The 55,925-nt window shown below is 69.6% G+C and carries 55 protein-coding genes, 1 tRNA gene and 1 pseudogene (1 of these 57 running past the window's edge); 27 read left to right on the forward strand and 30 right to left on the reverse strand.

Annotation, left to right across the window (positions count from 1 at the left end; translation table 11 throughout):
• Positions 1-356: 356 nt before the first annotated feature.
• Entirely contained in the window at positions 357-1,556 is a 1,200-nt protein-coding gene (locus LXN57_RS16795; RefSeq protein WP_251799103.1) for a phytase, read from the forward strand.
• Between the two features lie 27 nt (positions 1,557-1,583).
• On the opposite strand, the gene LXN57_RS16800 is transcribed toward LXN57_RS16795, so the two are convergent.
• Positions 1,584-2,321 carry a hypothetical protein gene (locus LXN57_RS16800; protein ID WP_251799104.1) on the reverse strand — a complete coding sequence of 246 codons (738 nt, stop codon included), beginning with the start codon at positions 2,319-2,321 and terminating at the stop codon, positions 1,584-1,586.
• A 113-nt stretch (positions 2,322-2,434) separates the two neighbouring features.
• Here LXN57_RS16800 and LXN57_RS16805 point away from each other — a divergent pair, with 113 nt between their 5' ends.
• On the forward strand, positions 2,435-3,577 hold the full coding sequence (locus tag LXN57_RS16805; protein WP_251799105.1) for a glycosyltransferase family 4 protein: 1,143 nt from the start codon (positions 2,435-2,437) through the stop codon (positions 3,575-3,577).
• Between the two features lie 11 nt (positions 3,578-3,588).
• Positions 3,589-4,695: a glycosyltransferase gene (locus LXN57_RS16810; protein WP_251799106.1), complete on the forward strand. Its 1,107-nt coding sequence runs from the start codon at positions 3,589-3,591 to the stop codon at positions 4,693-4,695.
• 377 nt (positions 4,696-5,072) lie between these two features.
• Here the strand turns inward: LXN57_RS16810 and LXN57_RS16815 are convergent, their stop codons facing one another.
• The 5 genes from LXN57_RS16815 to LXN57_RS16835 form a co-directional block, all read right to left on the reverse strand.
• The gene (locus tag LXN57_RS16815; protein WP_251799107.1) at positions 5,073-7,361 is read right to left on the reverse strand and encodes a S1 family peptidase; all 2,289 of its coding nucleotides are present in this window, start codon (positions 7,359-7,361) and stop codon (positions 5,073-5,075) included.
• Positions 7,362-7,471: 110 nt separating this feature from the next.
• Complete coding sequence (locus LXN57_RS16820; protein ID WP_251799108.1) at positions 7,472-8,305, reverse strand: helix-turn-helix transcriptional regulator; 834 nt, start codon at positions 8,303-8,305, stop codon at positions 7,472-7,474.
• An 80-nt stretch (positions 8,306-8,385) separates the two neighbouring features.
• Positions 8,386-9,900 carry an acyl-CoA synthetase gene (locus LXN57_RS16825; protein ID WP_251799109.1) on the reverse strand — a complete coding sequence of 505 codons (1,515 nt, stop codon included), beginning with the start codon at positions 9,898-9,900 and terminating at the stop codon, positions 8,386-8,388.
• Positions 9,901-9,903: 3 nt separating this feature from the next.
• Positions 9,904-11,031, reverse strand: a complete 1,128-nt coding sequence (locus tag LXN57_RS16830; RefSeq protein WP_251799110.1) for a DUF5938 domain-containing protein — start codon at positions 11,029-11,031, stop codon at positions 9,904-9,906.
• A gap of 1 nt (position 11,032) precedes the next feature.
• On the reverse strand, positions 11,033-11,815 hold the full coding sequence (locus LXN57_RS16835) for an SDR family NAD(P)-dependent oxidoreductase (RefSeq protein ID WP_251799111.1): 783 nt from the start codon (positions 11,813-11,815) through the stop codon (positions 11,033-11,035).
• 104 nt (positions 11,816-11,919) lie between these two features.
• On the opposite strand from LXN57_RS16835, the gene LXN57_RS16840 reads away from it, so the two are divergent.
• Both LXN57_RS16840 and LXN57_RS16845 read left to right on the forward strand, forming a co-directional pair.
• Entirely contained in the window at positions 11,920-12,525 is a 606-nt protein-coding gene (locus tag LXN57_RS16840; RefSeq protein ID WP_251799112.1) for a TetR/AcrR family transcriptional regulator, read from the forward strand.
• Positions 12,526-12,760: 235 nt separating this feature from the next.
• Positions 12,761-13,570, forward strand: coding sequence for a pyridoxamine 5'-phosphate oxidase family protein (locus LXN57_RS16845; protein ID WP_251799113.1), 810 nt, complete (start codon positions 12,761-12,763; stop codon positions 13,568-13,570).
• Here the strand turns inward: LXN57_RS16845 and LXN57_RS16850 are convergent.
• The 6 genes from LXN57_RS16850 to LXN57_RS16875 form a co-directional block, all read right to left on the reverse strand.
• A complete protein-coding gene (locus LXN57_RS16850; RefSeq protein WP_251799114.1) occupies positions 13,542-14,117 on the reverse strand; it encodes a TetR/AcrR family transcriptional regulator in 576 nt (191 codons plus the stop codon). The two genes, LXN57_RS16845 and LXN57_RS16850, sit on opposite strands and share 29 nt — an antisense overlap.
• Positions 14,118-14,218: 101 nt before the next feature.
• Entirely contained in the window at positions 14,219-14,539 is a 321-nt protein-coding gene (locus LXN57_RS16855; RefSeq protein ID WP_251799115.1) for a MerR family transcriptional regulator, read from the reverse strand.
• Positions 14,540-15,340: 801 nt separating this feature from the next.
• Positions 15,341-16,000 carry a response regulator gene (locus LXN57_RS16860; protein ID WP_251799116.1) on the reverse strand — a complete coding sequence of 220 codons (660 nt, stop codon included), beginning with the start codon at positions 15,998-16,000 and terminating at the stop codon, positions 15,341-15,343.
• Positions 15,997-17,154, reverse strand: coding sequence for a sensor histidine kinase (locus LXN57_RS16865; protein WP_251799117.1), 1,158 nt, complete (start codon positions 17,152-17,154; stop codon positions 15,997-15,999). The genes LXN57_RS16860 and LXN57_RS16865 overlap by 4 nt, the downstream gene beginning before the upstream one ends.
• Complete coding sequence (locus LXN57_RS16870) at positions 17,151-17,990, reverse strand: CPBP family intramembrane glutamic endopeptidase (protein ID WP_251799118.1); 840 nt, start codon at positions 17,988-17,990, stop codon at positions 17,151-17,153. Before LXN57_RS16870 ends, LXN57_RS16865 begins: the two co-directional genes overlap by 4 nt.
• A 158-nt stretch (positions 17,991-18,148) precedes the next feature.
• Positions 18,149-18,439: a hypothetical protein gene (locus LXN57_RS16875; protein ID WP_251799119.1), complete on the reverse strand. Its 291-nt coding sequence runs from the start codon at positions 18,437-18,439 to the stop codon at positions 18,149-18,151.
• A 364-nt stretch (positions 18,440-18,803) separates the two neighbouring features.
• On the opposite strand from LXN57_RS16875, the gene LXN57_RS16880 reads away from it, so the two are divergent.
• The 3 genes from LXN57_RS16880 (at position 18,804) to LXN57_RS16890 (ending at position 20,192) form a co-directional block, all read left to right on the forward strand.
• On the forward strand, positions 18,804-19,367 hold the full coding sequence (locus LXN57_RS16880; protein ID WP_251799120.1) for a nuclear transport factor 2 family protein: 564 nt from the start codon (positions 18,804-18,806) through the stop codon (positions 19,365-19,367).
• A 410-nt stretch (positions 19,368-19,777) separates the two neighbouring features.
• Positions 19,778-19,990 (forward strand): type II toxin-antitoxin system HicB family antitoxin, encoded by a 213-nt coding sequence (locus tag LXN57_RS16885; protein WP_251799121.1) that lies wholly within the window; start codon positions 19,778-19,780, stop codon positions 19,988-19,990.
• A gap of 94 nt (positions 19,991-20,084) precedes the next feature.
• Positions 20,085-20,192, forward strand: coding sequence for a type II toxin-antitoxin system HicA family toxin (locus LXN57_RS16890; RefSeq protein ID WP_251799122.1), 108 nt, complete (start codon positions 20,085-20,087; stop codon positions 20,190-20,192).
• Positions 20,193-20,321: 129 nt separating this feature from the next.
• Here the strand turns inward: LXN57_RS16890 and LXN57_RS16895 are convergent, their stop codons facing one another.
• The 3 genes from LXN57_RS16895 to LXN57_RS16905 all read right to left on the reverse strand — a co-directional run bounded on the left by LXN57_RS16895 (position 20,322) and on the right by LXN57_RS16905 (position 22,176).
• Positions 20,322-20,681, reverse strand: coding sequence for a transcriptional regulator (locus LXN57_RS16895; protein ID WP_251799123.1), 360 nt, complete (start codon positions 20,679-20,681; stop codon positions 20,322-20,324).
• A 295-nt stretch (positions 20,682-20,976) separates the two neighbouring features.
• The gene (locus LXN57_RS16900) at positions 20,977-21,237 is read right to left on the reverse strand and encodes a type II toxin-antitoxin system RelE family toxin (RefSeq protein WP_251799124.1); all 261 of its coding nucleotides are present in this window, start codon (positions 21,235-21,237) and stop codon (positions 20,977-20,979) included.
• A gap of 123 nt (positions 21,238-21,360) precedes the next feature.
• Positions 21,361-22,176: a class I SAM-dependent methyltransferase gene (locus tag LXN57_RS16905; protein WP_251799125.1), complete on the reverse strand. Its 816-nt coding sequence runs from the start codon at positions 22,174-22,176 to the stop codon at positions 21,361-21,363.
• Positions 22,177-22,247: 71 nt separating this feature from the next.
• Between LXN57_RS16905 and LXN57_RS16910 the strand changes: the two genes are divergently transcribed.
• The 3 genes from LXN57_RS16910 (at position 22,248) to LXN57_RS16920 (ending at position 24,481) form a co-directional block, all read left to right on the forward strand.
• Positions 22,248-23,225 carry a LysR family transcriptional regulator gene (locus LXN57_RS16910; protein ID WP_251799126.1) on the forward strand — a complete coding sequence of 326 codons (978 nt, stop codon included), beginning with the start codon at positions 22,248-22,250 and terminating at the stop codon, positions 23,223-23,225.
• Positions 23,226-24,020: 795 nt separating this feature from the next.
• The gene (locus tag LXN57_RS16915) at positions 24,021-24,278 is read left to right on the forward strand and encodes a type II toxin-antitoxin system Phd/YefM family antitoxin (RefSeq protein WP_251799127.1); all 258 of its coding nucleotides are present in this window, start codon (positions 24,021-24,023) and stop codon (positions 24,276-24,278) included.
• Positions 24,275-24,481 carry a Txe/YoeB family addiction module toxin gene (locus LXN57_RS16920; RefSeq protein WP_251799128.1) on the forward strand — a complete coding sequence of 69 codons (207 nt, stop codon included), beginning with the start codon at positions 24,275-24,277 and terminating at the stop codon, positions 24,479-24,481. Before LXN57_RS16915 ends, LXN57_RS16920 begins: the two co-directional genes overlap by 4 nt.
• A gap of 75 nt (positions 24,482-24,556) precedes the next feature.
• On the opposite strand, the gene LXN57_RS16925 is transcribed toward LXN57_RS16920, so the two are convergent.
• The 7 genes from LXN57_RS16925 to LXN57_RS16955 form a co-directional block, all read right to left on the reverse strand.
• Complete coding sequence (locus LXN57_RS16925) at positions 24,557-25,687, reverse strand: hypothetical protein (RefSeq protein ID WP_251799129.1); 1,131 nt, start codon at positions 25,685-25,687, stop codon at positions 24,557-24,559.
• Between the two features lie 62 nt (positions 25,688-25,749).
• Complete coding sequence (locus tag LXN57_RS16930; protein WP_251799130.1) at positions 25,750-27,045, reverse strand: hypothetical protein; 1,296 nt, start codon at positions 27,043-27,045, stop codon at positions 25,750-25,752.
• Between the two features lie 34 nt (positions 27,046-27,079).
• Positions 27,080-27,151 (reverse strand) — tRNA-Lys (locus LXN57_RS16935).
• Between the two features lie 79 nt (positions 27,152-27,230).
• Positions 27,231-27,368: a hypothetical protein gene (locus LXN57_RS16940; RefSeq protein ID WP_251799131.1), complete on the reverse strand. Its 138-nt coding sequence runs from the start codon at positions 27,366-27,368 to the stop codon at positions 27,231-27,233.
• Positions 27,369-27,373: 5 nt separating this feature from the next.
• Entirely contained in the window at positions 27,374-28,039 is a 666-nt protein-coding gene (locus LXN57_RS16945; RefSeq protein ID WP_251799132.1) for a response regulator transcription factor, read from the reverse strand.
• Entirely contained in the window at positions 28,036-29,181 is a 1,146-nt protein-coding gene (locus LXN57_RS16950; protein ID WP_251799133.1) for a sensor histidine kinase, read from the reverse strand. The genes LXN57_RS16945 and LXN57_RS16950 overlap by 4 nt, the downstream gene beginning before the upstream one ends.
• Positions 29,181-29,435: a hypothetical protein gene (locus LXN57_RS16955; protein ID WP_251799134.1), complete on the reverse strand. Its 255-nt coding sequence runs from the start codon at positions 29,433-29,435 to the stop codon at positions 29,181-29,183. The genes LXN57_RS16950 and LXN57_RS16955 overlap by 1 nt, the downstream gene beginning before the upstream one ends.
• Before the next feature lie 97 nt (positions 29,436-29,532).
• Here LXN57_RS16955 and LXN57_RS16960 point away from each other — a divergent pair, with 97 nt between their 5' ends.
• Both LXN57_RS16960 and LXN57_RS16965 read left to right on the forward strand, forming a co-directional pair.
• Entirely contained in the window at positions 29,533-33,213 is a 3,681-nt protein-coding gene (locus tag LXN57_RS16960; protein ID WP_251799135.1) for a HEAT repeat domain-containing protein, read from the forward strand.
• Entirely contained in the window at positions 33,213-34,049 is an 837-nt protein-coding gene (locus LXN57_RS16965; RefSeq protein WP_251799136.1) for a PIN domain-containing protein, read from the forward strand. The genes LXN57_RS16960 and LXN57_RS16965 overlap by 1 nt, the downstream gene beginning before the upstream one ends.
• Here the strand turns inward: LXN57_RS16965 and LXN57_RS48335 are convergent.
• Positions 33,987-34,352, reverse strand: coding sequence for an IclR family transcriptional regulator domain-containing protein (locus LXN57_RS48335; RefSeq protein ID WP_369077283.1), 366 nt, complete (start codon positions 34,350-34,352; stop codon positions 33,987-33,989). The genes LXN57_RS16965 and LXN57_RS48335 overlap by 63 nt on opposite strands.
• 177 nt (positions 34,353-34,529) lie before the next feature.
• Between LXN57_RS48335 and LXN57_RS16970 the strand changes: the two genes are divergently transcribed.
• The 3 genes from LXN57_RS16970 to LXN57_RS16980 all read left to right on the forward strand — a co-directional run bounded on the left by LXN57_RS16970 (position 34,530) and on the right by LXN57_RS16980 (position 37,257).
• The gene (locus LXN57_RS16970; RefSeq protein WP_251799137.1) at positions 34,530-34,988 is read left to right on the forward strand and encodes a hypothetical protein; all 459 of its coding nucleotides are present in this window, start codon (positions 34,530-34,532) and stop codon (positions 34,986-34,988) included.
• A 61-nt stretch (positions 34,989-35,049) separates the two neighbouring features.
• Positions 35,050-36,453 (forward strand): Si-specific NAD(P)(+) transhydrogenase, encoded by a 1,404-nt coding sequence (gene sthA, locus LXN57_RS16975; RefSeq protein ID WP_251799138.1) that lies wholly within the window; start codon positions 35,050-35,052, stop codon positions 36,451-36,453.
• Positions 36,454-36,732: 279 nt separating this feature from the next.
• Complete coding sequence (locus LXN57_RS16980) at positions 36,733-37,257, forward strand: CGNR zinc finger domain-containing protein (protein WP_251799213.1); 525 nt, start codon at positions 36,733-36,735, stop codon at positions 37,255-37,257.
• 84 nt (positions 37,258-37,341) lie between these two features.
• On the opposite strand, the pseudogene LXN57_RS16985 reads toward LXN57_RS16980, so the two are convergent.
• Positions 37,342-38,223 (reverse strand): annotated as a pseudogene (locus LXN57_RS16985) (AraC family transcriptional regulator); the annotation flags it as partial.
• Between the two features lie 53 nt (positions 38,224-38,276).
• Between LXN57_RS16985 and LXN57_RS16990 the strand changes: the two are divergent.
• From LXN57_RS16990 to LXN57_RS17000, 3 genes are all read left to right on the forward strand, one after another.
• Entirely contained in the window at positions 38,277-38,723 is a 447-nt protein-coding gene (locus LXN57_RS16990) for an NADPH-dependent F420 reductase (RefSeq protein WP_251799139.1), read from the forward strand.
• Positions 38,724-38,725: 2 nt separating this feature from the next.
• Positions 38,726-39,016, forward strand: coding sequence for a hypothetical protein (locus LXN57_RS16995; protein WP_251799140.1), 291 nt, complete (start codon positions 38,726-38,728; stop codon positions 39,014-39,016).
• A gap of 75 nt (positions 39,017-39,091) precedes the next feature.
• Entirely contained in the window at positions 39,092-39,943 is an 852-nt protein-coding gene (locus tag LXN57_RS17000) for a zf-HC2 domain-containing protein (RefSeq protein WP_251799141.1), read from the forward strand.
• Between the two features lie 165 nt (positions 39,944-40,108).
• Here LXN57_RS17000 and LXN57_RS17005 read toward each other — a convergent pair whose 3' ends face one another.
• The 3 genes from LXN57_RS17005 to LXN57_RS17015 all read right to left on the reverse strand — a co-directional run bounded on the left by LXN57_RS17005 (position 40,109) and on the right by LXN57_RS17015 (position 41,311).
• A complete protein-coding gene (locus tag LXN57_RS17005; protein ID WP_221379872.1) occupies positions 40,109-40,342 on the reverse strand; it encodes a hypothetical protein in 234 nt (77 codons plus the stop codon).
• A 63-nt stretch (positions 40,343-40,405) separates the two neighbouring features.
• Complete coding sequence (mscL, locus tag LXN57_RS17010; protein WP_251799214.1) at positions 40,406-40,846, reverse strand: large conductance mechanosensitive channel protein MscL; 441 nt, start codon at positions 40,844-40,846, stop codon at positions 40,406-40,408.
• 111 nt (positions 40,847-40,957) lie between these two features.
• Positions 40,958-41,311, reverse strand: a complete 354-nt coding sequence (locus LXN57_RS17015; RefSeq protein ID WP_251799142.1) for an STAS domain-containing protein — start codon at positions 41,309-41,311, stop codon at positions 40,958-40,960.
• 145 nt (positions 41,312-41,456) lie between these two features.
• Between LXN57_RS17015 and LXN57_RS17020 the strand changes: the two genes are divergently transcribed.
• From LXN57_RS17020 to LXN57_RS17045, 6 genes are read left to right on the forward strand one after another with little or no spacing between them, the layout of a single operon-like run.
• Positions 41,457-42,299 (forward strand): STAS domain-containing protein, encoded by an 843-nt coding sequence (locus LXN57_RS17020; RefSeq protein ID WP_251799143.1) that lies wholly within the window; start codon positions 41,457-41,459, stop codon positions 42,297-42,299.
• Position 42,300: 1 nt separating this feature from the next.
• Positions 42,301-42,726: an STAS domain-containing protein gene (locus LXN57_RS17025; protein ID WP_251799144.1), complete on the forward strand. Its 426-nt coding sequence runs from the start codon at positions 42,301-42,303 to the stop codon at positions 42,724-42,726.
• Positions 42,723-43,127, forward strand: coding sequence for an anti-sigma regulatory factor (locus LXN57_RS17030; RefSeq protein ID WP_251799145.1), 405 nt, complete (start codon positions 42,723-42,725; stop codon positions 43,125-43,127). Before LXN57_RS17025 ends, LXN57_RS17030 begins: the two co-directional genes overlap by 4 nt.
• The gene (locus LXN57_RS17035; RefSeq protein ID WP_251799215.1) at positions 43,124-44,155 is read left to right on the forward strand and encodes a SpoIIE family protein phosphatase; all 1,032 of its coding nucleotides are present in this window, start codon (positions 43,124-43,126) and stop codon (positions 44,153-44,155) included. Before LXN57_RS17030 ends, LXN57_RS17035 begins: the two co-directional genes overlap by 4 nt.
• On the forward strand, positions 44,152-45,501 hold the full coding sequence (locus tag LXN57_RS17040; protein ID WP_251799146.1) for a sensor histidine kinase: 1,350 nt from the start codon (positions 44,152-44,154) through the stop codon (positions 45,499-45,501). The genes LXN57_RS17035 and LXN57_RS17040 overlap by 4 nt, the downstream gene beginning before the upstream one ends.
• Positions 45,498-47,027: a SpoIIE family protein phosphatase gene (locus LXN57_RS17045; protein ID WP_251799147.1), complete on the forward strand. Its 1,530-nt coding sequence runs from the start codon at positions 45,498-45,500 to the stop codon at positions 47,025-47,027. Before LXN57_RS17040 ends, LXN57_RS17045 begins: the two co-directional genes overlap by 4 nt.
• Positions 47,028-47,034: 7 nt before the next feature.
• On the opposite strand, the gene LXN57_RS17050 is transcribed toward LXN57_RS17045, so the two are convergent.
• Positions 47,035-49,119 (reverse strand): S9 family peptidase, encoded by a 2,085-nt coding sequence (locus LXN57_RS17050; RefSeq protein ID WP_251799148.1) that lies wholly within the window; start codon positions 49,117-49,119, stop codon positions 47,035-47,037.
• Positions 49,120-49,264: 145 nt separating this feature from the next.
• On the opposite strand from LXN57_RS17050, the gene LXN57_RS17055 reads away from it, so the two are divergent.
• Complete coding sequence (locus LXN57_RS17055; RefSeq protein WP_251799149.1) at positions 49,265-50,407, forward strand: FAD-binding oxidoreductase; 1,143 nt, start codon at positions 49,265-49,267, stop codon at positions 50,405-50,407.
• A gap of 111 nt (positions 50,408-50,518) precedes the next feature.
• Here the strand turns inward: LXN57_RS17055 and LXN57_RS17060 are convergent, their stop codons facing one another.
• Together LXN57_RS17060 and LXN57_RS17065 are read right to left on the reverse strand one after the other, a co-directional pair.
• On the reverse strand, positions 50,519-51,124 hold the full coding sequence (locus tag LXN57_RS17060) for a dihydrofolate reductase family protein (RefSeq protein WP_221379864.1): 606 nt from the start codon (positions 51,122-51,124) through the stop codon (positions 50,519-50,521).
• A gap of 64 nt (positions 51,125-51,188) precedes the next feature.
• On the reverse strand, positions 51,189-53,273 hold the full coding sequence (locus LXN57_RS17065; RefSeq protein ID WP_438872885.1) for a SpoIIE family protein phosphatase: 2,085 nt from the start codon (positions 53,271-53,273) through the stop codon (positions 51,189-51,191).
• A gap of 62 nt (positions 53,274-53,335) precedes the next feature.
• On the opposite strand from LXN57_RS17065, the gene LXN57_RS17070 reads away from it, so the two are divergent.
• Positions 53,336-55,925 carry the 5' portion of a HAMP domain-containing protein gene (locus LXN57_RS17070; protein WP_251799151.1) on the forward strand. 1,817 nt of this gene lie beyond the right edge of the window, so the window shows 2,590 of its 4,407 coding nt (coding positions 1-2,590); it begins with the start codon at positions 53,336-53,338; the stop codon falls past the right edge of the window.

The following is a 55,925-nucleotide window of genomic DNA, read 5'->3' on the forward strand; positions in this document are numbered from 1 at the left end:
TAGGACGCCGCCGGACTCAACGTGAACAGTAGGCCCACCCCATCGCGGGGTGGGCCTACTGCCATTTCCGGACCATTCTTCACAGCAGCCGAAGAGCAGCCCGCAGCCGCTGCCGCTAGATCGGCCCGCGACCGCCGCCGGGCCGCGAGACGAGACAGTCCGCCTCGTCAGCCAGGGCGAGGGCGTGCGACAGACCCCGGTCGAAGGCCCATCTTGTTGTGCGGACCGGCAACAGCTCGCGCTCTTCGTCGGGAACGACGTGGGCCGGGGGCGCACAGCGAAGATTCAGGTGGGAGCAACCTCGGGGCTGCTTTTGTTCGGCAGTGTTGGCAACTATGCGTCGTACTGCTGGGGTTGTGGCTCTTGTCGTGCTGAGCACCGCTGTCGCGGGGCCGGCGCGGGCCGGTGGGCCGTCCGGGGAGGGGCCGCTCGTCGAGATCACGGCTGCGGTCGAGACGCCGTCGCTGTTCGACGATGAGGCGGGCGGGGATGCGGATGCCGACGACCCGGCGATCTGGGTCAACCGGGCCGATGAGTCGCGCAGCCGGGTTATCGGGACGGCCAAGAACGGCGGGTTGCGGGTCTACGACCTGGCCGGGCGCGAAGTGCAGGCGATTCTGCCGCCCGAGGGCGGGCGGTTCAACAACGTCGATCTGGTGACCGGGTTCGGGGCGAAGCGGCACGACTACGCGGTTGTCACCGACCGAGGGCTCGACAAGCTGCGCATCTTTCGGATCGAGGCGTCGGGGCGGCTTACCGACGTCACCTCGGCTGATGCTCCGTTGCTCTTCTCGCGCGATCAGGCTGAGGTCGAGACGCAGGCCACGGGCTACGGGCTGGCGACGTACGGGCGGTATGCGGTGGTCAGCCGGCGGCACAGCACCACGCTGGGGATCTTCCGGCTCGAGGAGCGGAAGAACTCGGTCAGCTACCGGGTCACCGACAAGCTTGACCTGCCCAAGCAGTTCCGCCTGTCCACCGGGGCGACCTGGACGCCGTGCGCCGAGCCGGGTGAGGAGCCGCAGATCGAGGGCATGGTCGTCGACGGCGAATCGGGCGTGCTCTACGCCGCGCAGGAGGACGTCGCCCTGTGGAAGATCCGGCTCGACCGGGACAGGTTCATCGGTGTGCCGCGGATCGTCGAGCGGGTGGCCGAGTTCGGCGCGCCCGGCACATTCGACCCCGCGACCGAGGAGTGCGTGCTGGGTGAGCCGGCTCCGGAGGCCGGGCGCATCCGGGCCGACGTCGAAGGGGCGACGATCTATCCGACCGGTAAGCGCGACGGCTACCTGATCGTTTCGAGCCAGGGCGACAGCAAGTTCTATGTGTACGACCGTCGCACCAACCGCCCGCTGTCGAGCTTCCAGGTGGTCGACGGCGCCCGTACCGACGGCGTGCAGCACTCGGACGGTGCCGCCGTGACAAGTGTGGCCCTGCCCGGCTACCCCCAGGGTCTGCTGGTGCTGCACGACGGCGAGAACAAGCCCGACGACGGCCGCGTGAGCAGCAACTTCAAGTACGTCGACTGGCGCTCCGTCAACACCGGCGGTCGGTGAGGAAGGCACGCATCTGCGTCGGCGGCTTCAGGAACGGTCGACGGTGAGCGTTGCGACGCCCGAGGTGGCGTCGACGTCGTAGCGGTCGGCCGCACCTTCCCAGCCGTCCTGCACCCAGACCGACCCGCCCGCGACCCCGGTGTGCACCTGCCCGTCGATCGTCACGCTGCCGGCGCCGCCCCGGACGGAGACTCGCACGGGAGCCTGGCCGGTCAGCCGTACGGAAAGCAAGCTCGCGCCCCCGCCGAGAACCACGCGCTGGGTGCCCGGGCCGGCCGGTAGCACCACCGACGCACGCTCGGTGCCGGAGCTGAAGTCGACGTCGCCGCCGCGGCCGCCGGTCAGGTCGACGGACTCGTCCTTGGCCCCGCCGGCCAGCCTGATCTGCCATCGCACGTCGTCGCTGAGGATGACGGTCAGCACGGCTGGACCCCTCCGGCCGGTGTCGCGCAGACCCGCCACCAGGTCGGCGCCCTCGACGGTCGCGGTAGGCGCCGAGCGGGAGTCGTCCGGTGTCGAGAGCTCGTACCGGTCGCCGCCGAGATCGCCGAGCCGCACCCGCACCACGTCGGCCCCGCTGAGCAGCAGGAACGAGGAGACGTTGTCGTCGCCGCGGATCCGGTGCGGAATGTCGTCGCCGCGCTCGCCCAGGTAGTAGCCGGGGCGGTTCTCGGGGTTGTGGTCGCGGCCGTCGCCGCCCGTCCAGTCGCACGCGCCGGCCAGCAGCACCACGCTCAGCGCCGAGGCCATCGACCGGAATCTCACGGCGGCAGGATACCCAGCGAGCTCGCCGTCTAGTCGTTCGTTCGAACAGCGTTAGGGATTCGGCCACGACGCGTATGGTGTGCTGGACATCGACGCAGGCCCATCGTGGCTGCATGCGAGTCGCTCTGGTCACGGAGTCGTTCCTGCCCGATGTGAACGGTGTCGCCAATTCGGTGGTGCGCACGGCCGAGCATCTGCTGCGCCGGGGTCACGAGCCGATGGTGATCGCACCGCAGCCACCGCCCGCGGTCCGCGACACCCCGGTCCACGTGCCGTACCCGGTGGTCCGGGTCGCTTCCCTGCCCATGCCCGGTTACCCACAGATCCGGCTGGGCCTGCCCACCCCGACCCTGACCGGCGCCCTGCGCGCGTTCGGCGCCGACCTCGTGCATCTGGCCAGCCCGTTCGTGCTGGGTGCGTGGGGTTTGCTGGCCGCCCGCACGCTGCGCCTGCCCACAGTGGCCGTCTATCAGACCGATGTGGCCGCGTACGCCCGGGCCTACAAGGTCGGTATGACCGAGGGTGCCGCCTGGAAGTGGATCAAAACGATGCACAACCTGGCCTCGCGCACGCTGGCGCCGTCGTCCGAGTCGGCCTTCGCCCTGAACGCGCACGGCGTCGAGCGGGTCCACCTGTGGCGGCGCGGGGTCGACGACGAACTGTTCCACCCCGACCGGCGCCGGGACGAGGTGCGGAAGTCGCTGGCCCCGAACGGCGAGGTCGTCGTCGGTTTTGTGGGGCGGCTGGCGGTCGAGAAGCAGATCGATCTGCTGGCCGACGTGAGCCGCCTGCCCGGCGTACGGCTGGTGGTGGTCGGCGACGGACCGGCCGCGCCGCAGCTGCACAAGGCGCTCCCGGCCGCGACGTTCCTAGGGGTGCGCCGGGGCGAGGAACTGGCCGAGCTGTACGCGAGCTTCGACATCTTCGCCCACACCGGCCCGTACGAGACGTTCGGCCAGGCGGTGCAGGAGGCCATGGCCAGTGGCCTGCCGGTGGTGGCGCCGCGGGCCGGCGGTCCGATGGATCTCGTCGATCACGAGCGCACCGGCTACCTGGTGTCCCCGTTCCTCGCCGAGGGCTTCACTTCGGCCGTACGGGACCTGGTAGCCGACCCTGCCCGGCGGGCGACCTTCGGTGCGGCCGGACGGCAGTCCATCGAGGGCCGCAGTTGGTATGCCGTCGGTGAGGAATTGCTGGGCCACTACGGCGAAGCGTGTAGCGTCGGCTTCCTCGAACGAAGGGCGGTCGCCGCGTGAGAATTGTCCGGGTGGCGAATTTCGTGACTCCCCGGTCGGGGGGTCTGCGCACCGCACTCCGCCACCTGGGCGCCGGCTATCTGGCCGCCGGGCACGACCCCGTGCTGGTGGTCCCCGGCGCCACCGAGTCCGACCAACAGACCGACCAGGGCCGGGTGATCACCCTGCCCGGGCCGCTGGTTCCCCGCATGGGCGGCTACCGGGTGCTGCTCGACCGCGCCCGGCTGAGCGCCACCCTGCAGTCGTTGCGGCCCGACCGCCTCGAGATCTCGGACCGCGTGACGCTGCGCTGGCTGGGCCGCTGGGCCCGGGGCCGGGGAATCCCGTCGATGATGGTGTCGCACGAGAGCCTCGACGGCCTGCTGCGCCTGTTCGGTCCCGGCCCCGGCCGCCGCGTCGGCGACCTCCTCAATGCGCGAACGGCCGCGGAACACGACCAGATCCTCTGCACGACCGGGTGGGCGGCGTCCGAGTTCGCGCGACTCGGCGTACGCAATCTCACGCAGGTTCCCCTCGGCGTGGACCTCGACCGTTTCACTCCGGCCAACCAGGACCCACGGATGCGCACGATGTGGTCGGCGCCCGACGACGTGCTGCTGCTGCACTGCGGCCGGCTCGCCCCCGAGAAGAAGCCCCGCCGCTCACTCGAGGCGCTGGCCGGCCTACGCAAGTCCGGTGTGCCCGCCGTGCTGGTCGTAGCGGGCGACGGCCCCTTGCGCATCGCCCTGCAGTCCGAGGCGGCCGACCGCGGCCTGCCCGTCCGCTTCCTCGGCCACGTCGCCGACCGCCAGAAACTGGCGGCGCTGCTGGCCAGTGTGGACGTGGCGATCGCGCCCGGCCCGATCGAGACCTTCGGCCTGGCCGCCCTCGAGACCATGGCCAGCGGCACCCCCGTCGTGGTGAGCGCCGAGAGCGCCCTGCCCGAGGTGATCGGCGAGGCCGGCGCGGCCGTCCCGGGCGAAGGTCCGGCCTATGCCGAGGCAGTGCGGGCGCTGCTCTCCCGCCCGGAACCCGTCCGTCGGTCCGCGGCCCGCGCGCAGGCCGAACTCTTTCCGTGGGAGCGCTCGGTGGCGGGCTTCCTCGAGGCCCACGACGCTCTGCATCGAGCAGTGGCCTGACCCGCCAAATCTTGTTCTCGATCGACCAGTGCCCGCGGATCCATGCGGCCAACGGCCTGGAAGCCACCCGATGAAATTCTCGCCGGGATCATCGAGCGCTTTTGTGGCACGGTTGCAGGCGGCCCACGCTATTGACGAGCTGATCCCCGCCGGTCTCGCGCAGCCGGGCGTTGAGGCGTGGGTGCAGGGTGAGGTCGCCCCGGCCCCGGACCCGGCGGCTCCCCGGTCCACTCGTACCGATGCACCACCGCGCCAAATGAATCCCAGACGTGGCCGGTGAGGGCCTGCGCTGAGGCTGACCACGACCGGCCCTTTTCGGAGCGGCAGTACGACAGAGGCCCGGCGGATGGTCAGCCACCGGGCCTTGCGTCGGATCGTCAGCCGCGGGGGCCGAAGATGATCGGGTCGTTCCACTCGGTGCCGGGGGCGAACTGGGTGCTCGGGTAGACGAGCACTGTGCCTGACGGGTCGCGGGCGAGCAGGCTGTCGCGGCCCGTTGTGGGAGAGCGGGTTGCGGCCAGGTCGCGGTTGGCGAAGGCGGTTCCGGCGCTGTCCACGGTGGTGGCGGTGCCGAGCGCGCCGGATTCCGTGCCGGGGTAGAGGCGGATCCGGCCTGAGGTTTCTACGGTCACCAGGTCGAGGTGGCTGTCGTCGTTGAACTTGCCGAAGACGTTTTGCTTGCAGCAGGTCCAGCCGCCGCCGACCTGGGTTCGGGTGGTCGCGAAGGCGCCGCCCGCGGTTGTCTGCGGCCACTTGAACCAGGCGCCCGTGGAGGTCTCGATCGCGTACAGCGCGTCGTACGTGTCGCCGTCGAGCCGGCCCACCGTCAGGTCGCGGTAGCCGGCGTACGCGGCGCTGATCTGGCCCTTCGGGTTGAGGCTGCCTGTCGCGGTGCCCGTGTAGAGCAGCAGCTGGCCGGAGTCGGTGAGGATGAGCAGGTCGTCGATGGCGTCCCGGTCGATGCGGCCGACCACCAGTTCCTTGTACGTGCCCCAGGTGCTCGACAACCGAACCGGTGAACCCCAGGCGCCGGCGGCCGTGCCCGGGAACAGCCAGCCCCAGCCTTCGGCGTCGATCCCGATCAGGTCGGGGTGGCTGTTGCCGTTGAACTCGCCGCCGACGAGCCGCGCCATGTCGTAAGGCTGCCGTTGCCACGCCGTGCCCGCCAGTTGCGCGCGGTCGACCCAGCCGCCGTCGGTCGTGCGCCGGTGCACGGAGAGCGTGCCGGCGCTGTCGATCGTGAGCAGACCGGCCAGGCCGGTGTTGTCGAAGGCGCCCGCGGCGACATCGGTGGCGTTGCCCCACGACGTGCCCGCACTGTCGACAGCCGCGCCGGTGCCGAGCGCACCCGACGCCGTACCCGGGTAGATCCGGATCTTCCCGGTGGCCGACTCGATCGTGAGCAGGTCGAGGTGGGCGTCCGCGTTGAACTTGCCGAACACGTTCTTCTGGCAGCATCCCCAGCCGCCGCCGACCGACTGCCGGGTGGTCGAGAACGCCCCGCCGGCAGACGTCTGCGCCCACTTGAACCAGGCGCCGGTGGCCGACTCGATCGCGTACAGCGCGTCGTACGTGTCGCCGTTCAGCTTGCCGACGGCGAGGTCGCGATAGCCCGCGTACGCGGCGCTGATCTGCCCCCGGCCGGTCAGGCCGCCCGCCGCGGTGCCCGTGTAGAGCAGCAGCTGGCCGGAGTCGGTGAGCACCAGCAGGTCGTCGTAGGCATCCCGGTCGATGCGGCCGACCACCAGTTCCTTGTACGCGCCCCAGGTGCTCGACAGTCGCACCGGGTTGCCGAACGTGGTGGCCGACGTGCTGCGGTACCACCAGCCCCAGCCCAGCGCGTCGATGCCGATGACGTCCTGGAAGCCGTCGCGGGTGAACTCGCCGAGCACAACTTGCCGCAGGCCGGCCGGGCGCACCGAGGTGCCCGCCGCGATCCAGCCCGCGAGGTCGTCGACCCGGGTCTCGTAGCCCTGGCCACGACTCTCCGTGTCCGGTTCGCCGATGCAGCCTTTCTGCCACGACGAGTCGCTGATGCCGACCAGCTCGAAGCCGCCCGGCGTCTCGCGCAGGGCCGGGCCGCCCGAGTCGCCCCGGCACAGGATCGCGCCCGCGGACGCGCCGACCACCTCGAGCGTCGTCGCGGTGGCCGACTGCACCGTGAAGGCGCCGGCGTGCAGCCGGTCAGGCACCCACTCCGTTGCCGTACGCCCGTACCCGGCGATCCGCAACGTGTCGCCCTCAGCCGGAGCAGTCCGGCCGACCGGCACCGGAACGATTCCGCTCGCCGCGCCGGACAGCTGGGCGAGCACGACGTTCCGGTCCGGGTGCGGAACCAGCGTCGTCACGCTCAGGCGCCTGCCGGCAGTGGTCGAGACGTCGGTCCGTCCGACCACGACGGTGGCCGGCCGGGCGGGCGGGCCCGCGGCGACCGGGGTGTCACCGTTCGCGAAGCATTCCTTCGCCGTGATGATCCACTGCGGTGCGACCAACGCCCCGCTGCAACTGTGGATGTCGCCGAAGCTCACCTTGGCCACAAAGGGAAGTCCGCCGTCTGCCACCTCGTCGGCGCCGGCCAGAGCCAGTGCCGTGCCCCCGCCGAGAAAACTCGACGTCAGGGCCGCTGTGAGCAGGAAACTCCCCCATGCATGCGCACGTTTGCGCACGTTGACTCCCTCTACTCGAAAGCGATCGACTGTCGAAGATCGACGACAGCCTTTTCGCGGCAGAGTAGTTGATCGATGTCCCGTGGTGGCGACGGTCTGCCCGCGAGTGACTACGAGGGGGCCGCGATGACGCTGAGCAGCTGGAGTTTCTCGTAGCTCTCGCTGCCCGGCACGGCCGTGTAGACGAGAAGCAGGTGCCCCTGGTCGGGGTCGACCAGCGCCTGGCAGCTCAGTTCGAGATCACCCAGCTCGGGGTGCACGAATCGCTTCACGTCCTGGTAACTGACGCCGATCTCGTGCTCGTTCCAGACGGACCGGAACTCTTCGTTGTTGTCGAGCAGCAGCTGCTTGAGGTGGGCGGCCCAGGAGTCCGGGCCGCGGAGCGTGGCCATCTTGCGCAGACCGGAGGCGAAGACGCGAGAGTGCAGCGCATGGTCGCCGGGGTGGTAGAGGGCACGGGTGGCCGGGTCGGTGAACCATCGATAGCCGATGCTCCGGGCCGGGCCGGCGAAACGGGTGAGGTCACCGGTGAGGGCCACGCCGAGCTGGGTCTGCCGCAGCGTCTCGCCGAGCTCGGTGACGATCTCGGCCGGGGTGTCGGTCAGCCGGTCGAAGATGCGCAGCAGGCCCGGGTTGATGTGGTCGCCGGCCGAGCCCCGGGCCGGCGGGCGGTGCCCGGCCAGGCCGAACAGGTGGTCGCGCTCGTCACGCGAGAGGTGCAGGCCCTGGGCCAGCGAGGCGATCATCTGCTCCGACGGGTGGGGACCGCGTTCCCGTTCGAGCCGGCTGTAGTAGTCGGCCGAGATGTGACAGAGCGCGGCCACCTCTTCGCGGCGCAGGCCGGCCGCGCGGCGACGTTGCCCGCGCGGAAGGCCGACGTCCTCGGGCTGGAGCGACTCACGACGGCGGCGCAGAAACTCGGCGAGCCCGGCTCGATCGATCATGGCTGTTCCTCCCGGGTCGGCCTTGCTACTCGGTTCTATCAAGCAGCACGGGGGTCCAACCACGGATTGCCGATCCGAGGCTACGGCCCGGGGGTCAGGCGGGACCGCAGGTCGGCCTTCAAGATCTTGCCGACCTTCGACCGGGGCAGGTCGTCCCAGATCTCGATCTGTTTCGGGGTCTTCACGCTGCCGATGCGCTCCTTGACGAATTCGGCCATCTCGGTCTTGTCGACCGTGGCGCCGGCGCGCAGCTGGATGACCGCTGTCACGCGTTCGCCCCATTTGTCGTCGGGCAGTCCGATCACCGCGCAGTCCTGAACCGCCGGGTGTTGCATCAGGGCCTGCTCGACCTCGGTCGAATACACGTTGAAGCCTCCGGTGATCACCATGTCCTTGGCGCGGTCCACGATGTAGAGATAGTTGTCGTCGTCGAGGTAGCCGATGTCCCCGGTGTGGTGCCAGCCGTGCGCCGAGGTGGCCGCGGTGGCCGCCGGGTCGCGGTGGTACCCGCGCATCACCAGCGAGCCCCGCACGACGATCTCCCCGGTGCCGCCACGGGGCAGCAGTTCACCGCCGGGCGCCATGATGGCCACGGTGACCAGCGGTGACGGGCGGCCCGCGGACGACAGCCGGGACTGGGCGATGCGGCCGCCGGGCAGGTAGTGGTCGGCCGGGGCCATCGTCGAGATCATCATCGGCGCCTCGGTCTGCCCGAACAGCTGCGCCATCACCGGGCCCAGCCGCCGTAACGCCTCCTCCAGGCGGGTCGCGGACATCGGCGCCGCGCCGTACCAGAAGCACCGCAGGGACGACAGGTCGGCCTCGTCCAGCGTGGGGTGGGCCAGCACCATGTAGATCAGCGTCGGCGGCAGGAAGGTGTGTGTCACCCGGTGCTGCTCGATGAGCGCGATGAACGCGGCCACATCGGGCTTGCGCATGATGACGATCTCGCCGCCCCGGGTGAGCACAGGGAAGCACAGCACCCCGGCGGCGTGGGTGAGCGGAGCCAGCGCGAGATACACCGGCCGATCCGGCCACGGATAGCTCATCAGCGTGATCGCGGTCATCGCCTCGAGGTTGGCCCCGGTCAGCTCGACGCCCTTGGGCCGTCCGGTGGTCCCGCCGGTGCCGACGATCATGGCCAGATCGTCCGCCGGTGGACGATCGACGTCGGCCTCCGCGCCGGACAGGAAATCGTCCCAGTCGGTCTCGAGGCAGACCAGGTTCCGCAACGACGGCAGCCCGTCGCGGATCCTGGCCACCAGCGGCGCGAACGCCTCCTGGTAGATCAGCGTGGTGACGCCGAACAGGTCCAGGAGCTCACGGTTCTCGTGCGCCTCGTTGCGCGGGTTGATCGGGCACCACACCGCGCCGGCCCGGCTGATCCCGAAGACGCAGGTGAAGGCGGTCGGGTCGTTCCCGGAGAGCACCGCCACCCGATCGCCGGGAACGACCCCTCGGGCAACCAGCGCGGCGGCGATGCGGAAGCTGAGCTCACGCACCTCCCCGTACGTTCGTGTCTCCCCCTCCGTGGTCAGGCACGGCGCGTCCGGGTCGAGGGAAGCCCCCTTGTCCAGGTAGTCGACGAGCCGCATCGCTCAGCGCTCGACCGTGACGGTCGGCTCGCGCACCAGGCCGAAGCTCTCGAGCACACCGAGCAGCTCGCGATGCCCGAAGGCCTGGCAGCCGGACGCGAAGCCGACCCGTCGGGGCGGCTGCTGCAGCAGGTGATAGGCGGCGTACGCCTGCATCAGACCGGTCTGCTTGTAGTTGGAGTTGCCGTAGATCACGCAGTGCGCCCGGCCCAGCGGTCCGGAGGCGTGCACCGAATCGACCGACTTGTTCAGCCGTGGGTTCTCGCGCGGCGGCATCTGGTTCATCACCTGGGCCGCGGTGGCGGTGAGGGCCGCGTACCGATCGTCCGGGTTCATGTCCTTGGTCGCCTCGACGGCCGACGCGACGATCTGCGGTACGCCGTTCATCAGCGCCCGGTTGAACACGCCACCGAGCACCTTGACGTTGGCCACGCGCGGATCCCGGCGGTACCACACCGGGTGCGAGGTGCCGCCCCACGGCAGCGCCAGCGCGAGTTCGTGCTGGCCGGGCAGCACCAGCTGATAGAGACCGGCTTCCGGGTCCCAGGCCTCGTACCTGTTCTGCTCGAGCCGGAAGGCGCCCGAGGTGGCCGCGTTGACCAGGATCGTCAGCGTCGACGCGATCGTCGGGCTGCCGCCCCAGAACACCGCGATGTCCAGAGTGTCCAGTCCCGGCTTCTCCAGGCACAGCTCGGCCGCGATCTCGCCGGTTGTATACATTTGCGCGATGCCGGGCGCGAGGAGCAGGCCGGCCGCGGCGAAGCCGGCGCCGTAGTTCTCGTCGCAGGTGATCATCCAGTCCTGCTCGCCGGTGGTGTCGAGGTAGTGCGTGCCCGCGGCCAGGCAGGCCTCGACGACCTCGGGTCCGTAGACGCTGAACGGCCCGACCGTGTTGCACACGACGGAGGCGCCGGCGAACAGGTCGGTCAGCTCCTTCCGGTCGTGGCCGACCTCGGCGATCTCGTAGTCGGCGGTCTCGATGCCAGCCACGTTCTCCTGCATCGACTGCTTGAGCTTGGCCGCGTCACGGCCGGCGGCGACGAACGGGACGTTGTACTCGCGCAGGTATTCGCAGATCAGGCGGCCGGTGTAGCCGGAGGCGCCGTAGACGACGACGGGCTTGGTGGCCATGTCACATCCCCATTCCGCCGTCGACGGGCAGGCCCGCGCCGTTGATGAACCGGGCCGCGTCGGAGGCCAGGAAGACCACGGCGTCGGCCATGTCGGTGACCTCGCCCAGCCGGCCGGACGGGGTGAGCTCGATCACCGCGCCCACGGCCGCCTCGGGTGAGGGGAACAGCCCGAGCTCGGCCACGTCGTTGGCGAGCCCGGCGCCCATCGCGGTGGCCACCAGCCCGGGGTAGACGCAATTGACCCGTACGCCGTAACCGAGCTTGCCCGATTCCATGGCGGCGACCCGGGTGAGCCGGTCGACGCCCGACTTGGTGGCCGAGTAGACCGAGATGCCGGGGAAGGCGATGGTCGCGGCGACCGAGGCCACGTTGATCACGACGCCGCTCTTCTGAGCGCGCATCGCACGGAACGCGTGCTTGATGCCGAGGGCGGTGCCGAGCAGGTTGACGTCGAGCTGCTTGCGGACGGCGGCCGGGTCGAGGTCGACGATCAGGCTGGTGATCTCGACGCCGGCGTTGTTGACCACGATGTCGAGCCCACCCATGATCCCGATCGCCTGCTCGACCGCGGCCGCCCAGCTGTCGTCGTCGGTGACGTCGAGGTGGACGAAGCCGCTGGAGTCACCGAGCGACTCGGCCACCTTGGGGCCGAGATCGTCCTGCAGGTCGGCCACGACGACGGAGGCGCCGGCGGCCGCCATCGCGCGGGCCATGCCTTCACCCAGACCCTGGGCGCCGCCGGTGACCAGCGCACGCCGGCCGGTGAGATCGATCTGTGCCATGTAGGGCTCCCGGGGGGTCGAAGGACTTGAGACTCACATCACATGCCTGATCTTGACACTTGTCAAGAAAAGTTTGGACGACTGTCAAGCCGTACGATGGTGACGTGCCCCCTGTGAAGAGCCGGCCGATCGACAAGTTCGACCACCGCCGCGACGAGTTGGCCGAGTCGGCGCTGCTGACGCTCGGTGAGCTGGGATACGCCCGCGCCAGCCTGCGCGAGATCGCCGGCAACTCGCCGTTCAGCCACGGCGTCGTGCACTACTACTTCCAGGACAAGCTCGAGCTGGTGATCTACAGCGTTCGCTACTACAAGGCGCGCTGCGTCACCCGGTACGACCCTGTCGTGCGCGACTCGACGTCCCCGGAGGAACTGATCGAGGCCTTCGCCGACAAGCTGGCGCAGACGATCCGCGAAGAGGCGCCGATGCACCGCCTCTGGTACGACCTGCGCACCCAGAGCATGTTCGAGGAACCGCTCCGCGACGCCATCACCGAGATCGACGCCACCCTGGAGGCGATGATCTGGCGGGTGGTCGACCGCTACGCCACGTTGACCGGCGCTCCGCCCTCGGTGCCCGCCTCCACCGCGTACGCCATGCTCGACGGCCTTTTTCAGCAGGCGCTGCTCGCCTACACCGCCGCCGGCGAAACGGTCCTCGACGGCCTGGCTGCTCAGGTCCGCATCGTCCTGCCGCTGATGGTGCGCTGACCTTTCCCGCCCTGCGCTGACCTTTCCCGCCCTGCGCTGACCTTCCCGCCCTGCGCTGACCTTCCCGCCCTGCGCTGTCCGGAACACGTCGGCCGTATTTTTACCAAACGTTTGGTAATATGGATGACGCACCGGACCGACTGAGGACGGATGGATCACCATGGTTTTCCACCGGGGAGAGCTGGAGGCTCAGGCCCGAGCCGGCTTCACCACGCGGGCATCGGCCGTCTCACGCATGGTTCAGCCGCTGCTGCCCGACGGCGCCGACGACTTCCTGTCCCACCAGAACATGCTGGTCGTCGGGGCTGAGGCCGACGACGGCCGGCTCTGGGCCTCGCTGTTCGCCGGTCCGCGGGGCTTCGTCAGCGCTCCCGACGACGTTTCGGTGCAGGTGCTGGCCCGGCTCGCGCCGGCCGACCCGGTCGAGCCGATGACCCGCCGCGCGGGCCGGCTGGGCCTGCTGGCCATCGACCTCGAGACGCGGATCCGGTTGCGGATGAACGGCACGTCGACGCCGCTGCCGTCCGGGCTGCGGCTCGACATCGAGCAGAGCTTTCCCAACTGTCCGAAGTACGTCCAGAAGCGAACGGTGATCAGCCTGGACGGGACGCCGTCGGAGCCGGTCGCCGCGACGAGCGTGTCCGCGCTGACCGACGACATGAGCCGGTTCGTCAGCCGGGCCGACACCTTCTTCGTCGCCTCGGCATCCGAGACCGGCGACCCCGACGTCTCGCACCGGGGCGGGAACCCCGGCTTCGTCGAGGTGCTGTCGCCGACCAGGCTGCGCTGGCTCGACTACGCGGGCAACAGCATGCTGATGACCCTGGGGAACATCATCGAGAACCCGAGCGCGGCGCTGCTGTTCGTCGACTGGACCACCGGCGCCACGCTCCACCTCACCGGCCGGGCCGAAGTGAGCTGGTCTCCCTCGCGCGCGGTGGAATTCGAGATCGACGAGGCCGTCCTGCTGCCCCGATCCCTGTCGGCGAACTGGTCGGCGCCCATCCTGTCGCGATTCAACCCGCCGGTGCCGGCTGCCGGATGAGGATCTGGGGCAATTCCGCCAGCGCAAGCTGAAACTCCGCCGGATCGTCCAGCACGCGGGCCAGAATCAGCGACCCCTCGATACGGGCCAGCGCCGCCCGGGCCCGGCGCCGAGCGTCCTCTTCGGAGGCCCCGGCCCGCCGGGCGACGTCGGCCATCGCGGTCAACCAGCTGGTGGCCAGATGGGCGGCCCGCGCGCGGATGTCGTCCGGCGCGCCGCGCAACGTCATCGTGTCGAGAACACAGGCGAGGCGGCCTGCGGCATAGAACACGCCGACGCGGCGGGCCATCTCCTCGACTGCGGCCGTCGGATCGCTCTCGGACGTCAGCGGCGCGACGATGTCGCCGAACGCCCGCTCCACGGATTCGAGCACGGCCGCGGCCATGCCGGGTTTTCCGGTGGGGAAGCGGTGATAGAGGCTCGCCCGATGCAGCCCCGAAGCCGCCGACAGGGCCGTCAACGACGCCCCCTCGTAGCCCGACTGACGGAAGATCTCGGTGAGGTGCCTCAGCAGCACCGAATCGTCAACACTCGGCGCCCGCCCCATACGCCAACATTACCGAACGTACGGTAAATACGGTGCGCGTCTGACTCCGGTGAACATCGCGCGCTGATCGGGTGCCCGATGGCGCCGGGCACCTGATGGGGTCAGGCAGCGTCCGCGTGCCGTTGTTGCTGGTAGCTCTGATTGTGCCGGAGAGCGTCGTCGAGCTGGTCTTCGAGGATGATGATCCGGCAGGCTGCTTCCAGGGCGGTGCCGCGGTCGACCATCTCTCGAGCCCGTGCGGCCAGACGCAACTGGTACCGGGAGTAGCGACGGTGCCCGCCGGCGGACCGGAACGGGATGATCAGTTTCGCCTCGTCGAGTCGGCGCAGGAAGTCCGGCGAGGCGCCGGTGATCTCCGCGGCACGACCCATCGTGTAGGCGGGGTAATGCTCGTCGTCGAGCATGTCATCCGGTTGGGCCATACAGGTACCTCCATGACGAGGGCCCCGGCGCGGAAGCGCCGGGGCCCAGGGGTTACGGGTTTACTACACCATCTACCGACAGGTTCGTCGGCTTGTCGTATCCACACCGGCCGCGAACTTCAGCGGCTTGCGGTGCGAGGATCGCATAAGCGTGACCGGAGACCACCTCACGTTCGATGGAGACTGCGGTGTCCACCCCAGAACCGGAACTGCGTCCTGACGGCGGGCGATCCAACGGTGCTGAACCCTCCCTTTCCTCTGCTTCCATTACCTGAACTGCTGTCGTGCCATCCACTGGTGTCGGAGCCCCACGCAACTTCATGGCCCCGCCCACATACGGCAGATCTCTCTTGCGTCAGGCAGAACCCCGAACGTGCATCGGCCCTGCCTGGATGTGCCCTGACCTGGAATTACGTCAAGGACTTGACCATCTTTTCCACTGCCGTGCCACTTGCGTAATGCGTACTTCTGATTCGGTTCCCTCAGGCAGAGCCCCGAGGACTGCATCGGCCCTGCCTGCGCGCCCTGACCTGGAACTACGTCAAGGTCTTGTCTTGCCACTGCATTGTCTTGCTGGGGTGCGGTCATGCACTCCATCGCGGTGCCGAGCGAGCCACGAATGGTCCGGGCCCTGCTTGACGCTCGGCCTGCTACGTCTGCGTCTTCAACGATCTCGGCTGTCAACGAGAGAAACATTAACCGGCTCTGCCGAGAAAGTCTAGTAAGTTCGACATAGATTTTCTCGGCACCTTCGGGCCGGTTCCAGCGTCCGGCGGGTGCCTCCGGACCGGGGGCTCAGAGTCAGTTCACCAGGCCCCTGCGGTAGGCATAGACCACCGCCTGCACGCGGTCCCGAAGGTCGAGTTTGGTGAGGATGCGCGATACGTACGTCTTCACGGTCTCGTGGCTGATCACCAGGGTCGCGGCGATCTCGCTGTTGGACCGGCCGTCGGCGATCAGGCGCAGCACCTCCAGTTCGCGCGGGGTCAGCGCCACGTCCTGCGGGGTGTCCTCAGCGGGACGAATCCGCGCGGCGTACCGGCCCAGGAGCTGCCGGGTCACTTCCGGGGCCAGCAGCGCGGCACCGGTCGCGACGGTACGGATGCCGTGCAGCAGCTGCGCCGGAGGGGCGTCCTTGAGCAGGAATCCGCTCGCTCCCGCGCGCAGCGCCTCGTAGACGTACTCGTCGAGGTTGAACGTCGTCACCACGAGCACCTTCACCGGATGGGTCACCCCGGCGCCGGCCAGCAGGCGGGTCGCCTCGATGCCGTCGAGCACGGGCATCCGTACGTCCATCACCACCACGTCCGGCCGCAGCCGCCCGGCCAGCTCTACCGCCGCCCGCCCGTCCCCGCACTCGCCCACCACCTCGAGGTCGGGCTGGGCGCCGATGATCGTGGCGAAGCCCGTACGGATCAGCGGCTGGTCGTCGCAGACCAACACCCGCAGCGACGCGGTCACGACGGGCTCCCGCTGGGGATGCGGGCCCGCACGACGAAGCCGCCGCCGGTCTGCCGGCCCGCGCTGAACTCGCCGCCGAGCACCACGACCCGTTCCCGCAGCCCGGTCAGGCCCCGCCCGCTGCCGCCGAGGGACGCGCTGCCCGAATCCGCGCCGCCGTCGGTGCTGACCTCCACGGTGGTCTCCTTCTCGCCATGGCGCACATGCACAGTGGTGCGGCTGCCGTGGGCGTACTTGAGGGCGTTGGTCAGCGCCTCCTGCACGACCCGGTAGGCCGCGACCTCGGCGCTGCCCGTGCTCGCCGCCGGTGTGCCGCCCTCGGTGAACTCGACCGGCTGCCCGGCCAGCCGGGTCTGTTCCACCAGGGTGTGCAGCTCGCCGACGGACGGCAGGCGCGGCTCGGTGCTGTGGTCGGGGTTGAGCAGATCGAGCAGGTGCCGCAGGTCCGTGATGGCCCGCCGACCGGTGCCGGTGATCGCGGTCAGGCTCTCGTCGAGACGGTCGGGGGTGGCGGTCAGGTAGCGCGCCGCCTCGGCCTGCACCACCATCGCGGTCACATGATGGGTCACGACGTCGTGCAGTTCACGGGCGATGCGGGTGCGTTCGGCGGTACGGGTGGCCTCGGCCACGTGCCGGCGCTGCTCCGCCTCGGCGGCCCGGGTCCGCCGCATCCAGGCGCCGACGCCCCAGGCGATGGCCAGCGCGAGATAGAACGTGATGAAGTCGGCAACGGTCTCGATCGATCCGCTCCGGCTCAGCGCCACAGCCAGCGGGACGTACGCCATGGAGAGGAGCACCACGGTGGTACGCCGGTGGAGTTCCAGGTGCAGCGCCGTGCTGATCAGCGCGACGGGCAGGGCCGTGCCCGCGACCGTGTGGTAGGCGCGGAGCTGGTCGATCGCGAAGCCGAGCGAGACCACGGCGAGGCTGAGGGCGGGCCAGCGCCGCCGTACGGCCAGCGGCAGGCACTCCAAGGCGACCACCAGCACCGTCAACGCGTCGAACGGGCGGGTCGGCAGCTCGCCGAGCTGCGTGCCGCGGTGGTTCAGAGCCGGCACCGCCGACATGAGGACCAGCAGCAGCGCGAACGGGAGGTCCCGGACGGTGACGTCCCAGCGCCGCCAACGCTCCGGGACCCGCCGGAGGTCGATCATCGGGAAACTGTAGCCGTCGCCGCCGGTTCCCCGGCCGTGCGCCGGCGACGCGGGACGATGTGACCGCGGCGGTGGGCCAGCCACATGAACACCACGGTCATCGCCGCGCCCGCTGCCACCGCGTACAGGCTGCCCTCGGGACCGAAATCACCGCCGGTGACCAGGGCCTGGCCCGACGTCGTGGCATCCAGCAGCCCCTTCGACTCGCCGTTGCCGGAGACCACGACGCTGAAAATGGCCCCGGCGGCGAGGTTCCAGCCGAAATGCAGACCGATCGGCACCCACAGGTTGCGGGTGGCGGCATAGCAGGCGGCGAGCATGAAACCGGCCTCGATCGCGATGGCGGTCGCGCCCCACAGGGTCGCGTCCGGGTTGAACAGGTGCATCAGGCCGAACACCACGCCGGTCAGCAGCAGCGAGATCCAGGTGCCGATCCGTTCCTCGATGACGCGGAACAGCACGCCACGGAACAGCAGCTCCTCGGTCACGGCGGCGGCGGCCATGAACCCGACCAGTCCCACCGCGCCGGTCACCGAACCCAGGCCGTGGACGTGGTAACCGTCGAGGAACGCGATGTTGGCGATGACGGCCGCGAACATCGCCGCCCCGATCAGTGCTCCCCGGCCGAGCCGCGCGACGGCCCCCGCACGGGCCACCTCGGTGGGTGCTCGGTGCTCGGTGCGCCGGACTACCCACCCGTAAACCACGACAGCGAGCACCGCTGTCACGAGCCCGAGGATCAGGGTGAGCCACGGGTTCCCCTGCACCGCGGCGACGCCCTGACCACCGATGAAGGCGACCGCCGCCACTGCCAGGAACTGCTTCACCAGACGCATTTTGACTCCTCCATGAGGCCTGCGGCTCCAGCGTCGCGGGCTGCAATGAACGCTATGGATTCGTCGCGCCGGAATCGTCACCGCGCGGTGGACACTCTCGCGTAGCTCGCACGGGGGACAGGAGCCGCTTATGGCCGAAGAGACGTTCGCCCGCTATCTCACCCCCGGTAGATGACCACCTTGTGGTCCTGGTTGCCGGCCGCCGCCACGGCCGCGTCGGCGGCGATCGCGGCGCGGGGCGGGGTCTCGAGGTTGTTTTCGCCGTTGAGCAGGAGCGTCGGGCCGGAGAACCGGGGCCGGGCCTGAGTGACGGTCGGGAAGCGGGCGAGGTCTTTGATGTAGCTGACCGGGAAGGCGTCCAGGCCCGGGACGTTGGGGGTACGCGTCGATGCCGGTGTTCGCGCGTAGCACCGCGCCGGCCTCGGTGTCGATGGCGATCCGGCCGTCACGGTTTCTGTCGGTGCCGGCCTTGAACTTCCTGCCTTCGAGCAGGACGGGTGCGGAACAGGCCAGCGACCTGCTTCGGTTGCCCCACCAGGCCGTCGGCCGCCTCCGCGGCTGTCAGCCGGGCCGTCGAGGTCGAACTCGTCGTGCAGTTGCAGCAAGTGATCTTTTCATGCGGATGACGCTAGGGAAGTCGCCCTCGGGAAGCGTCCCCCCGGAGTGGACAGTCGGCGACCCCTCGCCCGAGGGGCACCTGCCGCCGTGCGTCCTGGGTTGACGCCACCTATGGAATGCGCTTAACCTAACATCGTTAGAAAACGTAACGACGTTAGGTCACATGCCGCGTCGACTTAGAGCAAGGGGACTCACATGCGTACGTGTACCTTCGTTTCCGGTCTCACCGCAGCGGCTGCCGTAGCGGCTTTCATTGCCGGCGCCGCGGCTCCCTCGACGGCGGCCCCGAGGACCGAGACCCCGCAGGCCGGGACGCAACAGGTCGTCGGGCATGCGCAGCAGAGCTCGAGGACGGATCAGGCGCCGGCGATCGTGCGGCGCTGGGCCGCCGCGTGGAGGACCACCGACACCCGCGATCTCGCTCGTCTGTACACGAAGGACGCTGTCTACACCGACCGCGCTCTCAACCTGGTGTTCCGCGGTCGCGAAGGGGTCACGGAGTGGGAGACCGGGTCCCATCAGCTCGTCGGCGATCTCGGCTTCGAAGTGACGGGCGGGTTCCGCGGGCGTGACGAGGCGGTGGTGGAGGGGGTGTTCAGCGGGCACATCGTCGGTGCGCCTCGTCCGTTCGCGGTGCCTGCGGTGACGGTGCTGCGGCTGCGGGGCGACCTGATCCGGGCGAGCGACGACTACTACAACCGGGGTGAGATCCTGAGCGATTCCGGCCTGCCCGCGGACTGGACCCCGCCCGGCAGCTGATGCCGTCTTGACCACGAACGGCTTCGGCCCGGTTCCGCGGAGACGCAACCGGGCCGGAGCCGTTTCGGTACTTACCCGTTTTCCGGAAGGTCGGTGCGCCAGCCGCGAAGCAACGTGCTCGGCGCTTGCTAGGCGAGTCGGCGCCGAGGCGCCCTCTGTCTCCAGGGCGTGCAACGCGGCCTCGATGATCTGTTCCCGCGTGCTTGCGCGTTCACGGGCCCGTCTGGTGCCGGTTGGCACAGTTGCCACCTCGCTTCGAACGTGCAAGTGGGCCGGACGTTGCACCATGCGAACCACCCAGCCATCGTCACAGGCCGCCCGCTACCGCGGCATTTGACCAGCTCAAGAGCTGTCCGGGCGGTGGGAAACGCACTGACAGCCAAGCACTGAATCGCGGCTATCGTGACCACATGGCCGAATCTCGCACGGTAACTGTGCCGGTCGTCGTGGAGCGCGACGAGGACGGCGTGTGGTGCGCCCATGCGCAACTGCGTCCGGGCGTGGGCGCGCACGGGGAGGGCGACACCGAGGAAGCCGCGCTGGAGGATCTCCGCGAGGCGCTGGCCGGCCTCATCGAGGAATTTGGCGTTCCCCGCGAGCTTTCCGTCACCGTCGCTGCCTGATGCCGCCCCTTCCCGCGGTCTCCGGCTCCCGCGTCGTGCGCGCTTTGGAACGGCACGGTTCAAGGTGGCAAGGGTTGCCGGCAGCCACCACATCATGCGTCACCCAGACGGACGGGGCACCACGGTTCCAGTGCACGGCAACCGCATCGCCAAGGGCATCCTCAGCGATGTCGGCATGACGATCGACCAACTCGCGCCCTGAGCGACATGCCGTTCTGGCGCAACCGCGTGACTACACCCACGGCGTGAGTCCTCGGCGCGCGGGAGGCCCAGTCCTGAATGTCGAACGCTCCGACTATCGATGCGAGTAACGACCGACCGGGCCGCAGCCTCACCGAGAAGCGCGGCGACGACATCGCCGATCCGGCGTGGGCCGATCGTGGTGCGGCGCAAGGCTTTCCAGCGTCCGACGAGGATCGCGAAGCCGCGTTCGCCCTGCCATCGCATACCGGCTCAGCGTCGCCACCTCGTTGACGTCCAGATCGCCGTTCTCGATCTGGCTCACCCGCCCCGGCGAGACGCCCATGAGCTCCGCCACCTGCCTTTGCGTCAACCCGAGGCGCTTCCGCTCCTCCGCCAGGTGAAACGCACCGACCCAGGCCTCGGTCCGGGCCCGCTCCCGCTCGATGGCTTCGTCGTCCCCGTCGTGCAACTCCGGACGGAGGTCCTCCCAGTCGTGGAACTGGCTCATGAGTTCTCCCTCCGCTTCTCTCCGCAGCGATCCACCCGTCGTATCGGCGACCCATTGTCGATGCGTTTGCGCAGGTCAAGTCGATGACCACAGGCCGAGTGCATGATCGACCGACTGGTGGGCGGACTGTCGCAGCGAGTTGCCCGTGCCTGATGATCACGCCTCGTGGGCCGCCCGTGGCAGCGACCGCTGAGCCGGCGGGGACCAGTGGTTGGCCAGCAGCGATAGTGAGGGGGCGCGCTTATGTGCGGTAGGCGTCGCGGCGGTGCCGGATCGAGTGGATTTCTACGACACGCTAGGCCTCGTCGATGCGGTAGATGATCCGATATGTGCCGCGACGGGCGGAATAGTATCTGTCGAACGGTTCATCGAGGGGCTTTCCGACCCGAGATGGGTTGACGGCGATCGCATGTTGGATCGTCTCCGTCGCCGCGATCGCTACCTCGAACGGCAAGTCCTCCCTGAGATTCCGGCGTGCCCGCCGGGGCAGCAGGACCACGTACGGATCGGGACCGCCGGTTCCAGGGTCATCGGTCTGTTCGGCATCACCGGCCATCAGGCCGCACCGCCACGGCGGCGCTCCAACTCGGCACGGACCTCTTCCACGGCGAAGGTGCAGTCGATCGGGCGGGTCCAGTGGCCGGATACCAAACCGCCGGGTCCATCGATCGCCTGGCTGTCACGCACCTCGCTCCGCCCGTACCAGCCAGTGCCGACCCGGAATCCGGACGCCGGTATCGGCGGCGTATCGGCGCAGCACAGGGTCGAGCTTTGCGGCGACATCGGCCTCGGTAACCGCCCCGGATTCCAGCAGCGCACGTGCCGGCCCACTGCCGATGAAGAAGGCGACCGCTTCTGAGACATCTCGGCCGAAGAAGAGCGATGTGGTCAGCGGCTCGATGTGTAGGTGCAGGTATCCGGCGGCAGTCAGGATCCGGGCGGTCAGGTCGGGGTCGGCCAGCGAGAACATACCCTCGTTCGGCGTCCGGCCAGGTGCGCCGAATGCCTCGCCGGGAGCCTGGTACCACTCGCACTGGTCGGCTGCCTGCGGGCACACGAACGTCAGCCGTCCGCCCGGCCGCAGCGCTTGCCGGATGTTGGCGAAGGCGGACATCGGGTCGGTGAAGAACATGACACCGAACTGGCTGATCGCCACGTCGAACCAGTCGGCGGCGAACGGATGCACCTGGGCGTCGCCGCGCATGAAGCGGACGTTGGTGAGGCCGTCGTCTGCGGCGTAGCGTGTCGCCCGGTCAAGCATCGGCCCCGACAGGTCGAGACCGACGGCCTCTCCTTCGGTGGCGATCCTGGCTGCCGCCCGGGTGCTGTAGCCGGTGCCGCAGCCGATGTCGAGCAGCCGATCGCGAGGACTGACACCGGCCGCCTCGATCAGGTGGCCGGCGACGTCGGCATTGATCAGGTCGGCGCGATCGGCCCAGTGCTGCCCTTCCGCACCGTTCCATGCCTGATCCTGGGCGGTGTTCGCAATATTCATACGCCTTAGGGTGGCGTGCGCCTGGTATGCGCGCTACTGCCGATCAGGCATCGCTGCCATAAGCTTCGCGCATGCTGGAAACCTGGACCCTGCGAGTACTCGTGGAGGTGGCCGAGCGAGGATCGTTCTCCGCAGCGGCGGAGGCGCTTCATATGACCCAGCCGGCCGTGTCACGCCAGATCGGGGGTATCGAGCGACAGGTCGGACTGCGTCTGTTCGATCGCTCCCCACGCGGAGTGAAACCGACCCCGGCCGGTGACGTCGCTGTGGCGTACGCCCGTGATGTCCTCGACGGCATCCAAGCCATGACGGCTCGCCTCGCCACGTTCAGTGACCTCACCAGCGGACAGTTGCGGCTGACCGCTTTTCCCAGCGCCAACACCGGGCTGATGCCTGAAGCGATCCGCCGCTTCCGGGCGGCTCACCCCGGCATCGAACTCACCCTCGAAGGCCGTGATCCGGCCGGGCCGCTCGCCGCAGTCCGAGGCGGTGACATCGACCTGGCACTGATCACCCGCTGGGACCTGTATGCCAACCCATGGGCGGCCAAGGTGACCAGTGACCGAACCACCGTGGCGCTGGACGGCGTGGACCTCGTGCCATTGCTGGACGAGGAACTCCTGGTCGCGCTACCCGCGGACCATCGACTCGCCCGCCTGGACCGAATCCGCCTGGCCGACCTGCGCGACGAGACATGGATTGAAGGCGCATTCCCCGACTGCCTAGGCCCTCTGGCAGAGCTGACCGAAGCGCTCGGCCGTCCGCCAAGCGTCGGTTTCCACTGCGACGACTGGACCGGCAAGCAGTCGCTCGTCGCCATCGGCTGCGGTGTGACCCTCGTGCCGACACTGGCTCGCGGCGACATACGGCAGGGCGTCGTCATGTGCACGACCACGCCTCGGCTTCCCCCACGCCGCCTGTACGCCGCCATTCCACCGCACGGGCAACGGGCCCCCGCGGCCGAAGCCATGTTGACCTTGCTGATCGAACTCATCCAGCAACAACGATACGGACCACTGCCGAGGGCGCAGTCAAGCGGAGCCGCCTGAGAACACTTCCCCAGGAGCGAGTTCAGGTGGCGATCGAGTGCACGCACCGGCCCGGATAAAGCGCCGCTGCCGCCCCAAGCCCTTGACCAAGCGCGTCCTCTGTACACCGACCGCATCCGCTCGCGCGAAACGGCAGTGGATGCGGCCGGCCGGGCCTCATCGCGCCGCGCATTCCCACGCGAGCGACGGCAAGACCATGTCGTAGCCCTTCGGCTACTTCGCCGCGATCAACTCGTCCACCTGGTCCCAGGCCCGGACCCGGTTCGTGCCAGTTCGTCCAGACGCTGCTCGCGGGCTCGGTCAACGGCCGGCTCACTCAGCTCCGCCGGCCCGGCAGGGCCGACACGATCGCCGCGAGCCGTCCTTCCTCGTTCCACCGTTCCTCGGCGCCGTCCTCGGCCTCGCTACGAAGACCGAGGATCACATGCGTACGGGTCGCCCGGAAACCGGCCGAGCCTGGTCAAGCGCTACGAACTCGTAGCAGGGCATCGAGTTCGGCATCACTGATCGAAGACACCCGCGCAGGATAGAGAACCGCATCCGGCGCTTCACCAGCATCCGACGACATCGAACCACCGGGCTGTGGTTCGCATGCAAGATCACCGTGGGCCGGACGTTGCACCATGCGAACCACCCCATCGCCATCCCCGGTGGCCCACTACCGGGACGTTTGACCAGCTCACGTGGCAGGTAGTCGCATTCGGGACCGCCGTCTGCGGCCCCGAACGGGTGTCAGGAGCGGCGCACCGCGACCACCAAAGTGGTACCGCATCCGGTACAACCTTGGGAGGCGTCGTGACTTCAGCGTTCAGTGCCAGCGAGGCACGCAAGTCCCTCTTTCCGCTCATCGAGCGCGTCAACGAGGACCACACCCCGATCGAGATCGTCTCCGAGCGGGGTAACGCCGTCCTGGTGAGCAAGGAGGACTGGGACTCGATCATGGAGACCAACTACCTGCTTCGATCTCCCGCCAACGCCAAGCGTCTCGTCGAGAGCGTCGAGCAGTGGCGATCCGGCCGGGCCACCGAGCGTGAGTTCGGGCCCGAGGAGTGAAACTCAGACGGACCGACCACGGCTGGGACGACTACCTGTGCTGGCAGACCCAGGACCGGAAGACCCTCAAACGCATCAACGCATTGATCGCCGACATCAAACGCGATCCCGACGGCCCGGGCATCGGCAAACCGGAGATCCTTCGAAACAACCTCGCAGGACTCCGGTCCCGGCGCATCGACGACGAACACCGCATGGTGTAAGCCGTCGAGACCAACGAGATCACCATCATCTCCTGCCGGTACCACTACGAGTAGCTCCGGCCCGGTCAGTGCTGCTCAGCCGCGTTTGGCGAACTCTGCCAAGCGCTCGCTGAGCGGGCTCACCCGCGGGCGCGGTGGCCGATCGAAATGGCCCGGCTTGACCTCGCGCATCAGCGCCTCACCGTCCCGGCTCCAGTCGAAGCGTGGCCGTTTCAGCAGCCGCCGGAACACGACACTCGCCTTCTCTGGATCCCGAGCAGCCAGCCGGCGCAGGACCATCGGCTCCACGCTGTCGTCCTCGAGATAGGACAGTGTCTGCTCGCGCCACCGGCGGCGCCGCAGCAGGCCGGGGTTCGCGAACGCTTCCTCCACGAGGCCGAACTCCGCGTAGAAGCCGAGCCCGTCCGTCTCGTCGTAGATCAGCGCCACCGTTTCCGCATCGGTCAGATCCAGCGGCAACGACATCGACACCGCAGCAGGGACATCCTTCGGGTCCGGCCCGAGAACCACGTCACGGCAGTACGTGTAGTAGCCGTCGAGCCGCTCCTGTGTCTGTTTACCCGGGACCACCAGCAGATCGGTGCCGAAGAACTCGACGAACCGGGCCCGGTCAGCACGCTGGTGTTCCCATGCCAGTGCAATCTTGTCCGGGTTTCGGAACACCGCTTCCGGCGTACGCAACGACATGTCCAGCGCGAGCTGATAGGCAATGCCCCGCTCGCTCCCACGCAGAATCTGCACCGGCCCGCTCAGCATCCACTCGTCACCGACCGCGACCAGCCGGGCGATGATGAACGAGCGGCGCGGCATCTGCTTGAACACGGCCGGGCCCATGTTCGATCGGACCCGATAGGTCAAGTCGTCGACCAGGCTCTCCACCAGGAGCGCGGACCCGTCCTTGCGCTGCACCTCGAACGGGCCCTGCACCACATCGCGCCAGCCGAGCACCATCTCCCGTTCGGCCTCCGGCAGGTCCGGCCGGGCCTCCACGAACTGCTCCACCACCGTCCGGCCGTTCGCCAGCCGGTGCTCCAGCACGAAACAGTCCCAGAGCAGCATCCACCGCTGCTCGTCGGCGTCTTCCAGGCCGTTGCCGTACTCGGCCAGAAAACTCGACGCAGCCCGGTCGTAGCGGGGCTGCTGAGAGAACGCCACCAGCTCGCCCTTGAGGTCACCAGCGCGTCGTAGCAGCGCGGCATCAACCATCGACATGCCACCAACCTATGAGCCGTCAGAACGACATCGTCACGGGTACCTCGTTCGGGTGATCAATCGATCAGACGCCGAGCGAGGCGTTCGGCGTTGAGTCCCCGCATTGCTCCGTCGACGGTCTCCGGGTCGGTGAGGTCGATACCGCGGGCCGCCAGTTCCGCGGCGATCTGCTTGGCCGGTCCCCACGCCGCCGTGTCGTCGAATGCCTCCTCGAACGCGGGAAGGAACGTGTCGACAGCCTCGATCACCGGACTGATCCATACCGGGTCTACCGCACGGTGTTCCAGCGCGTACCGGATCCAGCGCCGTAACACGTCCGGCAGCGCGGCGCGCTGCTCGGCGTCCAGCGCCGCCTTGCGCGGCAGCCAGTCGGCCAGGAACAAGCCGACCTGCCCCGGGCTCCAGCACAGCGGGCCGCTGGTCATGTAGCCGTCGCCGTAGTCCAGGAACAGATCGGCCAGCGACCTGGCGACCGTGTCATCAGTAGGCGCGAACCCGTCCAGCAGTCGTTCCCGTTCCTCATCGCTCATCGGCTGCCAGTCACGGAAGTCCGGCAGGTACGGCCGGCACCGCGACCAGGCCAGTGCCCGCAAGTCGATGAAGTCCTCGTCATCGTGGCGGGGCCAGGTCATGTCCGTGGTCCGCAGGGCATCTGCCAGCTCCGCCAGCGCGGCATCGACCGGGCACTCGACGGCCGGCATCGGCACCTCACCCGACTCACGCAGCCGATCCCAGGCCTCCGCCGCCCCCGACTGCAACACCGCCAGCTTGTCCACGAGCACACCGCCGGCGAGGGAGATCTGCGCCATCACCGTGTGCGGCGTCTGACCGGTGAATTCAACGAACAGCACGTGCTCGCTGTCCCAGACATCCACCGCCCGCCACGCCCGAACCGATTCGAAGGCAGGAACCTCAAACCACGCCGGCGCCGGCTGACTCTCCGACAAGATCTCCAACGTGCCGTCCAACATCGGCCACTCCCCGGGGGCAGCGACACGCCGCAGCGCCACCACCGCGGCCAGCCCGTGCGGCGACGGCCGGGTCGACGCCCGGCCCACCACCTCCAGGTGGAACATCTTCTCCGGCTCGCGCTCACCCAGCCCCGCCGCCGACCACGCCGCGCCGAGCCAGCCACTGGCCCACCGCTCGGCCTCAAGCGCGCTGTCCTCGGACACGAGCGCCACCGCGTCACGCATCAACCGATCCGACAACCGCAACTCACGCACCGCTCGCTGGGGGCGCTTCGGCTTACCTCGTCTCGCGGGACGACCACGACTCTTTGGCATATACCCATTTACCATATCGAGCCCGGCACCAGGCTCGAGCGATCCGCGGTTCGCGCAATGCCACATTCGACCAGCGTGAACACGCAGGCCAGGCATGAAGTGGGCCGCCGGGGACTCGAACCCCGAACCTATGGATTAAAAGTCCACAGCTCTGCCATTGAGCTAGCGGCCCGCGATCATAGAGTACCTGTGCCGGTGCGGGTTGCCTCGCGGGTATCGGCTGTGCGCCGTCGTCGGGGCGGGGCGCCGCGTCAGTCCTCGTCTCGGCGCCATTCGCCGGCGGGGGATTCGTCCGTGTCGGGCTCCAGGGAGGCGTCCGGCACGATGGTGTCGCCGTCGACCTCGTATGTGGTTCGGTCGGCTTCCGGCTCTTCGTCGGGGGCGTCCATCGTCGTCACCTTTCGTTGATGGTCAGACCGTGTTCGATGGCATAGCTTGCCGCCTCGGTGCGGTTGCGGGCGCCGATTTTGGCGAACGCGTTGTTGATGTGTGTCTTGACTGTGGCCTCGGCCACGAACAGAGTCGCCGCGATCTCGCTGTTCGTGTGGCCCTGGGCGATCTGTCCGAGCACTTCGGCCTCGCGTTGGGTGAGGCTGTCGGGCAGGGAATCGCGGCGGGGTGACGCGGTGGGGCGGGTCATGGCCTGGGCCAGGCGGGCGGCCACGGCCGGGTCGAACAGGGAGTGTCCGCCGGCGGCCGCGCGCAGCGCCATGCCGATCTCGGCCCGGCCGGCGTCCTTGGTGAGGTAGCCGCGGGCGCCGGCGGCCAGTGCGCCGGCGATCGAGTTGTCGTCGGCGTAGGTGGTCAGCACGACCACGGCGACGCCGGGGAAACGGTCGCGGATCCGGGCGGTCGCGGTCACCCCGTCGAGGACCGGCATCCTCAGGTCCATCAGCACGACGTCCGGCGGGTCACCGGCGATCATGTCGAGGGCGCGGGCGCCGTCGCCGGCCGAGCCGACGACCTCGATGCCGTCGGTCAGCTCGAGCAGGGCGGTCAGTCCTTCCCGTACGAGTTGCTGGTCGTCCACGACGAGCACGCGCAGCGGGTTGTCGCTCATCCGGGCACCTCCGCGATGACTCGCCACGCGCCGTCGACGACGCGCGCGTACAGGGTGCCACCGACCAGCGCCAACCGCTCCCGGGCGCCGGTCAGGCCGTAGCCCTCGTAGGCGCGTCCGGACGGTGGCACGGGATTCTCCACCGTGAGACGAGTCGTCGGGCCGAAGCCGAGCCGGATCGACACCGGTGCGCCCGGCGCGTGCCGGGCGGCGTTGGTCAGGGCCTCCCGCGCCGTACGCAGCAATGACACCTCGACCCCGGGCGGTGCGGTGCGGGGAGTGCCCTCGATGCGCAACGTGACCTCGGCCGCGAAATTCTCCCGATGTACGGCGACCAGGTTGTCGAGCGCCTGATCCAGCGGCGGCACGTCGGCCCGCAGCGCGGCCACCGCCGACCGGGCCTCGGTCAGGCCGTCCGCGGCGAGGCGCCGGGCCCGCCGTACGCGTTCGGCCGCCGCCCCGACGTCGCCGCGCTCGGTGAGCTGTGCCTCGGCCACCTCGAGTTGCACCCCCAGTGCGCCCAGCGAATGGGCGAGCACGTCGTGCAGTTCGCGCGCGATGCGGGCCCGCTCGTCCAGCGCGGCCGCCCGCGCCTGCGCCTCCTGCGTACGGGAAGTCTGTTCGAGCAGCATGGTGGTCTGCTCGGCACGCAGCCGGTGCTCGCGCCGGTGCAGGCTGAACAGCACCACCAGCAGGATCAGGGCGGGCTGGGTGAGCAGCGCGGTCGGCCCGTGCCCGGCCAGGGTCAGACCTACCAGCAGCACCACGACGAGCCCGCCGGTCAGCCCGAAGATCGCCCACAACGGCATGCGTGGCAGCAGAACGAAGGTGAACAGCGCCCCGTAGAGGAACAGATGCGCGGCCCCGTTGTGCGGCAGCGCGGAGACCGCGGCCGGCGCCAGCGCGGCTGCCGCCAGACACGACCGCGCCGGCACCGGGAAGCGCTGGTCGGCGACCATCCAGAAGATCCAGCAGGCGAAGCTGACAAGCAGCGCCGGGCGTACGAAACTGCTCTCGACCCCCGGGTAGAGGGCCAGTGACCAGATCAGCAGCACGGTCAGCGCGATCCGCACCAGCCAGCCCGTCTCGGGGTCGTCGGCCCGGATCAGCCGAAGCCCGTGACGACCCAGCCGGCGCAGCATCAGTCTTGTTCCCGGACCACGGTCAGGATCAGATCGAGCACCAGCAGACGGTAGGCGACGAAGGCCAGCCCCACCACCGCGAGCACAACAAGGATCGCCACCACCACGCGTCCGGTCACCTTCCCACCCTCCTGCTCGATCACCTTGCCCAGCACAGCCCCGGCGACCCGCCCGGCACGGCTGCGCCGGTTGCCGCTCAGCAGATAGCTCGTTGTCTCGACGACGTCTCTGGTTCGCGAGTTCGGCTCGTTCATGCCGCGAACGCTACGAATCACCCCGGGTGGACCGGCACCACCCGCGGGTGGAGATCAAGGTGGAGATGTCGGACCGGCATGTGGTTGGGTGTGGCTCGTGGCGGACAACGTGCTGGTGGAGCTGGGTCTGAGCGCGCTCGGCAACGTCATCGCCGACACGGTGGTGGCCGGTTCCCGCGCCATTCATAAACGTCTCAAGCCGGACGAGGAGCGCGCCGCACTCCGCGCCGTCGTGGTCCAGGCCTCAGCCGACGCATTCTCCGCCGCCCGGCAGCGGGAAACGGACGCTGAGGACGAGTGGCTGGACGACGTGGCCGCGCAATGGGCGCCGGCGTTCACCGCCGATGTCGTCGCACAGCTCATGGCCGTTATCGTCGAGCCCTCGGACGAGAGCCGCCGCCGGTTCGGTGAGGTTATCCGAGAAGCGCTGGAAGGTGCCGGCTGCGACCTCGGCACGCTTGAGCGGACGATCTCGGTCGATGAGTTCGCGCACGAGTTCCCGGCCGCGCTGTGGCGAGAGCTGAAGCTCGCTGCTCTCACTCAGGCGGAACTCCGCGACCTGGTTCAGCTGCTCTTCGCCCAGCGGACCGAGCACCGGGCGTCCGGTCACGCGCCGGCCGGTCCGCGTGACTACCAGCGAGATCTGGCCGCGTACCTGCAGGCTGTCCTGACCGAAGCGCGCGAAGCGCTTCCCGAGTTCCTCACGCCCGGCCGAGCGGCGAATCTCGATCAGCGCGTACGGGTGCGGGTCGAATCCCGCATGTCCGACCGTAATACTGACTCCGGCGATGAGCGGACCGACCGCACCTACCAGCCGCCGGTGGAGTTCGCCGGACTGCCGGCAGCCGCCGCCGATCAACAACAACCGTGGGAAGAGCTGAGGGAGTCCGCTCACCGGATCGTCGTGCTGGCCGACCCGGGGCTGGGCAAGTCCTGGCTCGTCCGGACTGAGACCATCCGGCTGGCCCTGGTCGCGCTCGATTCGATCGACGAAGGCCGGACCGCTGTCCTTCCGGTGCCGCTCCGAGCCGAACAGCTGACGACCGTGGGCGGGCGCTCTCTCGGCGAGGTCGTGGTCCAGCATCTCGCGGGCTCACTTCCGGATCGGTCGCGGCAGCAGTTCGCCGAGCAGGTTGATGCCGGGCACGTACATCTGCTCGTCGACGGGTTGGACGAGGTGCCGAACGAGGCCGACCGGCAAGCTGTGCGGGCCGCCCTGGTCAACTGGTCGCGGCGGCCCGGCGTGCGGCGATGGATCGTGACCAGCAGGATCGCGGGCTACACGGGGGCGATCATGCGGGAGTCGACCAAGGTCGAGTTGCTGTCGCTGACCGATGACCAGGTCTGTGCCTACGTGCGCGCCTGGGCGCTGCCCGCCGCAGCCGAGGGCCAGTTGCTGGCCGCGCTCAAAGACCCGGCAGTGTCGGGCATGGCGAGGATTCCGCTCCTGCTGGCCATGCTGTGCTCGTTGTCCGGCGATCTGTCCGGCGGCGAGGAGATTCCCCGGACCAGAACGGCTCTCTACGAACGAGTCCTCCGATGGTTCCTCCGCCGGCCGCACCGAGCTCCGCACAGCGATGACCACGAAGCCTGGCTGGAGCTGATCGCCGGGGTTGCCTTTCATTTCGCCAACCGGGACAGCGGCTGGGCCGACCTGATGCCGAGGAGTGAATTGGTACGGGCCGTTCGGGCGCAACCTACCTTCACCGAACTGGGCGCTTCCCCGGATCGGTTGGTCGAACAGCTGTCCGTCGATCTCGGCCTGCTCGTTCCCGAGGGCGATACAGCGGCCGGGCGCCGGCCCCGCTTCCTCTTCGTGCATCGCACCTTTGCCGAGTACCTCGTGGCCCGTCACCTGGCTGGCCTCGCCGAGGACCGCCGGTGGGCAATCGTCGAACGCCATCTCTGGTTCGATCCCGAATGGTTGCAGGTGATCGCGATGCTCGGCGGGCTTCTGGAGCCGGCTGACGTCAGGGAGTTGGTGGAACGCCTCCTAGAGGTCGAGGACGACGCTTTTCGGCAGGCTTGGCTGATGACCATCCGCGTGGTGTCGGAGCACTCGCCGTCCGGCGATCTGCTCGATCCGCAGTCACTCCATGCGGGCTTGACCTCGGCCCTGGGCCATCCCAGCCTGAGGTGGTCCGTCGTGACCGCATTGACGGGCATTCCTGTTCTGGCGCCGGCTGTCGTCCGCACGTTGCTGCGCCTCACCGAGAGCGGCGATGCCGAGGTGCGAATCGCCGCGATTTCGAGCCTGGCCAGGGCCGATAAGCCCGACCCGGTGGCGCACCTGGTGGTCTGTCTGCACGACGAGCACGACCGAGTCGCGGCGGAGGCAGCGGCGTCTCTGACCGGCCGGACGTCACAAGCCGCCGTGGACGCGCTCGTCTCCGAGGCGATGTCGGAGCAGAGCCTGGTGGCGCGGGATTGCGTCAGGGCACTGGTCGCTCTACCCAGAGATCGCCGGGTCCAAGCTATCGAGCCCTATCTGAGGACGGAGTGCACGGCGGCCGCCTTTACGATCCTCAAAGGAGCGGGACCCGTAGCCTTGCCGCTGATCCTGGGGGGACTCGAGGCCGAAGATCCGGAGGTCTTCGTCGCCGCGGCGGAAGCCGTGGACGGTCCCTTGGATCCGCTGGTGGAGGAAGTTCTCCTCCGACGGCTGAGCGAGGACGACGCGGTGGCTCAGGCCGCCTGTGCGACTCTGGGACGAAGTGGGTCGCAAGATCCAATCTTCGTCGAGGCGTACCTCCGGCAGGTCATCGACGTCAGCGAGAACAGCAGCCCGTGGCGGCAGGAGACCGGGCCGACGGCCCCGACTGCCGCTTTGATCGGTGAGCTGGTCGCACGTCTGGGGGGCTCGGCGGGTGTGCCCCGGCGGAAAGCGGCGCAGGTGCTGTCCGTACTGCGGCCCGACGGGATTGACTCGGCGCTGGGCCAGCTGCTGGACTCCGGCGATCCCAAAGTGATCGAAGCGGCTCTGGAAGTGGCCGTTGGCCGCAACGACCACGAGCTGTTCGACCGGGTAACCGGATTGCTCGATCATCCGTCGGGCGCCGTCCGGCAAAGGGCTCTCAGGTTGGTGATCGAACGTGATCCGCAGAACCTGGACGAGCTCCTCCTCATGGGATTGGAGGATCCGGACGCGCGCGTGCGGCTGCTGGCCGCGGAAGCATGTGTCGGGCGGGTCGATTCGAGAATTGTGCCTGCCCTGCTGGAGCGGCTGCGCCTGCCCGACGAGCACCTGAGTGTGGTCGTAGCGGTCATCGACGCGTTGAAGGACCGTGACGAACCAGGCGTGCGAGCCGCCCTCCTGGCGTGTCTCCATCGGGAATCGGACGGTCCCGGCTTCGCACCGATGCACCTCGGACCGCCGATCCATGTCGCGGCGGCCCGTGCATTGGTCAAGGACGAGCCCGAGGCCGTGCTCACCGCTGTGAAGGCGCACGCCCGGCCGGAGGACGGTTACGTGGGGCGGGAGGACGCAGCTGTACTCACCCGGTGCCGCGCACCCGGCGCTCTCGACCTCTTGCTGAACATCAAGCGAGAGGGATGGAGGAAAGCCGGGATCGCCGCCTCCAACGCTTTGCGTTCCCGTCCGTTCCCCGAGGATCTGGTAACCATCGTCGACCGCCTCGGCGACTTCCAGCCGAGAGCGCAGCGGGATCTTCTCAACGTTTCGTACGCGCTGGCTGTTCAGCATTACCGCACGCTTCCCGAGATCGACCGGAGTCGTGTCCGAGCCGGACTGACCACCGCCCTGCAGAGGTTGGCCTGATGCTTGTTCGGCTAGTTGACGGCGCTGACGGGGAAGCGGCGTACCGGGCCCTGGTCGAAGCCGACCAGGCGCTGACCCGGATTCGGGCGCACGGAACCGATGGCGAGTACTTCCACGAGTACAGCCGATGGGCGGTCGACCAGGCTCGGCTGCTGCGTTCGCAGATCCGGCTCCAGCACGTCGAGCAGCTCATCTTCACCCCACGGCACACGGTGCTGCAGTCCCTCCAGTACGGCGCGCCGCATCTGCGGCTGCTCACGTCGGCCGAGATCGAGGAACGGCATTCTGCCCTCGCCGGTGCGGCGACAGAGCTGCGACGGGAGCTCGACAGCTGGACGGACGCCGGTGCGCTGATAGTGCCGGACACGAACGTCTTCCTGCGGCATCGCGAGAAGTTCGACGAGATCCCGTGGACCGGGCTCGCCGGCGCGGGCGGTCCGGTCACCGTCGTCGTGCCGGTTGTCATCCTGGGCGAGCTGGATCGTCAGAAGTACGCCGGGCGCAAGGACCAGCTGCGCTGGCGGGCCAGCTACTCGTTGAGCCGGATCGACACCCTGTACGGCGACAAGACGGTGGCCGGCGAGCGGCCCGAGCTGAACGCGGCCGGTCCGGTCCGGCTGCGGGTGGTCGCCGACAGGCTTGGCCACCGACCGCTCGAACGCGCGGATGACGAAATCATCGACCAGGCGCTCGCCGTGCGGGAGCGGTCGGGCCGCCTGGTCACGCTGGCCACCTTCGACACCAACATGGCTTTCAGCGCCCGCCAGACCGGGCTACGGGTCGTCAAGCTGGCCGAGGCCGACTTGAATGACGACTTCAAAGCGCCGAAACCGTAGCTCGGGCTGCATCGCCCCGACCACCAGCCCGCCGAAGGTACGCACCGGCGCCGCTATCCCGGCCCGTCCGGCCTGCCACTCCTCGACGGAGAGGGCCCAACCCCGCTCGCGGGTCTCGCTGAACGATCGGGCGAGCGCGCGCGGGGTGGTCAGCGTTCCCGGGTGTACGCCTCCAGCCCCGCCCGTTCCGCGGTCTCCACGGCCGGCGCCTTGTAGGCGAGCAGCACCTTGCCGAGCGACGGTCCGCCGGTTCGGACATGCCGCCGCTGACCCCGGTCTGCGGGAGTCGTTGCTGTCGAACAGGGTTACTCCGAAGCCGGCGAACTCCCTTCGGGGTGAGACCCGGAGGGATTAGCCGGGACCGGCAGAAGAGTGGCGGATAAACGGTCAAACAGCCCATTTGGGCTGGCTGTCGAGCCGGGGGAGAGGGCAGGATTCCCGGGGGTCGCAGCGGGCGGCCCGCGGGGAGTGGGGATCAGAGTGACCGAGTACGACGCCGAGCAGCTGACGGCGGGCTTTCGCTCCATGACCATGCTGACCGCGCTCGTCGGGCGGGGTGGGCGGCCGGCCGCGGTGGCGCCGACCATTCCGCTGCGGGCGGCCGAGAAGCAGTACGGGTGGCTGCCGGTCACCGTCGACGGGCGGGAGCGCCGGATCGCGGTCGTGACCAACCTGCGCCTCATGATCACGGGGGAGGCGGAGATCCCGCTCTGGGCGATCACCGCCATCCGGCCCGGGGCCGAGCCGTGGTCGGTCGCGCTGACGGTCCGGGGGCGAGGCGAGCCGCTCGAACTGAGCGGGCCGTGGGTGCCGTGGATGAGCGTGGTGCTCTGCGCCGAGCTGTACGGGACGGCCTGGCCGCCGGCGTTCGCCCCGGTCGTGGCGGTGCCTGCTCCCCGGCGTACGTGGGAAGGTTTTTGCGTGTCCCCCGGTAAATAGACCATGAAAAATCTGACCGACTCGGTGGACCGAGGAGCTGGTCACTGCGACGCTAAGCACTGTGTATGACTACGACGTGTTGGTGCTGGGCTCCGGGCCCAGCGGTCAGAAAGCCGCCATCGCTGCTTCCAAGCTCGGACGCCGGGTCGGCATCGTCGACCGGCGGGACATGATCGGCGGCGTCTGCATCAACACAGGCACCGTGCCGTCGAAGACGCTGCGGGAGGCCGTCCTCTATCTCACCGGCCTCAGTCAGCGTGATCTCTACGGCAGCAACTACCGGGTCAAGGACGAGATCACCGTGAGTGACCTTGCCGCCCGCACCCAGCACGTCATCGCCCGGCAGACCGACGTCATCCGCAACCAGCTGGCGCGCAACAAGATCACCATGATCACCGGCACCGGGCGGTTCGCCGACGCGCACTCGATCTGGGTCGACGCCGGCAGCGGGCGCGAGAGCAAGGTCAGCGCCGAAAAGATCATTATTGCGGCGGGTACGAGGCCCGCGCGGCCCGAGAGCGTCGACTTCGACGACCGGACGATCGTCGACTCCGACGGCGTGATCAACCTGCAGGCGGTGCCGCGCAGCATGGTCGTGGTCGGGGCCGGGGTCATCGGCGTGGAATACGCGTCCATGTTCGCCGCCCTGGGCACCAAGGTCACCGTGGTCGAGCGCCGCGAGAAGATGCTCGACTTCTGCGACGACGAGATCATCGAGTCGCTGAAATACCACCTGCGCGACCTCAGCGTGACGTTCCGCTTCGGTGAGGAGGTGGCCGCGGTCGAGCGCCACCAGACCGCCGCGCTCTGCATTCTCAAGAGCGGCAAGAAGATCGTCGCCGATACGGTCATGTATTCGGCCGGCCGCCAGGGCCAGACCGAAGACCTGGCGCTCGAAGCGGCCGGGCTCGAAGCCGATCGGCGCGGCCGGATCGAGGTCGACGTGAATTACCGTACGGCGGTCGACAACATCTACGCCGTGGGCGACGTGATCGGCTTCCCGGCGCTCGCCTCGACCTCGATGGAGCAAGGCCGGCTGGCCGCGCACCACGCCTGCGGTGAACCGGCCCGCGAGATGCACCAGCTGCAGCCGATCGGCATCTACACGATTCCCGAGATCAGCTTCGTCGGGAAGACCGAGGACGAGCTGACCGACGCCAACACCCCGTTCGAGGTGGGCATCGCCCGCTACCGGGAGCTGGCGCGCGGCCAGATCGTCGGCGACTCCTACGGCATGCTCAAGCTGCTGGTCGCGCCGGACGACGGCAAGCTGCTCGGCGTGCACGTCTTCGGCACGGGCGCCACCGACATCGTCCATATCGGCCAGGCGGTGATGGGCTGCGGCGGCACGGTCGACTACCTGGTGGACGCGGTTTTCAACTATCCGACGCTGTCCGAGGCGTACAAGGTGGCCGCGCTCGACGCGTCCAACAAGATCCGCAACATCACCCGGATCGACGGATAACGCGCTTCTGAGACCCTCATTACCGGCGGGTTCTCGTTATCGGCTGTCTTCTTCCCGGCAAAAGGGGATAAGGCGGCCACCCCTTGCTGGTGAAGCGCGATCTCTTAAGGGGAACCAAAACTTCGCCAGAGACGGCGATGAAAAAGAGTCAAGTACGCTACGTCTATGTCATGGATGGCCAGTGCGCGGCACGGCGTGCGGGAGGCTCCCGCCGGTTTGGCGCTCCTGCAGGAGCTGCTGAACACACGCCCGCCCATGTCGTACGGCACCGACCTGCTGATGGAGGTCGATGACGCGCAGCGGTGGCTGACCGAGGCGCTCGCCACCTGGTCCCGGGTCGCGGGCCTGCCGGCGCCGACGCTACTGCTGTCGTCGTCCGACCTGCGTTCGCTGCGCCGCCTGCGCAGCACCTTCGAAAACGTGATCCTCGCCGGTGGCACGGGTGGCCCCGAGGGGACGCTCCCGCCGGCCGACGTGCCGGTGAGCCTGGTGCCCGACGCCGACGGCTGGGTGCGCATCGTGCCCACCGGCCGGGGCACCCGATGGCTGGCATCGGCCCTGTGGTCCGAGGCGTTGCTGGCCCAGCAGGCCGGTCTGTGGCCGCGGCTGAAGCTGTGCAACAACATCGAGTGCCGGGCCGCGTTCTTCGACACGTCCCGCAACAACAGCGGCGTCTGGCACGACGTCAGCACCTGCGGCAACACGGCAAATCTGCGGGCCTTCCGCGAGCGCCGCCGCCTCATGGGCGGCAGCGGCGCCCTGCCGCCACGCCCCACCGTCCAGGGCCCGCCCAGCCTGATCTGACGCCCTTCTTCCCCGCGCCGATGGCGCGTGCTCATGCCCCGGCGCATCGGAGCCGTTCTGTCGGAGGCGGCCGGCGTAGCGGCGGGGTGGCATGCCCATGACGCGTTTGAACGCGGTGTTGAACGCGTGCTCGGACTCGTAGCCCAGGGCGCCGGCGATTCTGGCGATGGTGTCGTCGCCGTGCTGGAGCCGGTCCGCGGCGAGCATCATCCGCCAGCGGGTCAGGTAGGCGATCGGGGTTTCGCCGGCGCGGGCACGGAAGTGCTCCGCGAACGTGGAACGGGACATGCCGGCGAGCACGGCGAGCTCCCGTACGGTCCAGGAGCGGCCGGGGTCGGCGTGCATCGCGGCGAGCGCGGCGTGCATCCGGGGGTCGGCGAGCGCGGCGAACCAGCCGACGTCGTCGCGGGCGGGGGCGGCCAGATAGAGGCGCAGGGCCTGGACCAGCATCATGTGCGCGAGCTGCTGGGCCATCAGGGCCGAGCCAGGACGCGGCTCGCGGAACTCCTCCGTCATCAGCTCGATCGACCAGCGCAGCCGGACCCGGTCGTCGGAGGTCATGACCAGCATCAGCGGCGGCAGGTTCCGCAGCAGCAGCTCGACGTGCGGGCTGCCGACCTCGAAGCGGGCGCCGACCAGATAGACGTCGCCGCCGCCGTTGTAGGAGATGACCTCACCGCTGCGGTCCGGGTCGAGAACCGCGGAGGCGAGCGCCGGCTCGACGTCCGGTGCGCTGCCGATCACGGCGGTGCGGCCGGTGGGCAGCACGAAGCAGGCGCCGCCCGGGACCGGCACCGGCGCGTCGCCGTCCATCGTCAGCCAGCAGGAGCCCTTGACGACCGCGTAACACTTGATCCGGCCGGCCAGGTCGTCGAGTTCCAGCGCCCAGTCGCCACCGGCGTCGAATCCTGCGGTGATGTAGCTGCGTGGCTTGAGCAACGCCAGCACCTCGCTCAGCGGATCCATCGCACCCCCCGGACGATCGCGAACAAAAGGCGGACTTTCCAGCGTTCCGGCAGGTGCCGGTCGAACCGCTACGCGGCCGGGTCGTCATCGACACGCTCAACTACGACCCGGCACGCCAGGGGGCCGTCCCCGAAATCGAGGCCGGCGACACTCCGCCGCACCTGCTGTTGCATGAGCACCTGCGGGACGCGTACGTGGTCAAGGCGTTCAGCACCGTGTTCTTCAAGCATCTGCCGCAGCTCGCCCGCCCCGCCGGCGCGCCCGACCGTAGCGCCGTACCCGTCGCAGGCGACCACCCGGCGGCCAAGGCGGCGGTCGCCACCCTGATCGACTCGCTCGGCTTCGACGCCTACGACGCGGGACCGCTCGCCGAGAGCCGCCGGTTCGCCCCGGGCACCCCCGCGCAACTCGCCTATCTCGATCCGGACGGCATGTTCGCCGCCCCCGCCCGGCCCGCCTCCGCCGCCGATCTGGCCGCGCTGCTCGACAAGGCGAACTGACCATGAAGGCAGCGGTCGTCACCGCGTACGGCACAGCCCCGCGATGCCTGGAGTTCCCCGATCCGCAGCCGACCGGCGAGAACGAGATCGTGGTCGACGTGCTTGCGGCCGGCCTTCACCCCCGGGTCCGGATGACCGGTGCCGCCATGGCCGCCGCGATCCCCGCCGTGGCCGCTGCGATCGCCGACGGCGCCTACTCGGTGGAGCCCGATCCCGTCCCGATGCACGACGTCGAGCGCGCGTGGTCGCTCCCGGCCGGCGGCAGCCGACGCATCGTCCTCAATCGGCTCTGACCGGACACATATCGCGGTGCGAAGTTGGGACGTCGTGCCGGGGAACTTTGGGCCCGGGCCGGGCGACTATGGGGTATGGCTTGTGAGCGGTGGCGCGAGATGCTTTCGGCGCAGCTGGACGGCGAGGACGACCCGGCCGGCCGGCCTGCGGTCGACGCGCACCTGGCCGGCTGCGCCGGGTGCCGGGAATGGCTCGATCGGGCCGCCTCGGTCAACCGGCTGACCAGCACCAGCATGGCCACGCCGCCCGACCTGAGCGCGGCGATCCTGGCCGCCCGGCCGGGGCGGCGGGGTGATCTGGCTGCTGTCGAGCCGATCGCGGCCACTGCGGCTGGGCGCCGGCGTGGGTTGTCGCCGGCGCGGCTACCGCTCCTGGGGCGTTTCCCGATCGCCGGTGTGCTGATCGCGGCGCTCGCGGTGGTGGGTGCGGTGCAGCTCATCCTCGGGCTCAACCAGATCGGCGGCGGGGTCGTCGGGGCGCACGTGCACACGGGCCTCGACGCGACGCCGGGGCACCTGTGGCACGAGTCGGCGGCCTGGAACGTGGCTGTCGGGGCCGGTTACCTGTTCATCGCGCTGCGGCGTACGCGGCCGTCGGGGCTGGTGCCGATGCTCACGGCCTTCGTCGGGATGCTGCTGCTGCTCTCGGTCAACGACCTGACGGCGGCCCGGGTGGATCTGGCCCGGCTGATCAGCCACGGCTTCGTGATCCTGGGCTACCTGCTGATCGTCGCCCTCTCGCGGATCCCGGGCGGGTTCGTCACCACGCCGCCCGGCTCGCGGGTCGCCGGTGGGAGCGCCTGGAGTGCCCGCTTCGGTGACGACGGAGACGACGACGAGCAACTGGCCGAGCCGTTCCGGCCCGGCCTGCGCCTGGTGCCGCCGGGGCCGATGACCGCCCAGCACGACGAACGCCAGGCCGCCTGAACGCTGAGCCCGCGTAAGCGCCGGGGCCGCCTGAGCGCCGGGCCGTTTTGAGTGCCCGGCCGTCCGAGCGCCGCGGGGCCGCGTGGACTCAGGGGCGCCGGGCCGTCCAAGCGCGCCGGGCCGTCGGAGCGAACGGCCGGGAGCGGGAGCCGGGCGGGTGCGGGGTCAGCGGGTGGGTGGACGGACGGAGAGTTCGCGCCAGTCGCCGGGGGCAGCCAGGAGCGCGCGGACCGTGTCGAGCGCAGCGTCCTCGGAGTCGTACTCGAAGAAGTGTGAGACGCCGTCGGCACCGCCCGCGCGCTGCTCGACATACCACTGGTCGCCGCTCACCCGCAGGTAGACATCTTTGCGGGCGGCGCGGCCCCATTTACCGTTCCACCAGTGTTTACGCTGCTCCATCCCGGCAGCGTATCGAACATCTGTTCGATACGCGCCGGACGGGGATGATCTTTTCGGGGAAAGTCAGCGAGGCGGTTCCTGCTGGTGACGGCCCGGAGTGTCGCCGTAACCACGCGTCTGCGACGACGACGACACCAGCGCGTCGCGGATCTGGGTGAGCAGGACGATGTCCTCGGCGGGGGCCTTCGGTGGCGGCTCCTCGCCGCGGCGCCGACGCTCGGCCAGCATGTTGAGCGGCAGGACGACGAAGAAGTAGAGCACGGCCGCGGTGATCAGAAAGGTGATCAGCGAGTTGAGGAACGTGGCGTAGTCGAATTCGACGTCACGGACCTTGAACTTGCCGGCGTCGAGCCCACTGCCGCCGCCCATGAGCTGGATCAGCGGCTTGATGAAGCCGTTGGTGAAGCCGGTGACGACCCCGGTGAACGCGGCGCCGATCACGACGCCGACCGCGAGGTCGACGACGTTGCCGCGCATGATGAAGTCTTTGAAGCCTTGGACCATCTTGTTCACGAAGCTCTCCCGCGCGCGCCGAGGTGTCAGTCCGCCCGCAGGTTCCCGCGACCGGTCGGCGACAAACTATCGCCGACCGGGACGACTCGGGAAGAGGCTGGGTCAGTCGAGGGCTGGTTCCTGAGCGGTTACCGCCTCGTCGACCGTCGGGTAGGTGCGCAGCACTTCGACCAGACCGCTGACCTCAAGGATGCGCAGAACCCCGCGCTGCGGGGCAGCCAGGCGGACCGTGCCGCCGGCGTCGTCAGTGCTGTTCTTGGCCCGGACGAAGACCGACAGCCCGGTGGAATCGCAGAAAGACACGTCGGCGAGGTCGAAGACCAGACGAGTGCGTCCCTTCTCAAGAAGGTCGCTGATCTGGTCCTGAAGCTGGGGCGCGGTGGCCATGTCCAGCTCGCCCGCGACCGACACGACGACCATGTCGGCGCGCTGTTCCGTTTGTACCGTCAGAGACATTCAGGACCTCCAGTTATGTGCTGAACGGTACTCCAAGAGGTGCGCCGCGCGCAGAACGGGGTTTATTTGGCTCGTAGCAAGCATCCGACCTGGCGATGGTAAAGTCCCGCCCGTTGCAGGGGAGATCTCTAGTCGGGAGGCAGCGGTGACGCTGAGTGCGGATGAGGCAGCCCGCTTTGCCGTGGTGCTGGACGACCATCAGGAAGCTCTGGTCACGTTCTGGACCGAGCGGGTGGCCGCCACGATGCGCGGCAGGCTGAGCCACGCCGAGCTCCAGCGGCAGAACGCCGAGTTGCGGCGTGCCTTCCAGCAGGCGCTGGCCGGTTCGGCCCAGGATCTGAGCGGTGAGGCCGCCGCCGAGTTGCGTGCGCAGCTCGCCGAGCTCTCCGCGACGCGGGCCCGGCAGGGCTTCAGCACCACCGAGACGGCCGTCAGCATCTTCTCGCTCAAGGACGCGGTCCTGGCCGCCCTCGATGCGCAGGGACAGGTGGATGCCGCCACTCTGCGTGACTACATCGCCTTCTCCTCGTTCGTGGACGAGGCGGCGCTGTTCACCTTCGACAGCTACGTGCGGGTCCGCGAGGAGCTGATCGCCGACCAGGCCGAGCAGCTGCTCGAGCTCTCCACGCCCGTGGTGAAGCTGTGGGAGGGCGTGGTCGCCGTCCCGCTGGTCGGCACGCTCGACTCGGCCCGGGCCCAGGTGGTCATGGAGCGGCTGCTCCAGACCCTGGTCGACACCGGATCGCCGTACGCGATCATCGACATCACCGGTGTGCCGGCCGTCGACACCCAGGTCGCGCAGCACATCCTCAAGACGGTGGTGGCGGCCCGGCTGATGGGCGCCGACTGCATCATCTCCGGCATCCGCCCGCAGATCGCGCAGACGATCGTGGCGCTCGGCATCGAGTTCGGCGACATCGCCACCAAGTCGTCGCTGGCCGACGCACTGCGGTACGTGCTCACGCAGACCGGCAAGAAGGCGCGCTGACATGGAGCGCGTTCCGGTTCTCAAGATCGGCGACATCCTCCTCGTCTCGATCCAGATCGACATGGAGGACCAGGTCGCCCTTCAGCTCCAGGAGGACCTGGCCGAGCGGATCGTCGCCACCGGCTGCCACGGCGTGATCATCGACATCAGCGCGCTGGACATCGTCGACTCGTTCGTCGGCCGCACCCTGGCCACGATCGCCGCCATCTCCAGGGTGCTCGACGCCGAGACCGTGGTGGTCGGCATGCGCCCCGCGGTCGCGATCACGCTGGTCGAGCTGGGTCTGTCCCTGCCCGGCATCCGGACGGCGCTCAACGTCGAGCTCGGCATGGAGATGCTGGCCCGCGAGCGCGACGACCACGGCGGCGGCGACGAGGAGACAGACGGCCCGGAGGGCGCCGAGACACCCGCGGTACCGGCACCGTGAACGAGCCGGGCCGGCGGATCGAGGTCGTCTCCGACCAGGACGTGGTCCGGGTCCGGCAGCAGGTACGCACGCTTGCCGTCGCGGTAAAGCTGTCGCTCGTCGACCAGACCAAGATCGTCACTGCGGCCAGCGAGCTGGCCCGCAACACTCTGGTCTACGGCGGGGGCGGCTGGGTCGAGGTGGAGCCGGCCGACAACGGCCGGCGCAAAGGCATCCGCATCGTTTTCAGCGATCAGGGACCGGGTATCGCGGACCTCGACCTGGCCTTCACCGACGGCTACACCACCGGCGGGGGCCTCGGTCTCGGGCTGAGCGGCGCGCGGCGACTCGTCGACGAATTCGACATCGTCACCGCGGTCGGCGAAGGTACGACGATTACCGTTACCAAGTGGTGCCGATGAGCGGAGGCGCGGTGGCGTCGCTACCCGAAGGGCTTCTCGACGGGGGAGTCTGGTTCCGGGTGGAAGCCGCCCCGACCGCCTCCGCCGTGCGCCGAACGGCCGAGCGGCTCGCCGTCGAGCTGGGTCTGCCCGAGCCCCGGGTCGCCCACCTCTCGATCGTGGCCGCCGAACTGGCCGGCAACCTGGTCAAGCACGCCACCGAGGGCGTTCTTCTCGTGCGGGCGGTGCGCACGGCCGAACAGGCCGGTGTCGAGCTCGTCGCGATCGACCGCGGCCCGGGCATGGCCGATCTGGTCGCCTCGGTCGGTGACGGGCACTCCACCGCGGGCACGCTCGGCATCGGGCTCGGCGCGATCGTGCGCCAATCCTCCTGGTACGACCTGCACTCCGTACCGGGCAAGGGCACCATCCTGGCCGCGCAGGTCTGGCCGGCCGAACCGCCGAAGCCGGCCTGGGTGGCCGGACTGACCCGGCCCCTCACCGGGGAGCCGGTCAGCGGCGACGCCTTCTCCGTCCGCGATGTTGAGGGCCGCCGCCAGGTGATGATGTGTGACGGGCTCGGGCACGGCGGACTCGCCGCGGCGGCCTCGCACGAAGCGGTCCGCGCGTTTCAGGAGGCCCCTGCCGTCCCGCCCGCGGCGGTACTCGACCGTCTGCACCGCCGGATGAGCCACACCCGGGGCGCCGCCGTGGCCGTCGCCGAGCTCGACGCCGACGCCGGTCTGGTCCGGTACGCGGGCCTGGGCAACATCGCCGGCACGGTGATCTCGTCCGACGGCTCGCGTCGGGGCATGGTCTCGCTGCCGGGCATCGCCGGTCACCAGCGACGCCAGATCCGGGAGTACGACTATCCGATCACCCCGGACGCTGTCGTGCTCATGCACTCCGATGGCGTGGTCGACCGGTGGAACCCGTCCGACTACCCGGGGCTGCTCATCCGTTCTCCGCTGGTGATCGCGGCGACGGTGCTGCGCGACGCGGGTGTGCGCCGGGACGACGCCGGTGTGCTCGTGGCCCGGCTGCCATGATCGGTGCCCCGGAGCCGCTGATGCGCCTGCGGCTGCGCGTTGAGCAGGACCTCTTCGTGGTCCGTCAGCTCGGCCGGGAGGTGGCCCGCGAGGTCGGCCTGGAGCAGCAGGACCAGACCCGGCTCGCGACCGCGCTGAGCGAGGTGGGGCGCGTGATCATGGCGGGTGGATCGGGTGCCGATGTGACGTTCGCTGTGCGCCAGGACGGGGTACACACCGCCATCCAGGTGGCGGTCGAGAGTCCGTCCCCCGGAGACGGGCCCAGGTTGCGGGACGGGCTCGCCCATGTAGGCCGCCTGGTGGACAAGTTGGAGGTCGAGGACGGTGAGACCGGTACGGTCGTGTGGATGGCCCGACGTCTACCGGCCAGTGTGCCGCGGCTGACCCCGGACCGGATGGACGAGATCCGTGCCGGGCTGGGCCGGCACGTCCCCAGCAGCCCCGTCGACGAGTTGCACGTGCAGAATCAGCAACTCATCGCCGCTCTCGACGAGGTGCGCTCGCAGCGTGACGAACTGGCTCGCCTCAACGCCGAGCTGGAAGAGACCAACCGCGGCGTCATGGCGTTGTACCACCAGCTCTCCGAAGAGCTGGATGAGACCAACCGCGGCGTGGTGGCGCTCTACGCCGAGCTCGACGACAAGTCCGAGCAGCTCGCCTCGGCCAACGAGGCCAAGAGCCGGTTCCTGGCCAACGTCAGCCACGAGCTGCGCGCCCCGGTGACCGCGGTCATCGGGCTCAGCCGTCTGCTGGCCGACGGCGCCTCCGATCCGCTCACCGAGGAGCAGGAACGCCAGGTCGGACTGATCCGCAGCTCCGCCGGCGACCTGCTGACCCTGGTCAACGACCTGCTCGACCTGGCCAAGGCCGAGGCCGGCCGGATCGAGCCGAACTGGGAGCAGGTCGACCTGCGGGCGATGTTCGGCCAGCTGCGGGGGACGCTGCGGCCGCTGGCCACCCGGCCCGAGGTCGACTTCCGCATCGACGAGCCGGCGGTGGCGTCGATACGTTCCGACGAGGTGCTGCTCGCACGGGTGCTGCGCAACCTGCTCACCAACGCGCTCAAGTTCACCGCCGAGGGCGAGGTGCGCCTCAGCGTGCGTGCGGTGGGCGCCGACCTCGAGTTCACCGTCACCGACACCGGCACCGGCATCCCGGCCGAACTGCTCGAACGCATCTTCGAGGAGTTCTATCAGGTGCCGGGCAGCAAGGCGCTCAGCGGAAAGGGCACCGGCCTGGGCCTGCCCTACGCGCGACGGCTGGCCGCCATTCTCGGTGGCGCCCTGCGGGCCGAATCCACAGTCGGCGGGGGGAGCACCTTCACGCTACGGCTGCCGGCGTCATGAAAACGGGCACCGTACTCGTCGTCGACGACAGCGCCACCAAGCGCTATCTGCTGGTCAGCTGGCTGACCCGGGCCGGCTTCACGGTCCGCCAGGCCGAGACCGGTGGCGAGGCGTTGCGCCTGCTGCCGGGCTCGGACGTCGAGCTGGTGGTCCTCGATGTCAAGCTGCCCGACATGAGCGGGTTCGACGTCTGCGAGACGATCAAGACCGATCCCGCGTACGGCGCGTTGCCCGTCATCCACGTGTCGGCCCACGCGGTCGACGTCGTCGACCGCACCCAGGGCCTCAACCGGGGCGCCGACGCCTATCTGGTCGAGCCGATCGAGCCCGACGAGCTGATCGCCACCGCCCAGGCCGTGCTGCGCTACTACTCGGCTCGGCGGCGCGCCGAGTCGCTGGCCGAGCGCATGGTGCGGCTGGCCGAGGCGACGTTGGCGATCAACACGTCCACCACGCTGACCGGCCTGCTCGAGGCGGCCGCGGCCGGAGCGCACGAGATCTTCGGCGGCCCCGTCGTGGTGCTCGCCGATGGGGTGGACGGCGAGGGTCTGGCCGTGACGGGCTCACCCCCGGTCGTACGCCCGTGGTCCCTGCCCGACGAGAACGTCGGCGTCGGGTCGCTGGTGCGCACCGACGACGCCGCCGCCTGGGACATGGTCACCTGGCCTGAGGGCGAATCGGTGACCGTGGCCGCGGCCCGCCTGCGCACCGACCGGCCGCCCGTCTACGTGGCCGTGCCCACCAGCAGCCAGAACCCCGGCTTCCCGGTGCTGCGCCAGTTGTCCCAGACGGTCGCGGCGGCGGTCGAGGCGCAGCGCTCGTACGACGAGGAACACCGCATCGCCGTCACCCTGCAGCGCAGCCTGCTGCAGTCGCGGCTGCCCGAAGTGCCCGGGCTCGAGCTGACCATGCGCTACGAGCCGGCGGGCGCGCAGACCGAGGTGGGCGGCGACTTCTACGAGCTCACCATGCTCGACGGCCGGCTGCTGGTGGCCATCGGCGACGTCGCCGGCCACTCGCTGCACGCCGCGACGGTGATGGCCGAGGTGCGGCACGCCGTCCGGGCGTACGCGGTCGAGGGCCATCCGCCGGGCACGGTGCTCACCCTGGTCAACCGGTTCATGCGGACGGTGTTGCCGGCCGACTCGGCCACCATCTGCCTGCTCACGCTCGAACCGGCGACCGGACGGATCCGGCTGGCCAGCGCCGGCCATCTGCCGCCGCTGCTGCACACCGACGAGGGCGTGCGCTTCCTCGAGCCGCACGGCCCGCTGCTCGGCATCAACGCGCCCCGGCCCGAAGACCTCGAGTTCGTGCTGCCGCCGGGCGGGACGCTCGTGCTCTACACCGACGGCCTGGTCGAGCGCCGCGACGCCGACATCGACGTCGGCCTGGCCGCGCTGGCCGAGGCCTCGGCGACGGTCGAGTCCAACCTGGACGCCTTCTCGCGGCGGCTGATGACCGAGCTCGGCGGCGCCGGGCAACAGGCCGACGACATCGCGATCGTCGCCCTGCGCCGCCGGTGACGGTCGGCTATCGCCCCGCGCGGCCGAGAACGTCCAGGGTCCAGGCCAGCACGAAGGCCTCTTCCTTCCAAGCGTCGTAGCGGCCGCTCGGGCCCGCGTGGCCGGCGCCCATCTCGGTCTTGAGCAGGTAGGCGCCGTCGGGGGCGACGGCACGCAGGCGGGCGATCCACTTGGCCGGCTCGTGGTAGAGCACGCGGGTGTCGTTGAGGCTCGTCATCGCCAGGATCCGGGGGTACTGGAGCTTCGCGACGTTCTCGTACGGGCTGTACGACTTCATGTACGCGTAGACGTCGGCCGACTCGATCGGGTTGCCCCACTCTTCCCACTCGGTCACCGTGAGCGGCAACGACGGGTCGAGGATCGTGTTGAGCGGGTCGACGAACGGCACCTCGGCCACGATGCCGGCGAACGCTTCGGGCGCCAGGTTGGCGATCGCGCCCATCAGCAGGCCGCCGGCCGAGCCGCCGCGGGCGACCAGGCGCTCGGGCGACGTCCAGCCTTCGCGGACGAGGGCCTGGGCACACGCCACGAAGTCGGTGAACGTGTTCCGCTTGGCCAGCAGCTTGCCCTCCTCGTACCACCGGCGGCCCATCTCGCCGCCGCCGCGCACGTGCGCGATGGCATAGACGACGCCGCGGTCGAGCAGCGAGAGGCGGGCGATCGAGAAGTACGGGTCGATGCTGTGCTCGTACGAGCCGTAGCCGTAGAGCAGGGCCGGCGCGGAACCATTGCGCGGCGCGTCCTTGCGCGCCACGATCGAGATCGGCACCCGGGTGCCGTCGGGCGCCGTCGCCCACTCGCGGAACTGCTCGTAGTCGCCGGGCTCGTAGCCCCCCAGCACCGGCTTGCGCTTGCGCAGCACCATCGAGCGGGTCACCAGGTCGACGTCGTAGACCGAGTCGGGCGTGACCATCGAGGCGTAGCTGATCCGGACGGACGCGGTGTCGTACTCGGGATTGCCGGCGAGCCCGACGCTGTAGAGCGGCTCGGGGAATTCCATGTCGTAGAAGTCGGTGCTGCCGTCGCCCATCACGCGCAGACCGGTCAGCCCGTCGCGCCGCTGGGAGATGACGATGTGGCGGACGAACGCGTCGACCGACTCGAGGCGGGTGCCGGGCTCGTGCGGGATCAACTCGACCCAGTCGCCGGGGTTGTCGGCCGACGTGTAGGCCAGGGCGAAGTCTTCGGCGTCCTTGTTGTGCAGCACGAGGAAGCGGTGGCCGTGGTGCTCGATCGAGTACTCGACGCCGTGCTCGCGGGGGGCGATCAGCGTGGGCTCAGCCTCGGGGGTGTTGGCCGGAATGACCCGTACCTCGGACGTGATTTTGCTCTGCGCGTCGATGACCAGGAACTTCTCGCTGCGGGTGAGCCCGACGCCGACCCAGAAGCGCTCGTCCGGCTCCTCGAAGACGATCACGTCGTCGGTCGCGGGACGGCCGACCGTGTGGCGCCACACGCGGTGGGGGCGCCACGCCTCGTCGACTGTGGTGTAGAAGAGCGCGCCGGCGTCGGCCGACCAGGCGCTGCCGTACGACGTGCCGGGCACCTCGTCGGCCAGCACCTCGCCGGTACGCAGGTCCTTGATGCGCAGCGTGAAGCGCTCGTCGCCGGAGAAGTCGGTCGAGTAGGCGAGCCAGTTGCCGTCGACGCTGACGTCGAAGGTGCCCAGCGCGAAGAAGTCGCTGCCCTCGGCGAGCGCGTTGCCGTCGAGCAGCACCTGCTCGCCGGGCTGGTCGGCGGCCGACGGCGGGTCGGTCTGGCCGGGCTCGACCGGCACCCGGCAGTGGATGCCGTACTGCTTGCCCTCTTCGGTGCGCGTGTAATACCAGTAGCCGCCCTTGCGGCTGGGCACCGACAGATCGGTTTCCTGCGTGCGGCGCTTGATCTCGTTGAAGATCGTGTCCCGTAGCCCGCTCAGGTGCGCCGTCGCCCGCTCGGTGAAGGCGTTCTCAGCCTCCAGATAGGCGACGGTCTGCGGATTTTCCTTGTCGATCAGCCAGGCGTACTCGTCGGTGACGGTGTCGCCGTGATGAGTGCGCTCGTGGGTCGCCTGCTGGGCGGTGGGCGGGCTGTCGGCAGTCGGATTCGTCACGAGCCCTACGTTACCGGGCGGTCCGGTTTCCCCGACTTTTTTTGCTTCTTGCGGCCGCGACCGTGCCCGTTCGAACATGTGTACGATATGCCAGAGTGGACGATCTTCGAGGACTTTGGGGTTCGAGGGCGTGGGGAAACGGGACGTGAGTGAGCCATCAGGAGATCAGATTCTGAGCGCGCTTGTGGATATCTGCGGTCCCGATTACGCCCGCGTCGCCCGGTCGATCGACACGGTCGGTGGCCGCCGGGCCGGCTTCGTCGCGGTGCCCGCCACCGTCCAGGCCGTGGCCGATGTGCTGCGCCTGGTCGCCGACCGCGGACTCAGTGTGCTGCCCCGCGGCAGCGGTTCCAAGATCAATTGGGGCAAGCCCCACGAAGGCGTCGACGTGCTGCTCGACACCGGCCGGCTGAGCGGACTGTGGAGCCATCAGGTCGAGGGCGCCACCGTCGAGGTGGCCACCGGCACCCCGGTCCGCGCTCTGCAGGCGGCCCTGGCGTTGCAGAGCCAGCGGCTGCCGGTCGACCCGCCGTCGCGCACGGCCACGGTCGGCGGCATGCTCGCAGTCAACGAGTCCGGCCCACTGCGCTACCGCTTCGGCACCCCGGCCGAATACGTGACCAGCGTGGCCTACGTGGACAGGGCGGGCGAGGCCGCCGACTCCGACGGTGAGGACGGCCGTCCCGGGCTGGCCGAGATCAGCGGCGTGATCACCGCGGCGTCGCTGCGCCTCGAGCCGCTGCCCGCGGCCCGGCGCTGGGCCGGCATCGCGGTGCCCACCCCGCTGCAACTGGGCAAACTGGTCGGCGCGGCCGAAGAGCTCGAGCCCAGCGCGATCGAGGTCGACCTGCCGGTCGGCGGCCAGGGCGGCACGCTGGCCGTGCTGTTCGAGGGTTCCGAGGCCGCGGCGGTCGAGCAGGCCGAGCGGCTGGCCGCCGCGTGGGGCGCCGGGGCCGTGGTCACGGCGATCGCGCCGCCGTGGTGGGGTGCCTACCCGTTCCGGCGCGACGACGTGGCGCTGCGGCTCTCGGTGTCGGCGGCCGACCTGCCGGCGACGCTCTACGCGCTGGGCGACGCGGCTGGGTTCGCCGTGCCGGTGCGCGGGTCGGCCGGGCTGGGCCGGGTGCACGCCGTGCTGCCCGCGCGGGCCACGCCGGCCCAGATCACGGGCATCGTCGAAAGCGTCCGGCACGTCCTGCTGGCACGAGGCGGCCGGGCCGTCATCGTCTCAGCGCCACCCGAACTGGCCCGCGAACTCGACATGGCCGGCCGCCTCGACTTCTTCTGAGGTTGTGGATAACCCCGCTCGGCTCCTTGACATTCGCGTAGCGTCCGCACCCAACGCCCTTGGGTGGGCGGGGGAGGCGGTGGCTCACCGGCAAGATCAGGTTCGGCCGGGTCAGTGCAGGACGGCGTAGCGGTGCTCGGCCGCGTGCCGCTCGGGCAGGGGCTCGCTGCCGACGGCGTAGGTGAGGTAGGCGAAGCGGCCGATCTGCGCGGTGCCGGTGAGGGCCAGGTGCTGCGCGGTCAGGTGGCGGGGCAGCAGCGGGGCGCCGCCGCCGAGCACGACCGGCGCGATGCCGAGGATGATCTCGTCGAGCAGGCCCTGGTCGACGAACTGGCCGACCAGGTCGCCCCCGCCGACCAGCCAGACGTTCTTGCCCTTGGCCGCCACCAGCATCGCCTCGTGCACGCGCTTCACGTCGCCGCTGACCATGAAGATGTTGGCGTCCGGCACGAGCGGCAGCTCGCGGTTGGCGAAGACCCAGCACGGGGCGTCGCCGTACAGGTCGTGCCAGTTCTGCGGCTCGGCCAGCACGTTGTCGTTCGCCAGCACCCATTCGTACGTGGTCGCGCCCATGGCGAACGCGCCGACGCCCGCGAAGAAGCCGCCGAAAGGATTCTCGTTGCCCCCGTCGACGTCGAAGAGCCACTCCAGCGAGTTGTTCTCGTCGGCGATATAGCCGTCGATGCTCGTCGCCGTGTAGTACTGCGTTTTCGCCATGACAAACACCATGCCACGAAATAGTCGGGCGAAAGGGGCGAATCGGCGGCTGAAGGGGGAGCTCTCAGGCGTCGTTGCGGAGGACGAGGATCGCGATGTCGTCGCGTGGCTCCTCGACCGAGAAGTTGATCGTGGTAGAGCGCAGCCGGGCCGCCATCACCTCGGCCGGATAGCCGGCCAGCGGGCCCGCGGCGTCGCGCAGCCGGGCTGTGCCGAACAGCTCGCGCCCGCGCCGCCGCTCGGTCACACCGTCGGTGTAGAAGATCAGCGAGTCGCCCGGCTGGAGCTGCACCTCGACGTCGGGCGAGGTGATCGACTCGAGCAGGCCGAGCGCCGTTCCGCCCTCGCCGACGAACGACGTCTTGCCGTCCGCGTGCACCAGAACCGCACGGTCGTGCCCGGCCAGATGCAGGGCGACCGAGAGCACGTTGTCGGGTGAGCGGGTCACCGAGGCCATCGCCAGCGTGCAGTAGCGCCCGCCGCCCCGCTGGACCAGCGTCCGGTTGACCCGGCAGAGGATCTCGGTCATCGGCTTGCCGTCGTCGACCAGGATGCGGATCACGTCACGCACCAGGCCGGTCACCGTGGCCGCCTGCACACCCTTGCCCGACACGTCGCCCACCACGACCAGCCAGGTGTCGTCGCCGGAGGGCACCACGTCGTAGAAGTCGCCGCCGACCTCGGAGCCGGTCGGCACGTACTCGGCGGCGAAGCCGATGCCCTCGACCCGGGGCAGCGCCGGGGGCAGGAGCGAGGCCTGGAGCGTACGCGCGACCTTGTGCCTCTCGTCGTGGATGCGGGCGTTGTCGATGGCCAGGGCGGCGCGACGGGCCACATCTTCCAGCACGGCCACCTCGTCGGCGTCGTGCCGCAGCCGATGGTGACGGCCCACCGCCAGCGTGCCCAGACGGGTGCCCCGGGCGACCAGCGGCACCGCGAAGCCCTCGGTCGGCGCGCCCAGCATCACCTGGGTGCCGAGGCGGGACGCCTCCTCGAGCCGGGTCAGGATCGAGTCGGGCCCGGTCTCGGCCAGGATCTCGTGCAGCTGGGCCAGGGCGCCCTCGTCGGCGTGGGTGGCCGCGGCCAGCTGCAGCCGGCCCCAGGCGTCGGTGGTGTGCACCGCGCACCACTGGCCCAGCCGCGGCACCACCAGCTGCGGGATCAGCGCCATCGTGAGGTTGACGTCGAGCGACTGGGCGAGCAGCTCACTCGCCTCGGCCAGGAACGTCAGCCAGGTCTGCCGGCGCAGGTCGGCCCGGCGCAGGCGGTCGTTCTCGAGGTGCAGCGAGAAGCGCTCGGCGACCAGTGTGGCCAGCGGCTGGGCGTAGCCGACGGGGGACGCGTCGAGTTCGAGGTCACCCGAATAGGGCCGTTGCACGGCGAGCGGCACCCGGATCGTGTCGGCGTCGTCGCGCGGGGCCCGGCCGTAGCGGGCCAGCAGCTGGCGGCCGCCGCCGTCGCCGCGGTCGAGCCGGATCAGCCCGCCGGCGGCGCCGGTCAGCCGGGCCAGTTGGGCGAGCAGGTCGGCCGCGAACTCGGCGACCCCCTCCTCGGACTGGCGCTCGGGCTGCACGTGCAGCAGGGCGGTCAGTGCGCCCAGGCTGGGTGTGCCGCTCTCGGCGGACGTCGCCGGCACCACCGACGAGACCTCGCTGGTCGGTTCGCGCTCGAGGCGGAACCAGACACCCTTGCCCGTACCCTCGTGCACCGTGCCCCAGCGGCGCGCGAAATGGTCGACCAGCAGCAGGCCGCGGCCGCGCTCGGCGACCTCGCCGATGTCGACGGTCTCGTTGCGCGGGCCGACCGCCAGTTGCTCGACCGGGCCGGGCGCGAAGTCGGTGACCGTCACGGTCAGCCCCGTGGCGTCGGAACGCACCTCGATGTCGAGCTCGGTGTTCGCGTGCACCACCGCGTTGGTGGACAGCTCAGTGGTCAGCAGCAGCGCCTCGTTCAGGAGCGTTTCGAGCCCCGACTCCTCGAGCACGGAGCGTACGAGAGCACGCGCCGCCGCTGGTGTGCGCCGGTCGTTGGGCAGCCGGACACGCCGGAGCAGCCCACCCGCCGGGGTGTCCGAGATCGCATCGGTCTCCACTGACACGCATGCATCCTCTCCTGCCGGCGGGCCTGTGCACAAAGTCGTCTCTCGCATTGACCCGGTCGGGCGAGAGAGGATAGGGAGCCCACCAAGGATGGACAGCGAGTGAGGACAGCATGACCGCGGCCAAAGAAGCCAGCGTCGGCATGCCCGACGACACCGCAGTGCTCGGTGAACTCGCCGAGGCCCTGCGGCGCGTTCGCCGTGGCGATCTCAAGGTTCGGCTGCCCCGCCGCAGCGGTTCTCCGGGCGAGGTCGCCGACGCGTTCAACGAGGTGGTCTCACTTCAGGAGCGGCAGAATCTCGACCTGAGACGGATCAGCCGCATCGTCGGCCGCGACGGCCGTCTCACCGAGCGCCTGGACGACGAGGGTCTCGACGGGGCCTGGGCCGACAGCGTCCGCTCGGTGAACGCTCTGATCGACGATCTGGGCCGCCCGACGACGGAGATCTCCCGCGTTATCGTGGCCGTCGCCGAAGGCGACCTGTCGCAGCACATGGCGCTCGAGATGGACGGGCGACCCCTACGGGGTGAATTTCTGCGCATCGGCCGCACCGTCAACACGATGGTCGACCAGCTCTCGTCGTTCGCCGACGAGGTGACCCGGGTGGCCCGCGAGGTGGGCACCGAGGGCGAGCTGGGCGGCCAGGCCGACGTACGCGGAGTGGCCGGCACCTGGAAAGACCTGACCGACTCGGTCAACACGATGGCGTCCAACCTGACCCACCAGGTGAGATCGATCTCACAGGTGGCCACGGCCATGGCCCGGGGTGATCTGTCCCAGAAAATCACGGTTTCCGCGCGTGGTGAGGTGGCCGAGCTCGCCGACACCATGAACGGGGTGACCGACACCCTGCGGCTCTTCGCCGAGCAGGTGACCCGGGTCGCCCGCGAGGTCGGCACCGAGGGCAAGCTGGGCGGCCAGGCCGAGGTGCCCAACGTGGCCGGCACCTGGAAGGACCTCACCGACTCGGTGAACTCGATGGCGTCCAACCTGACGAGTCAGGTGCGCAACATCGCCCAGGTCTCGACGGCGGTGGCCAAGGGTGACCTGTCGCAGAAGATCACGGTGGCCGCGCAGGGCGAGATCCTCGAGCTCAAGGACACGGTCAACACGATGGTCGACCAGCTCTCGTCGTTCGCCGACGAGGTGACCCGGGTGGCCCGCGAGGTGGGCACCGAGGGCCGGCTGGGCGGTCAGGCGCAGGTGCGCGGGGTCTCCGGCACGTGGCGCGACCTCACCGAGAACGTGAACCAGCTCGCCGCCAACCTCACCGACCAGGTGCGCAACATCTCCCAGGTCTCGACGGCGGTGGCCAAGGGTGACCTGTCGCAGAAGATCACGGTTGACGCCCGCGGCGAGATCCTCGAGCTCAAGAGCACGATGAACACGATGGTCGACCAGCTCTCGTCGTTCGCTGACGAGGTGACCCGGGTGGCCCGCGAGGTGGGTTCCGAGGGCAAGCTGGGCGGCCAGGCGCAGGTGCAGGGCGTCTCGGGCACGTGGCGCGACCTCACCGACAACGTGAACTACATGGCCTCCAACCTGACCAGCCAGGTCCGCAACATCGCCAGCGTCACCACGGCGGTGGCCAAGGGTGACCTGTCGCAGAAGATCACGGTTGACGCCCGCGGCGAGATCCTCGAGCTCAAGTCGACGGTCAACACCATGGTCGACCAGCTCTCGTCGTTCGCCGACGAGGTGACCCGGGTGGCCCGCGAGGTGGGTTCCGAGGGCAAGCTGGGCGGCCAGGCGCAGGTGCGCGGCGTGGCCGGCACCTGGCGCGACCTCACCGACAACGTGAACTCGATGGCCTCCAACCTCACCGGCCAGGTGCGCAACATCGCCCAGGTCTCGACGGCGGTGGCCAAGGGTGACCTGTCGCAGAAGATCACGGTCGACGCCCAGGGCGAGATCCTCGAGCTCAAGAACACCGTCAACACCATGGTCGACCAGCTCTCGTCGTTCGCCGACGAGGTGACCCGGGTGGCCCGCGAGGTGGGTTCCGAGGGCAAGCTGGGCGGCCAGGCGCAGGTGCGCGGCGTGGCCGGCACCTGGCGCGACCTCACCGACAACGTGAACTACATGGCATCCAACCTGACGGCCCAGGTGCGCAACATCGCCTCGGTGACCACCGCGGTGGCCAAGGGTGACCTGTCGCAGAAGATCACGGTCGACGCCCGCGGCGAGATCCTCGAGCTCAAGGACACCGTCAACACGATGGTCGACCAGCTCTCCAGCTTCGCCACCGAGGTCACCCGGGTCGGCCGCGAGGTCGGTGTCGAGGGCAAGCTGGGCGGCCAGGCCCAGGTCAAGGGCGTCTCGGGTACGTGGCAGGACCTCACCGACAACGTCAACCAGCTCGCCTCGACGCTGACCATCCAGCTGCGCGCGATCGCCGAGGTGTCCACCGCCGTGACCCGCGGTGACCTGACCCAGAGCATCGCGGTCGAGGCCCAGGGCGAGGTCGCCGAGCTGAAGGACAACATCAACCAGATGATCGTCACGCTCCGCGAGACGACCAAGGCCAACGCCGAGCAGGGCTGGCTCGACTCGAACCTGGCCCGCATCGGCGGCCTGCTGCAGGGGCAGCGTGATCTCGGCGAGGTCTGCCGCATGATCATGACCGAGGTGACCCCGCTGGTCGACGCCCAGCTCGGCGCGTTCTTCCTGGTCGACAACGAGCAGGCGGTCATGCGGCTGC

The sequence above is a fragment of the Paractinoplanes hotanensis genome (genome assembly GCF_023717965.1).
GTDB lineage: Bacteria > Actinomycetota > Actinomycetes > Mycobacteriales > Micromonosporaceae > Actinoplanes > Actinoplanes polyasparticus.

What these genes read in the sequence shown, in the direction of transcription:
- LXN57_RS16910 (WP_251799126.1), top strand. Translation starts at nt 22,248, where the DNA reads ATGCTGGAAACCTGGACCCTGCGAGTACTCGTGGAGGTGGCCGAGCGA.
- LXN57_RS16870 (WP_251799118.1), bottom strand. Translation starts at nt 17,990, where the DNA reads ATGCGTCTGGTGAAGCAGTTCCTGGCAGTGGCGGCGGTCGCCTTCATC.
- LXN57_RS16845 (WP_251799113.1), top strand. Translation starts at nt 12,761, where the DNA reads ATGGTTCAGCCGCTGCTGCCCGACGGCGCCGACGACTTCCTGTCCCAC.
- LXN57_RS16955 (WP_251799134.1), bottom strand. Translation starts at nt 29,435, where the DNA reads ATGAACGAGCCGAACTCGCGAACCAGAGACGTCGTCGAGACAACGAGC.
- LXN57_RS17040 (WP_251799146.1), top strand. Translation starts at nt 44,152, where the DNA reads ATGATCGGTGCCCCGGAGCCGCTGATGCGCCTGCGGCTGCGCGTTGAG.
- LXN57_RS16880 (WP_251799120.1), top strand. Translation starts at nt 18,804, where the DNA reads ATGCGTACGTGTACCTTCGTTTCCGGTCTCACCGCAGCGGCTGCCGTA.
- LXN57_RS16890 (WP_251799122.1), top strand. Translation starts at nt 20,085, where the DNA reads ATGCGTCACCCAGACGGACGGGGCACCACGGTTCCAGTGCACGGCAAC.
- LXN57_RS17035 (WP_251799215.1), top strand. Translation starts at nt 43,124, where the DNA reads ATGAGCGGAGGCGCGGTGGCGTCGCTACCCGAAGGGCTTCTCGACGGG.
- LXN57_RS16835 (WP_251799111.1), bottom strand. Translation starts at nt 11,815, where the DNA reads ATGGCACAGATCGATCTCACCGGCCGGCGTGCGCTGGTCACCGGCGGC.
- LXN57_RS16865 (WP_251799117.1), bottom strand. Translation starts at nt 17,154, where the DNA reads ATGATCGACCTCCGGCGGGTCCCGGAGCGTTGGCGGCGCTGGGACGTC.
- LXN57_RS16825 (WP_251799109.1), bottom strand. Translation starts at nt 9,900, where the DNA reads ATGCGGCTCGTCGACTACCTGGACAAGGGGGCTTCCCTCGACCCGGAC.
- LXN57_RS16830 (WP_251799110.1), bottom strand. Translation starts at nt 11,031, where the DNA reads ATGGCCACCAAGCCCGTCGTCGTCTACGGCGCCTCCGGCTACACCGGC.
- LXN57_RS16850 (WP_251799114.1), bottom strand. Translation starts at nt 14,117, where the DNA reads ATGGGGCGGGCGCCGAGTGTTGACGATTCGGTGCTGCTGAGGCACCTC.
- LXN57_RS16820 (WP_251799108.1), bottom strand. Translation starts at nt 8,305, where the DNA reads ATGATCGATCGAGCCGGGCTCGCCGAGTTTCTGCGCCGCCGTCGTGAG.
- LXN57_RS17000 (WP_251799141.1), top strand. Translation starts at nt 39,092, where the DNA reads ATGGCTTGTGAGCGGTGGCGCGAGATGCTTTCGGCGCAGCTGGACGGC.
- LXN57_RS16855 (WP_251799115.1), bottom strand. Translation starts at nt 14,539, where the DNA reads ATGGCCCAACCGGATGACATGCTCGACGACGAGCATTACCCCGCCTAC.
- LXN57_RS17015 (WP_251799142.1), bottom strand. Translation starts at nt 41,311, where the DNA reads ATGTCTCTGACGGTACAAACGGAACAGCGCGCCGACATGGTCGTCGTG.
- LXN57_RS16980 (WP_251799213.1), top strand. Translation starts at nt 36,733, where the DNA reads ATGGAGGTCGATGACGCGCAGCGGTGGCTGACCGAGGCGCTCGCCACC.
- LXN57_RS16805 (WP_251799105.1), top strand. Translation starts at nt 2,435, where the DNA reads ATGCGAGTCGCTCTGGTCACGGAGTCGTTCCTGCCCGATGTGAACGGT.
- LXN57_RS16950 (WP_251799133.1), bottom strand. Translation starts at nt 29,181, where the DNA reads ATGCTGCGCCGGCTGGGTCGTCACGGGCTTCGGCTGATCCGGGCCGAC.
- LXN57_RS16965 (WP_251799136.1), top strand. Translation starts at nt 33,213, where the DNA reads ATGCTTGTTCGGCTAGTTGACGGCGCTGACGGGGAAGCGGCGTACCGG.
- LXN57_RS16995 (WP_251799140.1), top strand. Translation starts at nt 38,726, where the DNA reads ATGAAGGCAGCGGTCGTCACCGCGTACGGCACAGCCCCGCGATGCCTG.
- LXN57_RS16900 (WP_251799124.1), bottom strand. Translation starts at nt 21,237, where the DNA reads ATGGCCGGTGATGCCGAACAGACCGATGACCCTGGAACCGGCGGTCCC.
- LXN57_RS17005 (WP_221379872.1), bottom strand. Translation starts at nt 40,342, where the DNA reads ATGGAGCAGCGTAAACACTGGTGGAACGGTAAATGGGGCCGCGCCGCC.
- LXN57_RS17045 (WP_251799147.1), top strand. Translation starts at nt 45,498, where the DNA reads ATGAAAACGGGCACCGTACTCGTCGTCGACGACAGCGCCACCAAGCGC.
- LXN57_RS16905 (WP_251799125.1), bottom strand. Translation starts at nt 22,176, where the DNA reads ATGAATATTGCGAACACCGCCCAGGATCAGGCATGGAACGGTGCGGAA.
- LXN57_RS17025 (WP_251799144.1), top strand. Translation starts at nt 42,301, where the DNA reads ATGGAGCGCGTTCCGGTTCTCAAGATCGGCGACATCCTCCTCGTCTCG.
- LXN57_RS16885 (WP_251799121.1), top strand. Translation starts at nt 19,778, where the DNA reads ATGGCCGAATCTCGCACGGTAACTGTGCCGGTCGTCGTGGAGCGCGAC.
- LXN57_RS16930 (WP_251799130.1), bottom strand. Translation starts at nt 27,045, where the DNA reads ATGTGGCATTGCGCGAACCGCGGATCGCTCGAGCCTGGTGCCGGGCTC.
- LXN57_RS16940 (WP_251799131.1), bottom strand. Translation starts at nt 27,368, where the DNA reads ATGGACGCCCCCGACGAAGAGCCGGAAGCCGACCGAACCACATACGAG.
- LXN57_RS16945 (WP_251799132.1), bottom strand. Translation starts at nt 28,039, where the DNA reads ATGAGCGACAACCCGCTGCGCGTGCTCGTCGTGGACGACCAGCAACTC.
- LXN57_RS17065 (WP_438872885.1), bottom strand. Translation starts at nt 53,273, where the DNA reads ATGCGAGAGACGACTTTGTGCACAGGCCCGCCGGCAGGAGAGGATGCA.
- mscL (WP_251799214.1), bottom strand. Translation starts at nt 40,846, where the DNA reads ATGGTCCAAGGCTTCAAAGACTTCATCATGCGCGGCAACGTCGTCGAC.
- LXN57_RS16895 (WP_251799123.1), bottom strand. Translation starts at nt 20,681, where the DNA reads ATGAGCCAGTTCCACGACTGGGAGGACCTCCGTCCGGAGTTGCACGAC.
- LXN57_RS17060 (WP_221379864.1), bottom strand. Translation starts at nt 51,124, where the DNA reads ATGGCGAAAACGCAGTACTACACGGCGACGAGCATCGACGGCTATATC.
- LXN57_RS16925 (WP_251799129.1), bottom strand. Translation starts at nt 25,687, where the DNA reads ATGGTTGATGCCGCGCTGCTACGACGCGCTGGTGACCTCAAGGGCGAG.